The sequence below is a fragment of the Amycolatopsis sp. NPDC034160 genome (assembly GCF_055575355.1).
In genome coordinates, this window is sequence record NZ_JBVISU010000010.1 from 1 (window position 1) to 57,671 (window position 57,671).

The window sequence follows — 57,671 nt, forward strand, 5'->3', positions numbered from 1 at the left end:
ATCGTTCGACTTGCATGTGTTAAGCACGCCGCCAGCGTTCGTCCTGAGCCAGGATCAAACTCTCCAACAATGTCTTCGAATTCAATCGAGGCAAATTTTTCTTGCACTCAAAGGAACCTCCAACGAGGTTCAAATACATAAGCTCTACTGGCTTAGTTCACTAGCACACTGTTGAGTTCTCAAGCAACACGCTTTGTTTCAAAGCGATATTCACAAGCTTTTGGTCGAGCATGCCGAATCCTACGGCCTTAACTGTAGGGAGTCGGCGGCCGCTCGTGGGCCGACGCTGAACATTACCTGGTCCGGTTCGCGGTGTCAACCCGCTCGGCCCTGGCTCCTGACCTCGGGGCTTTCGGCCCCGGCGGCCCGGTGTTCCTGGCGACGAAGAGAAGATTACATGCCCCGGAACCCCCTGAAAACAGGGGGGTCACTTAACGACATCGCCGCAGGTCAGCCGGTGCGAAGCCCCCTTATCCGACGGTCTTCAGGTAGCGAGGCGGTTTGCGAGCGGGGGCGACGCGTTCGAAGTCGGCCGCGTAGGCGAGCACTCGGGCGTCGGTCCACTGCCCCGCCATGAACGAGACACCCACCGGGAGCCCGCCGACAAAACCGGCGGGCACGGTCACTGCGGGGTACCCCGAGACCGCGGCCGGAGTCGACGACGGGATCACGTCGTTGTCGCCGGTCTTGCAGTCGGTCTTCCAGGCAGGCGGGTTCGTGGGCGCGGCGATCGCGTCGAGGCGGTGCTTCGCGAGGGTCTCGTCGATCGAGCGTTTCGCCAGGTCGGTCAGCTCGCGGCGCATGGCCTGGTAGGCGGGATCGGACGGAGCGGGCGCCGCGAGTGCCTGTTCGAAGAGTTCCTGACCGGCGAAGCAGGTTTGTCCGAGCGGGTCCGCGCGGTTGTAGGCGATGAGCGCGGCGAGATCGCGCGGCCCCTCCGGACGGGTGGCCAGGTAGCGGTCGATGTCCCGGTGGAACTCGGTGAGCAGCGCCGGGAACTCCAGTTCACCGAGTCGTGCCTGATACGGCGGGGTCACTTCGACGACCTCGGCACCGGCCCTGACCAGTTCGTTTCGAGTTCGCGTCATCACGGCCTCGACGTCCGGGCCGAGTACCGGCAGGCGCCAGAGGCCGATCCGAGAGCCCTTCAGCACGCCGGGCCTCAGGTGCGCGGCGTAGTCGGTCGGCTGGTTCGGCGGGTACGCGCCAGTGGCCGGGTCGCTCGGGTCGCGGCCCTGCAATGCGGACAAGGTGAGTGCGACGTCGACGACGTGCCTGGCCATCGGCCCGGCGGTGTCCTGTTCAGCAGAGATCGGCACCACGCCGGTGCGGCTGACCAGGCCGAGGCTCGGTTTGTGCCCCACGGTCGAGGTCATCCCGGCGGGGCAGACGATCGAGCCGTCGGTCTCGCTGCCGATCGCGACCTGGGCCAGCGACGCGGCCACACCCGCGGCGGATCCGGCGGATGACCCACAAGGGTTGCGGTCGAGCACATATGGGTTGTTCGTCTGTCCACCGACGCCGGACCACCCGGAAGTGGGTTTGGCGGCGCGGAAGTTCGCCCATTCGGACAGGTTCGCCTTGCCGAGGACCACCGCGCCCGCGTAACGCAGACGACTGACCAGGGTCGCGTCTTTCGCGGGCTTGCTCCGCAGAGCGCGGGAGCCCGCGGTCGTCTGCATCGAGCGGGTGTCGACGTTGTCCTTCACCAGGACGGGGATGCCGTCCAGCGGGCCCCGGGTCTTGCCCGCGCGACGCCGGACGTCACTCTCCGCGGCTTGCGCGATCGCGGCCGGATTGACGGCGATGACCGCGTTCACCTTCTGGTCGACCTTGCGGATTCGATCGAGGTACGCGGAGGTCAGACCGACCGAGGTCAGCCGTCCGGAGGACATCCGCGCCTGGAGCGCGGGGATGTCGGCGGCGTCGAGATCGAGAGATCCGCCGGTGGCGGACGCCGCGGGCGCGGCACTCGCCACGATGGTCGCGGCGACCAATGTCGTCAGAACTCTGAACACCGGTCGCCGCACCATCAGGTCTCCTTCGTCTAGAGAACCGGAAGCAGGGTCCGCAGCTCGTACGGGGTCACCGCGCTGCGGTAGTTATCCCATTCAACACGTTTGTTACGCAGGAAGAAGTCGTAAACGTGCTCTCCGAGCGCTTCGGGCAGAAGTTCCGATTTCTCCATTTCGGCCAGCGCTTCCCCGAGGTTCTGCGGGAGCTGGGCATAGCCGGCCGCGCGGCGTTCGGCGTCGGACAGCTGCCAGATGTTGTCCTCCGCGGGAGGCGGCAGCTCGTAGCCCTTCTCGATGCCCTTCAGGCCGGCGGCCAGGATGACCGAGTAAGCCAGATAGGGGTTGCAAGCGGAGTCGAGCGTGCGGATCTCCACGCGTCGTGACGACGCCTTGCCCGGCGAGTACATCGGCACCCTGACCAGCGCGGAGCGATTGGCCCGGCCCCACGAAACGGTCGTCGGGGCTTCACTGCCGCTGATCAGCCGTTTGTAGGAGTTCACCCACTGGTTCGTGACCGCCGAGATCTCCTTGGCGTGGTGCAGCAGCCCCGCCACGAAGGCTTTACCGGTCGCGGACAACTCGTAAGGGTCTTCGGCGTCGTAGAAGGCGTTGCGATCACCCTCGAAGAGGCTCACGTGAGTGTGCATCCCCGAGCCTGGCTGGTCGGTGAACGGCTTCGGCATGAAGGTCGCCCGGACACCCTGGGTGAGCGCGACCTCCTTGACGACGTAACGGAAGGTCATCACGTTGTCGGCCATGGTCAGCGCATCGGCGTACCTGAGGTCGATTTCCTGCTGACCGGGCGCGCCCTCGTGATGGCTGAACTCGACCGAGATCCCCATCGCCTCGAGCGTCTCGATGGCGTGACGGCGGAAGTGGGTCGCGGTCGCGTGACTGGCCTGGTCGAAGTATCCGCCGTTGTCCGCGGGTTCGGGCTCGCTGCCGTCGTCCGGCAGGCTCGCGAGCAGGAAAAACTCGATCTCAGGGTGGACGTAGCAGGTGAAACCCGCTTCAGCCGCCTTCGAGAGCTGCCTGCGCAGGACATGCCGGGGGTCCGCCCAGGACGGGGAGCCGTCCGGCATCGCGATGTCGCAGAACATGCGCGCGGAGTACGGGCCGCCGTCCGGGGTCTCCCAGGGCAGCACCTGGAACGTGGCCGGGTCGGGCTTCGCGACCATGTCGGACTCATAGACGCGGGCGAATCCTTCGATGGCCGATCCATCGAAGCCGATCCCCTCACTGAACGCGCCCTCGAGCTCGGCGGGCGCTACGGCGACGGACTTGAGAAACCCCAGCACGTCGGTGAACCAGAGCCTGACGAAACGGATGTCGCGCTCTTCCAAGGTACGAAGCACGAACTCCTGCTGGCGATCCATGGCCGCACCCTAACGAGAACGTGTTAACGACATGTTTCGCGACGCGCCGTTCGACCGGAAGTGGTGGATCACGCCACGAGAACCGGCTCGGGTTTCGCGGCCTTCGTGATCGACAGCGAAGCGACCGAAGCGAGCACGGCGAGACCCGCGGCGATGTACCAAGCGAGCGCGTAGCTGCCGGAGGAGTCGCGGATCGCGCCCGCACCGAAGGCCGCGAGACCGGCGCCGAGCTGGTGGCTGGCGAAAACCCAGCCGAAGACGATCGGTCCGGCCGCACCGAATTGGCGGACGCAGAGCGCGACCGTGGGCGGGACCGTCGCCACCCAGTCGAGGCCGTAGAAGACGATGAACGCCCACATGCTCGGTTCGACCGATCCGCTCAGCAGTTGCGGAAGCAGCGCGAGCGAGACACCGCGAAGGGCGTAGTAGACGCCCAGCAGGATCCGCGGATCGACCCGGTCCGTGAGCCAGCCGGAGGCGATCGTGCCGACGACATCGAAGAGTCCGACGAGGGCGAGCAGGCCGGCGGCGGTGGTCTGCGGCATGCCGTGGTCGTGCGCCGCCGGGACGAAGTGGGTACTGACCAGACCGTTCGTCGTGGCACCGCAGATCGCGAAACCGGCCGCGAGCAACCAGAACGTCTTCGTGTGTGCGGCCGAGCCGAGGACCGAGAGGGCACGCCGGACGGAACCACCCGTCCGGACGACAGGAGCGACTTCGCCGGGTTCCGCGCCGTAAGCGGTCGTTCCGACGTCGGACGGGTGATCGCGGACCACCAGAAGGACGACGGGGACGACGGCCAGGGCGGCGATGGCGATGACGAGCGACGCCGTCCGCCAGCCTTCGTCGACGGCGAGGTTGGCCACGATCGGGAGGAAGATCAGCTGGCCCGTGGCGCCCGCCGCGGTGAGGACGCCGGTGACGACGCCGCGGCTGCGGACGAACCAGCGGGCGGCGACCGTCGCGGCGAAGCTCATCGCCATCGAGCCAGTACCGACGCCGACCAGGACACCCCAGCAGAGGATGAGCTGCCAGCTCGCGCTCATGAACACCGTGCCGCCCGCGCCGATCGCGACGACGAAGAGCGCCGTCGAGGCGACGCGTCGCATGCCGAAGCGCTCCATGAGAGCGGCCGCGAAGGGCGAGAAGAGGCCGTAGAGCACGAGATTTACCGAGACGGCTGAAGCGATCGTCGCGCGCGACCACCCGAATTCGTTGTGGAGCGGGTCGATGAGCACGCCGGGGGCGGCGCGGAAACCGGCGGCGGCGAGGAGGGCGATGAACGCGGCGGCCGCGACGAACCACGCGCGGTGGAGTCGAGTCTCAGGTTGCACGGGTACAGCGTCATCGGCGGCGGCTCCCGGCGGAAGCGGCTGGAAGGACACTGTGCGAAAGATTCGGGCCAAGGCCATAGGCTCTGGCCATGCGCTGCCGTCACCTAGTGCCGGCGCTGCTGCTCACGATCGGGCTCATCGGCGGCTGCGCGGGATCACCCCCGCTGCCTCCGGCCCCGGAATTCGTGAGTGCGGCGGCCGACTCCCTCGCCTCTTTGCGCAGCGTGCGCTTCAAACTCGGGGTGAACGGCGTCGTCGCCGGGCTGCCGGTGCGCGCGCTCGATGGCGAGATCAGCCTTGAGGGTGGCCGGGACGGAAGCGCGGTCGGTAACGCGGACCTGCAGGATGACTTCGAGCGGGTGAAAGCCGAGTACCGGCTGCACGGCTCGGAGATCACGCTCAGTGGTCCTGAGGTGGAGCGAGTGATCGCGGCTTCGGCGCCCTACACGCCGCGGGCGATGCTCGGGGCTGAAGGCGGGCTCCGGCGGCTCCTGATCGGGGCGACCGAGCTGCGGGGCGAGCGGTGGGAGCGGGTGCAGGACACCGACTCGCTCCGGATCGGCGCGAAGGTGCCGGCCGCGGTGATCGGCGGGATCATGCCGGAGATCAAGACGGACGTGTTCGTGAAGCTGTGGATTTCGAAGGACGAGCCGCGGCGGCTGGTGCGGGTTTGGGTGCAGGTGCCGCCGACTAGGCCGGAGGAGTTCGCGGTTATGCTGGAACTGGCGTTGACCAGGCATAACGCGGTGGTCGTCGGGGACGGGCGATAGCAAAGGTCCCTTGCTCTCCTGGCGGGCGAAAGGCCAGGTCAGCGGGTCGGGCGATAGCAAAGGTCCCCTGCTCCCCCGCTAGCCGCAGCGGGCGTCGGGAGCGGGAAGCTTGCCGTCGATCAGGTACGCGATGCCCGCGCCGTCGACGCACGCGTTGCCGTCGAGGAACACGGTGTGCTGCGCGCCCTCGAACGTGAGCAAAGCTCCCTTGAGGTCCCTGGCGAGGTTCACGCCGGACGCGTACGGGGTCGCCGGGTCGTCGGTGGTCGAGATGACCAACGGCCGCGGCAGGCCTTCGATGTCCGGCTTGTGGACCTCGGAAGTGGCGGGCGCCGGCCAGACGGAACAGATATCGAGTTCGCTCATGTCCGGAGTTCCGCCGTCGAGGAAGGGCGCGCCTCGGAACATCCGCTGGTGGGCGTCGTCGATGACGCGACGGTCGGTGATCCGCGTGCTGTCGACGCAGCGGACCGCGAAATAGACGTCGAGGATCCCCGTGTACCGGCCGCCCGGCTCGCGGCCGTAGTAGCTGTCAGCGAGCGCGACCAGGGTTTTGCCGCTCCCCCGCTTCAGCTCGGCGAACCCGTCGTTGAGGAACTTCCACGCGTCCTGCGAGTACAGCGCGGCGCTGGTGCCGGTGATGGCGTCCTCGAACGAAAGTCGACGATTCCCTGCCGAGACCGGTTTGGTGACCAGCGGTTTGACCAGGTCCTGAAACGCCTTCGTCATTCCGACGGCGTCACGGCCGAGCGCGCAATCCGCGCGGGCGGCGCACCACTTGCCGAACGCGGCGAATGTGTTCTGGAAGCCGGCCATCTGCGTGACCAGTGATTCGGCGGTGTCGAGTTCGGGATCGACCGCGCCGTCGAGGAGCAGCGCCCGCACCTTCTCCGGGTACGCCTCGGCATACGCGGTCCCGATCTGCGTGCCGTACGAAAAGCCCAGATAGGTGAGTTTTTCGTCGCCGAGGGCCGAGCGCAGGACGTCGAGGTCCCGGACGACGTCCCTGGTCCCGATGTTGGCGAGCATCTCTTGGCCGTACTTCGTGCGCTCAGCGCACTTCGCCGCGTACGTCCTGGCGTCGGCGAGTTGCTTCGCGATCCCGCTCGGGGTCGTGTCGCTTTCCGAATCCTCGGCACGGTCCGCGTCGCGTTCGGCGTCGGTGAGGCAGACGAGCTTCGGTTCGCTGGTCCCGACACCGCGCGGGTCGAAGCCGACGATGTCGAACCGCGTGGCCAGGGGCGCCGCGGGGCGGGACTTCGCGATGCGCGCCGCCGCTGAAACGCCCGAACCGCCGGGCCCACCGGGGTTGATCACGAGCGAGCCGATCCGCTGATCGGCCTTCTTGGTCTTGTGCCGGAGGACGCCGATCGAGATCGTCTCGCCGCCCGGCTTCAGGTAATCGAGTGGGACGGTGAGCTTCGCGCAGTCGAATGCCTTGTCCGAGAACCCCGTACACGGACCCCAGGCCAGCTTCTGCCCTGTGAACTTCTCGATCGCCTTCGGATCCGGAGTCGGCGACGCCGAAGTCGTCGAGACCGGCGGAGGTGCCGACGGCGCGGGCTGTGGCTGCTGCGTCGTGCACGACGCGACCAGCACGACGGCGAGCACGGCCGGGACGCGGCGAAGGCTCATCTCGCGATCTTCGCAGCGTCCCGGCCCCTTCACTGGATTTCGCGCCGAACTCGTTACTCGGCCGTGCAGCGCGTGCCCTCGTCCGGCACGGCACCGTCGATCAGGTACTTGATGCCGATCCGGTCGACGCACGAGACGCCCTGGAGGAACACCGTGTGCTGGTTGCCTTCAAACGTCAGCAAAGCTCCCTTGATCGCTTTCGCCAGGTTCACGCCCGCTTGGTAGGGCGTCGCCGGGTCGTTGGTCGTCGAGATGACCAACGACTTCGGCAAGCCCTCGACGTTGGGCAGGTGCGGCTCCGAGGTGTTCGGCACCGGCCAGAAGGCGCAGGCGTCACGCGCGGAACCGTCCGGCTTGCCGTCGTCGAGGAACGGCGCCGCCTGCGCGTATCGCTTCTGCGCGTCGAGAAGTTTCGCGGGATCGGTGACCCGCGGATCGTCGACGCACCGGATCGCGACGAAAGCGTCCTGCGTCGTCCCATAGCGTCCGTCGGCGCCGCGATCGTTGTAGAGGTCGGCCAGTTTTTCCAGCCCGTCGCCGCGCTGGCGCTTCAGTTCGTTGAGCGCGGTGTTCAGTGTCTCCCAGAGATCTTCCTGGTAGAGGGCCTGTATCACGCCGGTGGTCGCGTCCTCGTACGACAGTTTCCGGCCGTCGCTGACGGGAACCGGGAAGTCGATCAGCGGCCGCACCAGGTCCTGGAACGCCTTCGTGGTGCCCGCGGCGTCGCGCCCGAGCGCGCAGTCCTCCCGCGCCGCACACCAGCTGGAGAACTCTTCGAACGCCTTGCCGAAGCCCTGCCCCTGCGCGACCAGCGACTCCACCGCGTCCTGCTCGGGGTCCACGGCCCCGTCGAGCACCAGTGCGCGCACGTTCGTCGGGAAGGCCTCCGCGTAGGCGGATCCGATGCGCGTCCCGTAGGAGTAGCCGAGGTAGTTCAGTTTCGGATCGCCGAGCACCGAACGCAGGATGTCCATGTCCTTGACGACGTCGCGGGTGCCGACGTTCGCGAGCATCGCGGGGCCGTGTTCGGTCCGCTGGGCGCACCTGGCCGCGAAATCCTGGGACTCGGTTTCCTGCTTCTTCACCCCGTCGGGTGAGCCGTCGGTCTCGCTGTCGTCCGCCCGGTCCGCGTCGCGTTCGGCGTCGCTCAGGCAGCGGATCTGCGGCTGGCTCGCACCGATGCCACGCGGGTCGAAACCGACGATGTCGAAGCGTTTGCCCAGTTCGTTCGTCGCCGTCCGGGAGGCGAGACCGGCCGCGGCCGTCATGCCGGACGCGCCTGGGCCACCGGGGTTGACCACGAGCGCCCCAATCCTTTCGTCGGTTTTCAGCGCCTTCCGGCGCAGCAGACCGAGCGTGATCGAGTCGCCATCAGGCTTCGCGTAGTCGAGCGGGGCCGTCAGCCGCGCGCATTGTGCGTCCTTCACTCGAAACGCCGCTTTCGCGTCATCGGATGTCGCGTAGGGTGCACAGTCGGCCCAGGTCAGACTCTGTCGGTAGAACTTCTCGAGTCCTGCGGGCACCGGTCCGGACGGAGCGTGCGACTCGGTAGCCGGAGGTGGCGGCTGAGTTCTACCCTCTCCCGACGAGCACGCGGCGACGGTGACGGCGAGCAGGCCGGACAGCGAGATCGCGGCGAATCGGCGGGCACGGGACCTGGCGCTGACATGAGTGGACACGGTTGGATCGTGCCATCGGCCGTGGAACTCGGCCGCACCACCACTGCGTTGGTGGTACGGGTGCGGACGGCAGAAGAAACAGACGGGAGCACAGGGGTGGCAGCACTGATCAGCCGGGTGGGCAAAAAGCTGCGCCGGATCATCCAGCGGCCGGGCAGCGTCGAGCTGACCCGCTACGAAGCGCTGCTGCCGGCCATCGAGAAGCTCGAGCCCGAGTTGGAGAAGCTCTCCGACGAGGGGCTGACAGAGCGAGCCGGCAAGGTTCGGGAAGCCTCGTCCTTCGGCGACGAACAGCTGATCGAGGTGTGCGCGCTCGGCCGTGAGGCCGCGCGGCGAGCGCTCGGCGAGCGCGCGTTCGACGTGCAGCTGCTCGGCACGATGGGCTTGCTCAGCGGGCATATCGTGCAGATGGAGACCGGTGAGGGCAAGACGCTGGCAGGTGCGCTGGCCGGGGCGGGGTACGCCCTGCGCGGCAAGCACGTCCACGTCGTCACGGTGAACGACTACCTCGCCCGGCGTGACGCGGAGTGGATGGGCCCGATCTACGACCTGCTCGGTGTCTCCGTCGGGTGGATCGAACCGGCTCACTCCCGCGACGAGCGCCGCGAGGCGTACGCGAAGGAAGTCACGTACGGCGCCGTCAGCGAGATCGGCTTCGACGTGCTGCGCGATCGCCTGGTCACCCGCGAAGAGGATCTGGTCCAGCGCGAGCCCGAGGTGGCGATCGTCGACGAGGCGGACTCCGTGCTGGTCGACGAAGCCCGCGTGCCGCTGGTGATGGCGGGGTCGATCGACCACACCGACGCCGACGAAGAGGTCGCGAACATCGTCCGGCGGCTGCGGCTCGGTCTGCACTACGAGACCGACGCCGACGGCCGTAACGCTTGGCTGACCAAGGCGGGTGCGTCGGTGGTCGAGAAGGCTCTCGGCGACGACATCAACCTCTACGACGAGACCGGCTCGGACCGGCTGCCCGCGGTCAACGTGGCGCTGCACGCGCACGCGCTGCTCACCCGCGACGTGGACTACCTCGTGCGTGACGGCAAGGTGCAGCTGATCAACGCCGCGCGTGGTCGCGTCGCGGAACTGCAGCGCTGGCCGGACGGCCTCCAGGCCGCCGTCGAGGCGAAGGAACAGGTCAAGGCGACCGACCGGGGCGAGATCCTCGACTCGATCACCGTGCAGGCTCTGCTCGCGCGCTATCCCGAGGTCGCGGGCATGACCGGCACCGCGGTCGCGGTCGCCGAGCAGCTGCGCGAGTTCTACAAGCTCGAGGTCGCGGTCATCCCGCCGAACACGCCGAACATCCGCGAAGACCAGGAGGACCGGATCTTCGGATCGCCGTCGCAGAAGCTGCGCGCGATCGAAGAGGAGATCCGGCGGGTGCACGAGAGCGGGCGGCCGATCCTCGTCGGCACCCAGGACGTCGCCGAATCCGAGGAGCTGGCCGAGAAGCTGGCGAAGGCCGACCTCGAATGCGTCGTGCTCAACGCGCGCAACGACGCGGAGGAAGCCGAGATCATCGCCGACGCCGGCAAGAAGGGCTCGGTCACCGTTTCCACTCAGATGGCCGGTCGCGGTACCGACATCCGGCTCGGCGGCAAGGACGGCGAAGGCCGCGACGAAGTCGTCGAACTGGGCGGTCTGCACGTGATCGGCACCGCCCGCTACCCGTCGAGCAGGCTGGACGGCCAGCTGCGCGGCCGGTCCGGACGGCAGGGTGACCCGGGCAGCGCGGTGTTCTTCGCGAGTTTGAACGACGAACTCGTGCTGTCGAACGCGCCCGACGTTCCCGAGGGCATCACCTCGGACGTGGGCAGCGGCGAGATCACCGACCCGGCGGCGCTGCGGCAGATCAACCACGCGCAGCGCGTCGCCGAGGGTGTCGACCTGGAGATCCACCGGAACACCTGGCGCTACACGCGACTGATCGAGCGGCAGCGTGGCGAGCTGCTCGAGCATCGGGACAAGGTGCTGCGGACGGCGCACGCGGCGGAGGTGCTGGAGAAGGCGCATCCGGAGAAGTTCAAGGAGCTGTCGGAGGCCGTCGACGACGAAGCTCGCGTCGAACAGCTGTGCCGGGAGGTGCTGCTGTTCCACATCGACCAGCTGTGGTCGGACCACCTGGCGTTCCTGACCGACGTGCGGGAGAGCATCCACCTGCGGGCGCTGGCGCGGGAGACGCCGATCGACGAGTTCCACCGCGCGGCGATCCCCGAGTTCCACAAGATCATCCCGGAGGCTGCGACGCGGGCGGCGAAGACGCTCGAGGAAGCCGAGATCACCGAGGACGGGATCGACCTCGGTGACGCGGGGGTGCGGCGGGCGAACACGACGTGGACCTACCTGGTGCACGACAACCCGTTCGACTCCGACTTCGAGCAGACCATCAAGAAGGTGCGGAGCATGATCAAGCGGAAGTAGCTTCGCCCCCGGAACGGAGCGGGGGACCTTTGCTATCACTCTCTTCTGGAGAGTGATAGCAAAGGTCCCCCGCTCTCTTTTCTGGCGTATTCCCAGGTCAGCGGCCTGGCGATAGCAAAGGTCCCTTGCTCCCCTCCTGACCACGCCCGTGCGAGCCAGACCCAGGTGGGCGATTCGGCACATCCACTCGTCCCCGCGGACGCCGGTGGGTGAGAATGTCGGCATGCCGCAACTGCGCATCGCACTGGCCCAGGTCAACACCACCGTCGGAGACCTCGAAGGCAACGCCGGGCTCACTGTCGAGTGGACTCGCAAGGCCGCCGAAGCAGGCGCCCACCTCGTGGTCTTCCCGGAGATGTCCCTCACCGGGTATCCCGTCGAAGACCTCGCCCTGCGCCCGGCCTTCGCGTCCGCCTCGAAGCAGATGGTCGAAGAGCTCGCCCGCCGCCTCGACGAGGCAGGCTGCGGCGAGGTGCTCACCTACATCGGCTATCTCGATGCCGACGAGACCGGCCCGCGCGACGCGGCGGCCGCGCTGTACCGCGGCGAAGTGGTCGCCCGTCAGTTCAAGCACCACCTGCCCAACTACGGCGTCTTCGACGAACACCGCTGGTTCAAGCCGGGCCACGACCTCGAGATCGTCCGCTTCCACGGTGTCGACGTCGGCATGGTGATCTGTGAAGACGTCTGGCAGGACGGTGGCCCGATCTCCGCGCTGGGCAAGGCCGGAGTGGATCTCGTGGTCGCGCCCAACGCCTCGCCTTACGAGCGCGCGAAGGACGACATCCGCCTGCCGCTGATCGCCCGCCGCGCGGCCGAGGCCGGGGCGCCGCTGGTGTACACGAACCAGATCGGCGGCCAGGACGACCTCGTCTTCGACGGCGACTCGATCGTGGTCGGCGCGGACGGCCGGTTGCTGGCGCGCGCGCCGCAGTTCGTCGAGCACCTGCTCATCGTCGACACCGAGCTCGCCGGGGGCGGACACACCGCCGAGGGCGAGTTCGAGGGTCTGCGGGTCAAGCGGCGCGTGCTCAGCGAGGACACGGTTCCCGCCTACAGCCCGCGCACCGAGTCGGCGATCAGCGAACCGCTGTCGGACGAAGCCGAGGTGTGGCACGCGCTCGTCGTCGGCCTGCGCGACTACGTGCACAAGAACGGCTTCTCGTCGGTGACGTTCGGGTTCTCCGGCGGCATCGACTCGGCGGTGGTGGCGGCGCTGGCCGCCGACGCTCTCGGCGGCGACAACGTCTACGGCGTTTCAATGCCTTCGGAGTACTCCTCGGTGCACTCGAAGGACGACGCGGCGGATCTAGCCCGTCGCATCGGCGCGCACTACCGCGTCGAGCCGATCGCCGACATGGTCAAGGTCTACGTCGAGCAACTCCAGCTGACCGGCCTCGCCGAAGAGAACATCCAGGCCCGCGTCCGCGGCATGCTGCTCATGGCACTGTCCAATCAGGACGGTCATCTGGTGCTCGCCACGGGCAACAAGACCGAACTCGCCGTCGGCTACTCGACCATCTACGGCGACGCCGTCGGGGCCTTCGCGCCGATCAAGGACCTGTTCAAGACACACGTCTGGCATCTGGCCAAATGGCGCAACGCGGAAGCCGAAAAGAACGGCGAAACCCCGCCCATCCCCGAAAACTCGATCACCAAGCCGCCGTCGGCCGAGCTGCGGCCCGGTCAGCTGGACAGCGACTCGCTGCCCGATTACCTGATGCTCGACGACATCCTCGACGACTACATCGAGGGCGACCGCGGCTACGTCGACCTGGTCGACGCCGGGTTCGAACCGGAGACCATCGACCGGGTGGTGCGCATGGTCGACAAGGCCGAATACAAGCGCCGCCAGTACCCGCCGGGCACCAAGATCACGTTCAAGGCGTTCGGCCGGGACCGGCGGCTGCCGATGACCAACGGCTGGCGCGAAGGCCAGGTCGTGATCAAGTCAGCTCAGCGCGACCTGCTTCCCCGCTGAATTCGCCAGCACGGCCACCAGACCGGGCCGGGCGTCACGCCGGACGAGCATGTCCATCCCGAGTGCCCGCACCGCGGTTTCCACCGCGGCGGGCTCGGGGTGGACACCGGTGACCAGGAGCAAAGGGATCGACGGGAGTCCCCGCGTCGTCGGATGCGGGGTGTTCCCCCAGTCGATGAGGAAGGGTGCGAGCCCGTCGAGGCCACCGGCGCCGGTGAGGCGCCAAGTCAGCACTTCACCGTCGTCGGTGACTCGCGACATCTCGAACGCCTCACCCGGGTCGTAACCGCGCTCCCGTGCCTCGGCGATCGCGTCGTCGATACCCCGCACTCGCGCCGCCCAGGTGACCAGGGCGGGCTCGGTCAGCTCGTCGATGCCGAACGGCCGCGGCCCGATGTGCTCGGGTTGATCCGGATCGGGCCCGACCACCTCGAGGTAGGCACCGGCACCGAGATCGGCCAGATAGTTGGCCGTGCCGAGTCCGACATGCCTGCCACCGCGAACGGGCGTGACACCGGTCAGATCGGCGACGCGCGCGACGGCCACTTCGAGATTCGGCCCGGCGTAGACGAGGTGATCAAGCACGAGGTCGTTCATGCCCATACACCTACCGCAGCCGCCGCTTCAACGTCAGCGCGGCGTCTTGTTGCCGCCGAAACGCAGTAAAGCCGAAACTGTCGGACCGGTCTCGTACCCTGGGGTCATGACGGCACCGGGCTACGCCGTGTTCGGCACCGCGATCGGCGATTGCGGCATCGCGTGGAACGAACGCGGGGTCATCGCGGTCCAGCTACCCGAGGGCAGTGAAGAGAAGACAAGGGCGCGACTGACCGCGCGCCTGCCCGAAGCGGTGCGATCCGCACCACCGGCCGAGGTTCAGCGCGCCATCGACGGCGTCGTGTCGTTGATGGACGGCAAGCGCACGGACCTCACCGGCGTCGAGCTCGATTACGAAGGAGTACCGGACTTCCATCGCCGCGTCTACGAGTTCATCCGCTCGATCCCCGCGGGCAAGACGCTGACCTACGGCGACATCGCGAACATCCTCGGCCTGCCCGGTGGGGCACAGGCCGTGGGGCAGGCGATGGGGCGCAACCCGTTCCCGATCATCGTGCCGTGCCATCGTGTACTCGCTGCGGGCGGCAAGGATGGCGGGTTCTCCGCGCGCGGAGGGGTCGCCACCAAGCGCCGGATGTTGGTCATCGAAGGCGCTTTGGCGGACGAACCGACGTTGTTCTAAGCGTTTTCGGCGCTCTCGGTGGGCGACCACGGCTTGAGCCACGGCGTCTCCGGCCAGCCTTCCGCGGCGGCCATCAGCGGAATCGCGGTCGCGCCGTCGATGTGCTCGCGGATGATGTCGGCGTGCCCGGCGTGCCGCGCGGTCTCCTCGATGAGGTGAAGGAGCACCCAGCGGACCGACCAGGCGTCGATGTCCTGCGGGTACCACGGCACGCCCTTCGGCACCGGGACCGGCTGGCCCAGGTCGGCGATTCCGGCGATGACGTCCGAGGTCCGGCGAGCGACTTCGTCGTAGCGCGCAAGCAGCCCTTCGACGGTTTCGCCTTCAGCCATCACATAACCGGCTTCGTAGTCCTTCATCGCCTCGTCCATGGGCTTCGCAGGCTTCTGGAGGAGGATGTCGATCCAGCCGCTTTCCGTGGTGGCGGTGTGCTTGATCAGGCCGCCGACGCTCAGTGAGCTTCTGGTCGGGACGGCTCTGGCTTGTTCTTCGGTCAGGCCGTGCGCGGCGATGCGCAGGACGTGCCGCTGCTGCTCGAGGTAAGCGAGGAGACCTTCGCGCTCGTCGGCGACCGGGGGAACGTTTCCAGCCATGGTGACTCCTTCCGTTGGGAAGGATCTTTACATCCGAACCCGGCTCTCCGAGACGATTCGGGAGGAAGAGAGCAAGGGACCTTTGCTCTCGTCGCTTAGGCAAGCTAAGCAAGTGAGAGCAAAGGTCCCCCGCTATCCCTGCGGCCGGACGAACGGGAACAGCACGGTCTGCCGGATCGAAGCCCCGGTCAGCATCATCAGCAGCCGGTCGATGCCGATGCCGAGCCCACCGGTCGGCGGCATGCCGTGTTCGAGTGCGAGCAGGAAGTCCTCGTCCAGCTCCATCGCCTCGACGTCCCCGCTCGCCGCGCGCAGCGACTGGGCCTCCAACCGCCGCCGCTGCTCGAGCGGGTCGGTCAGTTCGGTGTAGGCCGTACCGACCTCGGAGCCGAATGCGATCAGGTCCCAGCGCTCGGCCAGCCGCGGATCCACTCGGTGCTGCCTGGTGAGCGGCGAAACATCGGTCGGGTAATCGGTGTAGAACGTCGGCAGGACGGTCGCGCCCTCGACGAGGTGCTCATGCGCCTTCAGGACGAGGTCGCCGTGCCCGGCCTCCTCGTTCACCGGCACCCCCGCGGCCCGGCACAACCGCTGCAGTTCGGCGACCGAAGTGCCCGCGTCGATCTTCTCCCCGAGCGCCGCCGAAACGGCTTCGTGGACCGGAATCACCGGCCAGTCGCCGGAGATGTCGTACTCGACGATCTTCCCGTCTTGGTCCGGACGGCGAACCACTTGCGCGCCGTACGCGACCTCCGCGGCGTGTTGGACGAGTTCCCGGGTCAACGTCCGCATCGTGTTGTAGTCCGCGTATGCCTGGTACGCCTCAAGCATGGTGAATTCGGGGTTGTGCGTCGCGTCGACGCCTTCGTTGCGAAAGTTCCGGTTCAGCTCGAAGACCCGCTCGACGCCTGCCACGCACAGCCGCTTCAGGTACAGCTCCGGCGCGATCCGCAGGTACATCCGCATGTCGTAGGCGTTGATATGGGTGATGAACGGGCGGGCGTTGGCGCCGCCGTGCACCGTCTGCAGCATCGGCGTCTCGACTTCGAGGTAGTCGCCCTGGTGCAGCCGTTCCCGCACCGCGCGCACCACGGCCGACCTCATCCGCAGCATCGCCGTCGAATCCGGGTTGACCGCGAGGTCGAGATAGCGCTGCCGCACCCGCGTCTCCGGGTCGGTGAGGCCCTTTCGCTTGTCCGGCAACGGATGCAGGCTCTTCGCCGTGACCGTCCATTCGTCGACGAGCACGGAAAGCTCACCGCGCCGCGACGTCACGACCTGCCCGCTCACGCCGACGTGGTCACCGAGGTCGACGCCCCGCCGCCAGCCGCCGACGTCGAGCACGGAGGCATCGAGCATCAACTGGATTTCGCCGCTGAAGTCCTTGACCCGCGCGAAACAGAGCCCGCCGAGGTTACGCATCGCGAGCACCCGCCCGGCGATGCGGACGCGGTGGCCGGTGTGGCTGTCCGGATCCAGGTCGCTGAACTTGGCGACCACGTCGCCGAGCAGGTCTTCCCGGGCGAAACCGACCGGATAAGGGTCGATTCCGGCTTCACGCAAGCGATCCAGCTTCGCCATCCGGACCCGGACCTGTTCGGGCCGCCGCACCTGTTTGGGCGCGGGAGTGGCCGCGTTCGCGTCGATACGGTGAACCTCGGTGACGAATTCGTCGGTGACCGTCTCCAGTTTCAATGCTCGTCCCGACCGGCCGGTCGGGACGAACCCTTCGAGCGCACCGGCGACGATACCGACCCTCGGAAGCCGCCGAGCCGAGGAATAGCACAGGAAACGCGGTTCCCAGTCGGGACCGTACTTGGCGTTCGACCGGTACAGCGATTCCAGCTGGAAGAACCGCGACGCCATGCTGAGGACACCGCGCCACATGCGCAGTACCGGGCCCGCCCCGATCCGCTCCCCTTCGGAAAAAACCGCGCGGAACATCGCGAAGTTCAGCGAAATCCGTTGCGCGCCAAGGTGTGAGCTCGCCGCGACGACCTCGGCGATCATGTACTCGTTGAGCCCGTTTTCGGCGTCGCGGTCGCGCCGCATCAGGTCCAGCGACAATCCGCGGCGGCCCCACGGGACGAATGACAGCATGCCGCGCAGTTCGCCTTGAGCGTCGTATGCCTCCACCATCACGCTGCGGCCGTCACTCGGATCACCGAGCCTGCCGAGCGCCATCGAGAACCCGCGCTCGGTCTCCGCGCCGCGCCACTGCTGCGCCTGCAGCAGCAGCTTCGCCATTTCGTCGCCCGGGATTTCGCTGTGGCGCCGGACTTTCGTGGTGTAACCGGCCCGTTCGATCCGTTTGACCGCCTGGCGGACCGATCGGCGTTCAGGCCCGGCGAGGCTGAAGTCGCGAACGTCGAGGACCGCTTCATCCCCGATCTCCAGTGCGCGCAGGCCCGCGTCGGCGTACACCTTCGCCCCGCGTTCGCTCGCTCCGAGTACGCCGGGAGTCCAGCCGTAGGTGCGGGCTTCGTTCAGCCACGCGCGGACCGCGTCCGGCCAGGCGTCGGGATCACCGATGGGGTCGGCACTCGCGACGCTGGTACCCGCGAGCACGCGGTAAGCCACGGCGGCGCGGCCGTTCGGCGAGAAGACGACACTCTTCTCGCGCCGGGTGGCGAAATAGCCCAGAGAGTCGTCTTCGCCGTGTTCGGCGAGAAGGCGGCGTACGCGTAATTCTTCTTCGTCTGTCCGCAAACGCCGGCTGCGTACACCGCGGAATAGCGTGTACAGCGCGGCTGTCGCGACGGCGGTCGCGCTGAGGTCGAGCAGGAGATCGAGCCACGCAGGCCCTTCACCGATGCCGACCCGGCGTAGCTGGATGTTCTCGCCGGTGGTGTGGTTGACGACCCAGGCGAACCGCTCCCAGGTGTCGGCGAGGCGCCCCGGGAAGGCCTCACTCAGGCCCCAGCCGACGAGGATGACCGCGGCCAGGCCGCCGAACAGCACGGTGAAGCCGTCGCGCCAGGCGCCCGGCGCGAGCCTCGCCGGGAACGCGGGGCGCAGGATCCAGAGGAACGCGATCATCCCGATCGAGATCAGGTCGGCGATGGTCAGCGCCCACACCTGGTGCGGGATGTGCCGGACCTGGCGGGGGCCCAGCTCGAGCAGTCCTGGCCACCACAGCAGCGCGGCCTGCCACGCCAGCGTGATCGCGAGGCCGCCGACCTGGAACAAGAGCAGCGTGTAGAGGGCGGCGCGTTTGCGACGGCGGAGAGCTGCGCCGAGGACGACGAGCAGCAGGACGATCACGAGGCTCGCGTTCGTCGGAATGCTCAGCGCGGAGAACGCGACGTCACCGGTCTTGAGTACCCGGCCCTTCACGCCGCCGGCGAGGAGGAGGATCACCGAGAACACGGCCGCGAGCTGCACGAGGGTGGCGACGATGCCGCCCGCCCTCGCCTTCCACGGCGAGACACGGCTCGCTGGGTTTCCCATACTGGCCTTTCGCGGTACTCACAGGTGATCGACAGCTGCTTTACTTGACGTCACACAACCCCGTGTGGTTGTCAACGAGCATCATCCTCTCGCCGTGAATCTTGTCGTCCGCAGGCGTGACGCTGCGTGGACACCGCGGTGTGAAGCTGGTCGCAGGACCTTGGGAGCCCCATTCCGGCGTGTCACGCTTTGAACTGTTCAGCTCCACGACCCGGGGACCTCTCCGAGGCCTCGAGGGAAGGACGGTCGACAAGGATGTCTGCCACCGAGAAGGATTCCGGCGAACTCGCCGCTCCCTATGGGACCGGCGCGGCGCCTCAGGCCCCGCCTGGGAAGAAAGTCCGCGTACATCACCTTCGCGATATGAAGGAGCGCGGCGAAGCCTGGCCGATGCTCACCGCCTACGACATGTACACCGCCGCGCTGTTCGACGAGGTGGGCATTCCCGTGCTGCTCGTCGGGGATTCCGCGTCGAACAACGTTTTCGGCTACGACACGTCGCTTCCGGTGACCGTGGAAGAGCTGCTGCCCCTGGTCCGGGCGGTGACCCGCTCGGTGAAGCGGGCACTGGTCGTGGCCGATCTGCCGTTCGGGTCCTATCAGCTTTCGCCGCAGCAGGCGCTGGAGACGTCGGTGCGGTTCATGAAGGAAGGCCGCGCCCACGCGGTGAAGCTCGAAGGCGGGCGGAAGTTCGCGCCCCACGTCGAGGCGCTGACGTCGGCCGGTGTCCCCGTGATGGGACATATCGGATTCACCCCGCAGAGTGAACACAATCTGGGCGGCTACCGAGTCCAGGGACGCGGCGAAGCGGCCGACGCACTGCTCGCCGACGCGCTCGCCCTGGAGGAGGCCGGCGCCTTCGCGGTCGTCATGGAGATGGTGCCCGCGGAGGCGGCGAAGCGGATTACACACGAGCTGAAGATCCCGACCGTCGGCATCGGGGCGGGGCCGGACTGCGACGCGCAGGTGCTCGTTTGGCAGGACATGGCCGGGCTTCGACGCGGCAAGACGCCTCGGTTCGTGAAGAGGTACGCCGATCTGGCGGGCGTGCTGGCCGGAGCCGCGACGGCGTTCGCGGAGGACGTCCGGCGGGGCGAGTTCCCGGCTCCGGAGCACTCGTTCCACGACTAGACCTGCTCTGACCTGTGGAAAGAGAGCAAGGGACCTTTGCTATCACTCCCGCCGGGGAGCGCGATAGCAAAGGTCCCTTGCTCTCTTTTCGGGTAGCCCACGCTCCTCGGACCCTCCTTTAGTCGTTCACATATATGAACTTCAATCATGTCCTTGACTAGCATTCGTAAAGAGGCTTAACGTCTAGCCCGTCGCCGCCACGACCGAGTTTCGATCCCTCAACGAGGAGGACCACGGATGCGTGTTCGTGAGCGGATTCTGGCCATCGCGGCCGGCGCGACCCTGCTGTCAACGCTGGCGGCGTACCCCGCACTGGCCGCGACGGTCCGCGTAGGGACTTCGGCCGAGCTGTCGGCGGCGCTCGCTTCGGTTACTCCGGGCACCGTCATCGAACTCGCGGCCGACAAGACCTTCACCGGCAACTTCAAGGCGGCGAAGAGCGGCACCGCCAGCAGCCGCATCACGCTGAAGGGCCCGCGAAGCGCGGTCATCAAAGCCTCGGCCGGGCGAACGCTCGAACTGACCGGTAGCTACTGGAACCTGACCGGCTTCACCATCACCGGTGGTCAGAAGGGCCTGATGGCGACGGGCGTCAAGAACACCGTCGTCGACGGGATCAAGGTCACCGGCGTCGGCCACGAAGGCATCCACTTCCAGTACACGAGCACCGACAACATCGTGAAGAACTCCGAGGTGACCGACACCGGACGCGAGTACGCGGGCTACGGCGAAGGCATCTACTTCGGTTCCGCGAAGAGCAACTGGCCCGGTGGCACGCCCGACCGGAGTGACCGCAACAAGGCACTCGACAACAAGATCGGCCCGAACGTGCGGGCCGAGTCGATCGACATCAAGGAAGGCACCACCGGAGGCGAGCTGCGCGGCAACGTCTTCGACGGGACCGGGCAGAGCGGCGAGCACTTCGCCGACAGCTGGGTGGACCTGAAGGGCAACAACTACGTGGTCGCGGGCAACCGGGGCACCAAGGTCTTCGTGCACGACGCGACTTACGGCGGCTTCGAAGTCCATGTCCAGCTCGACGGCTGGGGCCGCAACAACACCTTCTCCGGCAACACCGCGGACGTGCAGTCCAGCTACGCGTACGGCTTCTATCTCGTGAAGGCCGCTACGGGGAACAAGGTCTGCGCGAGCAACAAGGTGATCGGCGCCGGGAAGGGATTCGCGAACGTGGCCGCCACGGCGGGCTGCTGACGCGACCGAAGACCGGGGGCCCGCTCAGCCCGGCGGCGGGGGCGGGCCCCCACCCTTCGGATACTCGCCGATTCGTGCAGAGTGTCCGTATGGATGATCTGTACCCGCCGATCCACGTACGCGCCGAGGGCATGCTCGACGTCGGCGACGGGCACCGGATCTACTGCCAGGAGGCGGGAAACCCGGGCGGCAAACCGGTCGTCGTCCTGCACGGCGGTCCCGGTAGCGGCATTTCCCCCATGACCAGGCGGCATTTCGACCCCGAGGCCTACCGGATCATCCTGTTCGACCAGCGCGGCACCGGCCGCAGCACTCCGCATATCAGTGCCCCGGACGTCGACCTGTCGGTGAACACCCTCTGGCACCTCGTTTCGGACATGGAGAAGCTGCGCGAACGGCTGAATCTCGAACAATGGCAGCTCTTCGGCGGCTCCTGGGGCGCGACCCTCGCGCTCGCCTATGCCGAGACCCATCCGAGCCGGGTCAGCGAGATCATCCTGCGCGGCGTTTTCACCGTCCGCCGCAGTGAACTCGACTGGATCTACAACGGCGGTGCCGCCAACCTCTTCCCTCGCGAGTGGGAAGCGTTCCTCGCACCGATTCCCGAAGACCGCCGCGACGACCCGCTGACGGCGTACCGCGAACTCGTGTATCACCCCGATCAGGTGATTCGAGAGCGTGCCGCCATCGCCTGGAGCATCTGGGAAGGCGCGATCGTCTGCCTGCGCCCGGATCCGGCGTTTCACAACCAGTACGCGTCACCGGAGTTCGCGGTCACCTTCGCCCGGCTCGCGCTGCACTACTTCTGCCATGGGGCGTGGCTCGAAGAAGGGCAACTGATCCGGGACGCCGGGAAGCTGGCGGGGATTCCCGGCGTGATCGTGCAGGGGCGGTATGACGCGGTGTGTCCGCCGACGACGGCGTACGAGCTGCACCGGGCTTGGCCGGACTCGAAGCTGGAGCTGGTGGAGGCGGCCGGGCACGCGGTGACGGATCCGGGGATGCTGGCGGCGCTTCGGGAGGCGACGGACTCTTTCCGGTCGTGAGTGGTGATGACGGTTAGAACCGTCATCACCACTCACGAGGCAGGTGCCTAAAGCCGTCCGCCCGAGGCGGTGTCGCCGGAGAGCCGTTGCGCCAGGTAGACCGGCACCGTCGAGGCCAGGATCAGCACCGCCGCCACGACGTTGACGATCGGCGCCTGGTTCGGCCGGAACAGGTTGTTCAGGATCCAGATCGGCAGGGTTTCCAGCCCGGTGCCGAGGGTGAACGTCGTGACGATGATTTCGTCGAACGACAAGGCGAACGCCAGCAGGCCGCCGGCGAGCAGGGCCGACCGCAGCATCGGGAAGGTCACCAGCCGGAACGTCGTGAGCCCGTCGGCGCCGAGGTCCATCGACGCCTCTTCGAGGTTGCCGCCCATTCGCCGCAGGCGCGCGACGACGTTGTTGAACACCACCACGATGCAGAAGGTCGCGTGCGCGACGATCGCGGTGAACAGGCCGAGGTCGATGCCGAGGATCGTGCGGAAGGCGTTGTTCAGCGCGATACCGGTGACGATGCCGGGCAGCGCGATCGGCAGGATGATCAGCAGTGACACCTGGTTGCGGCCGAAGAACCGGTAGCGCTGCAAGGCGAACGCCGCCATCGTGCCGAGTACCAAGGCGATCGCGGTCGCCGCGAGTCCTGCTTGGACACTTGTCCACAGCGCGTTCAGTGCGCCCTGGTTCTCCGCCGCCCGGCCCCACCATTCGAGGGTGAAGCTCGACGGCGGCCAGCCGAAGGTGGTGTCCGCGTTGAAGGAGTTGAGCAGGACCACCAGCAGCGGGAAGTAGATCACCGCGAGCCCGAGCACGAGTGCCGACAGCAGCAGGTACTTGGTCGTCCGGGAAAGCCGCATCGCGCGCTCCTACAGGTTGTCCAGGGCGCCTGTGCGGCGCGCGGCGGCGAGGTAGGCGAGCATGATCACCACGGGTACGGTCGCGACGGTCGCCGCGAACGGCAGGTTGTTGGCCGCGCCGATGTTGTCGTAGACGACGTTGCCGAGCATCTGCGACGTACCGCCGACGATCTTCACCGCGATGTAGTCGCCCAGCGACAACGAGAACGTGAAGATCGATCCGGCGACGACGGCCGGAAAGGTCACCGGCAGCACCACCGACCGGAACGTCCTGAAGGGCCGGGCGCCGAGGTCACCGGAAGCGTCCACCAGGGAATCAGGCAGTCGTTCCAGACCCGCGTAGATCGGCAGGATCATGTACGGCAGCCACAGGTACGACAGGGTGATCACGGTCGCGAGGACGCCGTAGCCGGGAGTTTCCAGGCCGAACGGGTGCAGCAGCCAGTGCAGGACTCCGTTGCCGGACAACATGGTCCGCCACGCGTAGGCCTTCACCAGGTAGCTCGCCCACAGCGGGGTCATCACCGCGATCACCAGGAGCCGCCGCGCCCTCGGTGAGGCGAACTTGGCCATGTAGAACGCCATCGGGAAGGCGATGATCGCGGTGACCACCGTGACGAGTGCGGCGATCCCGACCGTCCGGAAGGTGATCGTGCGGTACACCGCGTCGCTGAAGAGGGTGATGAAGTTGTTCAGCGACCACTCGGTCACGACCTGGCCGGTGAAGATGTCGGTGCTCCAGAACGCGGTCACGAACAACGCGGCGAGTGCGCCGAGGTAGGCGAGGCCGAGCCACAGCATCGGCGCGGAGAGCAGCATTCCCAGTCGCAGCTTGGGTTTGCGGTACAGGAAGGCGGAGGCTTTCCGCCTCGGCGAATCGAGTGTGGTCGTCATCATCTCCACCGGGGATGGGACCGGGAGCGGCCGGCGTGGGGGTCCACCGGCCGCTCCCGGAGTTCGGGAGTCAGCCCTTGATCTCGGTCCAGGCGCGGGTCCACTCGCCGTAGTCCTTGCACTTGACGTCGGTGCGGCCGTCGAGGCACTGCGCGATCGGTGTCGTCCAGTACTGGATCTTCGAGGCGTACGCGGCGTCACCGGCGTGGAAGGTTTCGCAGTGCGCCTTGTTCTTGGTTTCGGCGCACGCCTTCGGATTCGAGGGCGACTCACCGAAGTACTCGGCCACCTGCGCGTTGGCCTTCGGGCTGACGATGTGGTTCAGCCACTTGTAGGAGCACGTCTTGTGCGGCGACTTCGCCGACACCATCCAGGTGTCCGACCAGCCGGTCGCGCCTTCGGACGGCAGCACGGATTCGACCGGCGCGCCCTCGCTCTTCGTCAGGTTCACCGTCACCTGCCAGGCGGTGCCGACGACGGCGTCGCCGCTCTTGAGCGCTTGGCTCTCCTTCAGGTAGTCCGACCAGTACTCCGCGACCATCGGGCGCTGCTGCTTGAGCAGGTCGACGGCGGCCTGGAACTGCTTGTCGTCCAAGGCGTACGGGTTCTGGATGCCGAGTTCGGGTTTGTGCGTCCGCAGGTACAGCGCGGCGTCGGCGAGGTAGATCGGCGAGTCGTAGGCGGTGATCTTGCCCTTGTACGGGCTGTTCGCGTCGAACATGACCGACCACGACGTCGGCGCCGGGGTCACCTTGTCGGTGCGCCAGGTGAGCAGGTTCGCGCCCCAGCCGTGCGGCACGCCGTAGGACACGTTGTTCACGCTGTTCCACGGACGGTTCTTGAGGAAGTCGAAGACGTCGGCGTAGTTCGGCACGAGCGCGGTGTTCACCGGTTCGACGTCTCCGGACGCGATGAGCCGCAGCGAAGCGTCACCGGAGGCGGAGATGACGTCGTACTGCCCGGTCTTCATCAAGCTCACGGCCTCGTCGGAGGTGCCGAACGCCTTGACGTTGACCTTGCAGCCGGTCTCCTTTTCGAAGCCGGTCACCCAGTCGACGGCCGGATCGTTCGAGCCGTTCTCGGCGTAACCGGGCCAGGCCAGCACGTTGACCTGCCCTTCCGGCTGACCGAGCTGCGCGAGCGCGTCGAGCTTCGGTGGGGTGAAGCCCTGCCCACCGGGCGCGGCGGTGGTCGAACTGGATCCGGAGGTGCCGCAGGCGGCCACGAGCAAGCCGGCGCCGAGCAGCCCGGCGAGCGCGAGTTTCCTGTTCTTCATTGAACAACCTTTCGGTGCTGGGGAGAACTAGCCGGCTTCGGGGACGCGGAAGCTGTGTTCGTGTCGCCAGCTCAGGCGGACGCGGCCGCCCTCGAAGTCCGCGGGCTCGGCGGTGTTCTGCCGGACCACGGAGAGCTGGCCGCCGGCGTCGAGCGTGACCTCGTAGCGCACGGTCGCGCCCGCGTAGACGGTGTTGGTGACGGTGCCGGTGGCGCTGGTCTCGCCGACCTCCGCCGATTTCGAGAGATCGGCGTCGACGCGGATCTTTTCGGGGCGGATGCTGAACACCCCGGGTTTGCCGATGATGTTCTCGGCACCACCTCCGCTGAGCAGGTTCGAGGTGCCGACGAACCCGGCGACGAACGCCGACGCGGGCCGCTCGTAGACCTCGACCGGTGAGCCGACCTGTTCGATGCGGCCGGCGTTGAAGACCGCGATGCGGTCGCTCATCGTCAGCGCCTCGTCCTGGTCGTGGGTGACGAAGATGAAGGTGATGCCGACTTCGCGCTGGATCTGCTTGAGCTCGGTCTGCATGGTGTGGCGCAGTTTCAGGTCGAGTGCGCCGAGTGGTTCGTCGAGCAGGAGCACCTTCGGCCGGTTGACCAGTGCTCTGGCGAGCGCGACCCGCTGCCGCTGCCCGCCGGAGAGCTGGTCGGGTTTGCGCTCGCCGAAGTCGCCGAGACGGACTGTCTCGAGAGCCTCCTTCGCGCGCTGACGCCGCTGCGCGCGAGGGACGCGTTTCACCCGAAGGCCGTATTCGACGTTCTGCCGCACGGTCATGTGCGGAAAGAGCGCGTAGTCCTGGAAGACCGTGTTGACGTCGCGATCGAACGGGGCGAGACGGCTGACGTCACGACCGTGCAGTTCGATCGTGCCCGACGTCGGCAGCTCGAAGCCCGCGATCATGCGGAGCACGGTCGTCTTGCCGGAGCCGGACGGCCCGAGCATCGAGAAGAACTCGCCGGGCGGGATGTCGAGATCGACGCCGTCGACCGCGTGGACCTGGCCGAACTCCTTGCGCAGCCCGCGCAGCCGGATCGCGGGAACCTTGCCTCCACCTGCGGAAGTGATAGCAAAGGTCCCTTGCTCCCCCGGGGCGGTCGTGGGCGCTTGATGAGGCATGGCGTGCCTTTCGGTGGTCGTCACAGCGCGCTCATCACGTGCTTGACGCGGGTGTAGTCCTCGAGGCCGTAGAGCGAGAGGTCCTTGCCGTAGCCGGACTTCTTGAAGCCGCCGTGCGGCATTTCGGCGACCAGCGGGATATGCGTGTTGATCCACACGCAGCCGAAGTCGAGCTTCCCGGCCAGCCGCATCGCCCGCTGGTGATCGGTGGTCCATACCGAAGACGCGAGCGCGTATTCGACACCGTTGGCTGCGGTGAGCGCTTCCGCTTCGGAGCCGAAGCGCTGCACGGTGATGACAGGGCCGAAGACCTCCGTCTGGCTGATCTCGTCGTCCTGGCGGACGCCGGAGATCACCGTCGGTTCGTAGAAGTAACCCTCGTGCCCATGTCGTTTACCTCCACAGTGGACTATCGCGTGTGCGGGGAGCCGGTCGACGAACCCGGCGACGCGGTCGAGCTGGGCGGCGTTGTTGAGCGGCCCGTAGGTGACCGACGTGTCGTCGGGCTTCCCGGTGGTGGTCGCCCGCGCCTGCCTGGTGAGCGCCGCGACGAACGCGTCGTGGACCTCGTCGGCGACCAGGACACGGGTCGCCGCGGTGCAGTCCTGACCCGCGTTGAAGTACCCCGCCGCGGCGATTCCCTCAGCGGCCGCTTCGATGTCGGCATCGGCGAAGACCAGTACGGGCGCCTTGCCGCCGAGTTCGAGGTGTACGCGCTTCACGTCCTTCGCCGCCGAAGCGGCGACTTCGATCCCGGCGCGGACGGAGCCGGTGATGGACACCATCGCGGGAATGTCGTGCTCGACGAGCGCCCGTCCGGTGTCGCGGTCGCCGCAGACGACGTTGAGTACGCCGGGCGGCAGGAATTCGGCGCAGATCTCCGCCAAAAGCAGGGTGGAGGCGGGCGTCGTGTCGGCCGGTTTGAGCACCACGGTGTTCCCCGCGGCGAGCGCGGGCGCGATCTTCCACACCGCCATGAGAAGCGGGTAGTTCCACGGCGTAACCTGCGCGCACACGCCGATCGGTTCGCGGCGCACGAAAGAGGTATGCCCTTCCATGTATTCGCCTGCGGACCGTCCTTCCAGGACACGCGCGGCTCCCGCGAAGAACCGCAACTGGTCGACGATCATCGGCAGTTCTTCGGCCGCGGTGAGCGCGATCGGCTTGCCGGTGTTCGCCGATTCGACGAGCACGAGGCCGTCGGCGCGCGCTTCGACGGCGTCGGCGATCTTCAGCAGCGCGAGCTGGCGCTGCGCCGGCGTGGTCTCGCGCCACCGTTCGAAGGCGGCGGCCGCGACCTCGAGTGCGCGGTCGACGTCTTCGGGGCCGGCGACGGCGGCGGTGCAATACGGGCGGCCGGTGACGGGATCGACGATGTCGGCGACCTCGCCCGACCCGGATCCGATGTACTCGCCGCCGATGAAGTGCTTCAACTGCTGCACAAGACCTCCAGGGGCCTGGGGGCGTGAGGCGATAGCAAAGGTCCCTTGCTCCCTTTGGGGGCGGCAAGCGAGCTAAAACATATAAGTCCATAGGTTAAATGACAAGACGATGGGGCAAGATTGGTTCCATCGGGTAGCGGTACGGGTGAAGGGCCACCATGCGTAAGGGGTTGTCGCACAGCGCGCGGTCAGCGATGTTCGCGCCGCTGGACCAGATCGGCCGGGCGGAAGCGGTCACCGCGCGGCTGGTCGACGCCATCACGCTCGGCTTGCTGGCCGACTCGGAACAGCTGCCGAGCGAAGCCGAACTCGCCGCCCAGTTCGGCGTCTCGACCGTGACCGTTCGCGAAGCGCTGGTCGCCCTACGCCAGCAGGGACTTGTCGAAACCCGTCGCGGGCGAGGCGGCGGAAGCTTCGTGAAGACGCCCGTGAACCCTTCGACCGCTTCGTGGCGAGAACGCCTTCGCACGGTTTCGCTGTCGGATCTGCGTGACGTCGGCGACCACTACCTGGCCATCGCCGGCTCGGCGGCCAAACTCGCCGCCGAGCGCAGTTCCCCCGAGGACATCGAGCGGCTCGAACTGGCGACCGAGGACATTCGCACCGCGACCGGCACGGAGGCGTCGCGCGCCGAGCGCCAGTTCCATCTCGAAGTGGCCGCGGCCGCGCAGTCACCCCGGCTGACCAGGGAGGAAGTGCAGCTACAGAGCGAGCGAGGCGGCTTGCTGTGGCTGCCGCTCGAACCGCAAGGCACCCGCGAGAACGCCTACGCCGAGCACCTCGCGATCACCGCGGCCATCGCGCAGGCCGACGGCGAACTGGCCAGGAAACTCACCGAGGAGCACATCCTCGAAGCGATAGACCGGCTGGCGGACGTGCATTTAGACCTTCTGGCCCCTTAAGCTGCGGCATCCGCGCATCCGAGGTGAACATCGTGAACGACACACCGTCCGCCGGTTCCGAGGTCGTCGAGCAGGTATCCACACTGGTCGAAGACGTCTTCGGCAGGCTGAAGCCGGTTCTGGCCGTCGCCGAGGGGCTGCTGGCCGAATCCGCCGATGCCACCGTCGGAGACCTGACCCGGCTCCGGCCGCAGGTCTTCGATGTCCTCGGTGGGCTCGTCGTCGGTGCCGGGTTCATCAGCGCGCCGAACGCGCTGGCCGATCAGGAATTCGGCTTCGAGTGGTGGACCGAAACGGGCGACGCCGAACCCGCCCAGCTGGTCATCAGCCTCGATCCGGACAGTGAGCACTTCCTCGACTACACCCGCCAGTCGTGGTTCACCGTGCCGCGTGACACCGGCCGCCGCCACATCAACGGCCCGTACGTCGACTACCTCTGCACCGACGAGTACACGCTGACGTTTACCGTCCCGGTCCAGCGAAGCGGGTCGTTCGCGGGTGTCGTCGGCGCGGACATCCACGTGCGTGAGGTCGAGCGCCTCCTGCAGCCGAGACTGCGCGCGCTCGGCGGCCGTGCGGCGCTGGTCAACGCCCAGGGCCGGGTGATCGTGTCGAACAACACACGCCAGGCGACCGGTTCGCTGGTGCGCGACGTCGACGTTCCGGCGTGGTGGTCGTCCGGCGCGGAACCGGTCACGACGGAGAACGGTACCCAACTCCGGCGCTGCGGGGACTCGCCGATCGCGTTGGTCAGGTCCGAGCGCTGACCTGCAGCGCGAGCCAGAATTCGGCGCGCACACCGGGGGAATCGAGGTCGCGGCCGGTCAGTTCGGCGACCTTGCGCACGCGGTTGCGCAGGGTGTGCCGATGCACGCCGAGCCGCGCGGACGCCAGATCCCAATGACCGTGGTGTTCGAGCCAGCAGGTCAGTGAGGCGACCAGTTCACCCCGGCCGGTCTCGTCGTGCCGTCGCAGCGGTGCCAGCAGACTGTCCGAAAACGCCTGGGCCGCTTGGGAATCGACCAGCTCCAGGAAGCCGCGCCCGGCATGGTCGGCGAACCGGACCAGCTCGGATCGCTCGGCCTTCGCCGCTTCCGCCGCCTGCTTCGCCTGACGAAGCCCGGCCGGGAAATCCACTGTGGACAGTGAATCGGCGAGCCCGGCGTGCAGGCCGCCGATCCGGGAGGCCAGCCGGGAGACCACCTCCACGTCACCGAACGCGATCACGAACGTCCCCGACTCACCGAAGAACACCCTGTCCCCGGCGACTTCGGCGTCGAGCGTGTCGGTCAGCGACCGGCGCGCGGCGGCCGGACCGGTGACGGCCAGCACCGGCCACGGCGCTTCCGGTACCCCACCCCAGAGCGTCTTCATCGTCCGGGTGGCGAGTTCGGCGTGCCCCGCGGCGAGCAGGTCGACCATGCCGGACCTCAGCCGCCGGAACGCGCCGACGTGTTCGCGATTTTGTTCCAGCGCGAGGGAAAGCAGTGAAACGGCGGTGTTGACGATGTGCTGACCCGCGGCGTCGAGCGGCTCACGTGTGCCGACTGCGAGTACGCCGCGAGCACGGGTGTCGAGTGTTTGCAGGACGACCTCGTGCTCCCCCACCGCTGTCACCAGCGTGCCCGCACGCAGCCGGACGAGATCTTCACGCATTTCGCCGGCGAAATGCCGGGCGGACACGGGTGATGCTTCGCTGGCCCGGCCCGCCGAATCGAGTAGAAGCACCCAGCCGTCGACCAGCTTCGCCAGTTTTCGGACGACCCCACCGGGACCGCCTTTGCCGACAGCGGTTCTGGTCAGTTCCTGCTGACCCTTGCCGGTGCGCACGAGCGAGGCGTACTCGTCGGCGGCGACCGCACGGGAGACCGCCCGCGTGATCGCGATGAACGGCGTCTTCTTCGGGACTTCGAGAACCGGGAGCCCGACCTCTCCGGCAGTGTCCACAAGGGACTGAGGGATGCTCTCGTGGCTGAGGCCGACCCCGAAACCGAGCCCCGCCACGTCCGCGTCGACAAGCCTACGGACGTACTCCGGCGCCGTGTTCTCATCGAGCGAAAGGCCGGTGGTCAGGAGCAGCTCGCCGCCTTCGAGGAAGGCCTGCGGATCGGTCAGTTCGGTGGGGTGGACCCAGCCGATCGGCCGGTCGAGCCCGCCTTCGGCCGCACGCACGCGCAGGCCGAGCGGTCGTTCGGCCACGAGGGCGCGCAGCGTCAGTGCCATGTTGTCCAATTTTACGCGCCGATATCGACAAGATGTCGAGCTGACGCGCCCCGGCACGGCTCCCATCCTGGAGGACGACCCCGTCCCCCGCGTCCGCAGGAGTCTGGCCGTGACCGTCACCACCGAAACCCAGCGCAGGCTGCGCACCGAGATCCCCGGCCCCGCCTCGCGCGCCCTGCAGGAGCGGCGCGCCGGCGTCGTCGCCGCGGGCGTGAGTTCAGTGCTGCCCGTCTACATCACCTCGGCCGAGGGCGGCCTGCTCACCGACGTCGACGGCAACGTCCTGATCGACTTCGGTTCCGGTATCGCCGTGACCAACGTCGGCCACGCGGCCCCCGCCGTCGTCGACCGGGTCCGCGAGCAGGTGGGCCGGTTCACGCACACGTGTTTCATGGTCACGCCGTACGAGGGCTACGTCGAGGTGTGCGAAGCACTCGACAAGCTGACGCCGGGCACCCACGAGAAGCGTTCGGTGCTGTTCAACTCCGGCGCCGAGGCCGTCGAAAACGCGGTGAAGATCGCCCGTGCCGCGACCGGCCGCCAGGCGGTCGTCGTGTTCGACCACGCCTACCACGGCCGGACCAACCTGACGATGGCGCTGACCGCGAAGTCCATTCCCTACAAGCACGGTTTCGGCCCGTTCGCGCCCGAGGTCTACCGCGTGCCCGGGTCGTACCCGTACCGCGACGGCCTGTCCGGCCCCGAGGCGGCGCGGATCGCGATCGACCGCATCGAAAAGCAGATCGGCGGCGACCAGGTCGCGGCCGTCGTCCTCGAACCGGTGCAGGGTGAGGGCGGCTTCATCGAGCCCGCCCCCGGCTTCCTGCCCGCGTTGTCGCAGTGGTGCACCGAAAATGGCGTCGTATTCGTCGCCGACGAGGTGCAGACCGGCTTCTGCCGCACCGGCGAGTGGTTCGCGTCCACCCACGAAGACGTCGTCCCCGACCTGATCGCCACCGCCAAGGGCATCGCGGGCGGGCTGCCGCTCGCCGCCGTCACCGGCCGCGCGGAACTGCTCGACGCCGTCGGGCCGGGCGGGCTCGGCGGAACCTACGGCGGTAACCCGATCGCGTGCGCCGCGGCGCTCGGCTCGATCGAGGTGATGCGGCAGGACAACCTCGCGGCGTCCGCGAAGCGCATCGAGAACGCGGTACTGCCGCGGCTGCGGACGTTGGCCGCGGAAACCGGTGTGATCGGCGATGTCCGCGGGCGTGGCGCGATGCTGGCCGCCGAGTTCGTCAAACCCGGCACCACCGAACCGGACGCCGACCTGACCAAACGGATCGCGCAGGCCTGCCACCAGGCCGGAGTCGTCGTCCTCACCTGCGGCACCTACGGGAACGTCGTCCGCCTGCTGCCGCCGCTGTCCCTGTCCACCCAACTGCTCGACGAGGGCCTGTCCGTCCTCGAGCACGCTGTCCGCACGGAGGCCGCACAGTGAACACATTCCCGTACTGGGTGGCCGGAAAGCCGGTCACCAGCGACGAGACCGTCGTCGTCCGCCACTCCTTCGACGGGAGCGAGTCCGGCTCACACCACGTTCCGTCCTCTTCGGACATCGAGACCGCCGTCCAGGCCGCGCACGACGTCCAAGACGAATTCGCGACGCTGCCCGCGCACATCCGGGCGGGCGCGTTGGACCACGTGTCCCGAGTTTTGGGTGAGCGGTCCGAAGAGCTGGCGCAGCTGATCACCGCCGAGTCGGGCAAGCCGCTGAAGTGGTCGCGCGGCGAGGTCGGACGGGCCGCCTCGACGTTCCGCTGGGCGGCAGAGGAGGCACGCCGGTTCTCCGGTGACCTCCAGCGGCTCGACACCGATCCGGGCGGCACCGGACGGCTGGCGCTGGTCCGCCGCGTGCCCAAGGGCCCGGTGCTTGGCATCACGCCGTTCAACTTCCCGCTGAACCTGGTGGCGCACAAGGTCGCGCCGGCGATCGCGGTCGGGGCGCCGATCGTGCTCAAGCCCGCCCCCGCCACGCCGCTGACCGCGCTGCTGCTCGGCGAGATCCTCGCGGAGACCGAGCTGCCCGCCGGAAGCTGGTCGATTCTTCCGGTGAGCAACGAGGAATCGGCCAAGCTGGTTTCGGATCCACGGCTGCCGGTCGTGTCGTTCACCGGCTCCGTGCCGGTGGGCTGGGGCATCCGCGACAGCGTGCCGCGCAAGCACGTCGCGCTCGAACTCGGTGGCAACGCGGCGGTCCTCGTCTGTCCTGATTGGACGGACCTGGACTTCGCGGCGCAGCGGATCGCGACGTTCGCGATGTACCAGGCCGGGCAGTCGTGCATCTCGGTGCAGCGGGTGTACGCGCACGCCGACGTTTACGACGAGCTTCGGGTGAAGGTGCTGGAGCAGGTGCGCGCGCTCGGTACGGGTAACCCGCGGGCGGACGGCGTGGACGTCGGACCGCTGATCAACACGGACGCCGCTTCCCGGGTGGAGTCGTGGATCGCCGCGGCCGTCGACGCCGGTGGCGAACTGCTGACCGGAGGGAAACGCGACGGCGCGACCGTCGAGCCGACCGTGCTCGCGAACGTGCCGGAGGACGCGGCGGTGATGGCCGACGAGGTCTTCGGGCCGGTCGTGTCGATCACGCGCGTGGAGTCGGTGGACGACGGCGTGCGGCGGATCAACGACTCGCGCTTCGGGCTGCAGGCGGGTGTGTTCACCCGCGACCTGCCGACGGCGTTCGACGTGTCCGCGAAGCTGCGCGTCGGGGGTGTGCTCGTCGGCGACGTGCCGAGCTTCCGGGCCGACCAGATGCCGTACGGCGGGGTGAAGGACTCCGGCGTCGGCCGCGAGGGCCCGGCGTCGGCGATGGCCGACTTCACCGAGGAGCGCGTCACCGTCCTGACCGGCCTGACGCTCTGACCCACCCCGCATTTCGTCCTCTGGATGCGGTGGTTCGCACGACGAACTACCGCATTGAGAGGACGAAATGCGTGAGGTGGGAGTGGGCCTCGACGAGCGAAGGGCCGTACCAGGTCAGATAGCGTCCGGAGACCAGGACGTACTTCGCGCCGGGAAACGCTTCGGGGCCGTCGTCCGCGGTGAACTCGTAGGGCTCGTCGGGCAGGACGAGCAAGTTCGCGTCTCCGTCCGCGAAGCGCCCCTGGAGTGCTTCGAGCTTCGGACGCGGGTAGCGCTCTTCGTCCTCCGCGTAGACGTTGCCGATCCCGACGCGACGCAGGACGTCGCCGCCGAAGGTGTCCCGGCCGAGCACGATCCACGGCTTCCGCCAGACCGGCACGACCGCCCGGAACCGCTCCGGCCGCGTCTCCCGCCACACCTCTTCGGCCTCGACCAGCCATTCCGGCTCGGCGAGGTCGTAGGCCTGCGTCAGGATTCGCCGGATCGAGCCCAGTGCGGCGGGCACGGTCGCCGACGCCTCCATCACCCAGACCGGGATTCCGTTGGCGCGCAGGCGTTCCACGTCTTCCGGCCGGTTCTCTTCGGAGTTGGCCAGCACGAGATCCGGGTCGAGTTCGAGCACTTTGTCCACGTTCGGATACTTCGAACCGCCCACCCGCGGGACGTCCAGCTCCACCGGATGGGTGCAGTAGTCCGTGGCACCGGCGAGCCTGCCCGGCGCGCTCACCTCGACGGCCTCGGTCAGCGACGGCACGAGTGACACCACCCGCGACGCCGGTTCGCGCAGCGGGACGACTTCGCCGAGATCGTCGATCATGCGCGCTCGAAGGACAGTTTCCGCTTGTCGACGTCCACCGCGGTGAGCCGGACGCGGATCCGCTCACCCTCGGGCAGCTTCTCCCCCGCGCACTTGCCCATCACCGGCGGGTCCTCGATCAGGATCTCCGCCTTGTTCTCGTCGGCCCGCAGGACGATCGCGCCGAACTCCTCGCCGATGTGCTCGACCATGACCCAGGCCTCGACCTGGTCGATGCAAGCCCGTTCGACCTTCGCCGCCAGCGTGTCCGACGCGGTCATCTGGTCCGGCACCTCCGAAAGTGCCGCGCGTACCCACGCGGGCACCTCGCGGCCGGCACTCACGGCCAGGCAGATCTCGGTGGTGAACCGGTCGACCAGCCGCCGGATCGGCGCGGTGACGTGGGCGTACGCGCCGCCGATCCCGGCGTGGGTGGTCAAGGCGGGCAGTTCACCGTCGAACGAGGTGTACCCGGCGCCGCGCAAAAGACGTGTGGTGTCGGCGAAAAGCGCCATCGAGGCGGGCTGGCCGGGATCCAGCGCGGCGAGGAACTCCGAGACACTCTTGCCCTCGGGCCAGTCGATGTTCAGCGCCTGCGCGGACCGGCGCAGCCAATCGATCGCTTCCGGTTCCGGCGCGGGCAGGGTGCGCAGGACGCCGATCTCAGCGTCGATCATGAGCTTCGCCGCAGCCATCCCGGTGAGCAGGGAGATCTCGGCGTTCCACGCGTCGACGTCGTTGCGCGGCCGCTGGACCAGCACCCAGCCGCCGTCGGGGTCGCCGTTGATCTCCTGTTCCGGCAACTGCAGTTCGACCGCGCCGCGCCGGACCGCGAGTTCGCGACGCAAGCGGCCCAGGTCCGGCAGCGCGGCGACCGACGGATGCGGGTCACCCGCGTCGATCGAGGCCTGGACGGTTTCGTAGTCGAACTGCTCGGTCGAGCGGACCAGCGCGCGGCGGACCTTGGTCGCCGTCGGCTCGCCGCCCGCGTCGACGTCGATGGTCCACAGCACGGCGGGCCGGGTCTCCCCCGGCAGCAGACTCGCCGCGCCTTCGGACAACACCGGCGGGTGCAACGGCACGTTTCCGTCCGGCAGGTAGAGCGTCTGCCCGCGGCGTCGCGCTTCCTTGTCGAGCGCTCCACCCGGTGGGATGAACGCGGCCAGATCGGCGATCGCGTAGTGGACCCGGAATCCGCCGCCCTCGACGCGCTCGATCAGCACCGCCTGGTCGAGATCCTTGGCACCGGGCGGATCGATGGTGACGAAGGGCAGACCGGTGGCGTCCTCGCGTTCCCCCGCCGACTCAAGCGGGTCGACGACCGCCGCCTCCGCCTCGGCGAGCACGTCGGGCCCGAATGTCTCCGGCAGCAAGAATTCGGCCCGCAGGCGACCGAAGTCCCCTCCGGCCATGTGTGTCCTGATCACGAGTGGAGGCACCACTCAACCCTATCTCGATCCGGCCCGGTTGATCGCCCGTTCGGGTGCGGGCCGGTCGGGTGTACGTTACGAGCCGAAATGAAAACCGATACCCTTTTCAAAACGACAGGAAGGGCCGTGGCGTGAAGATCGCGTTCGTCGGGAAGGGCGGCAGCGGCAAGACCACGTTGGCGTCGCTGTTCACCGCGTACCTGGCCGGCGCCGGGAAACCAGTACTGGCGATCGACGCGGACATCAACCAGCACCTCGCCGTCGCGCTCGGCGCGAGCGAGGAGGAGGCCATCGCGTGGCCGACGCTGGGCGACAACATGGGCCTGATCAAGGAGTATCTGCGCGGCGACAACCCGCGGATCGCCGACGCGGCCTCGATGATCAAGACGACTCCGCCGGGGCGCGGATCGCGGCTGGTCCGGCCATTCGAGGACAACCCGATTTTCGAGGCCTGCTTCCGCGACTTCGGCGGCGTGCGGCTCGGCGTCACCGGGCAGTTCGACGAGGACGACCTCGGCGTCGCCTGCTACCACTCGAAGGTCGGCGCGGCGGAACTGCTGCTGAACCACATGGTCGACGACGCGGGCGAATACGTGGTCATGGACATGACCGCCGGCGCCGACGCGTTCGCGTCCGGTCTCTTCACGCGATTCGACGTGACGTTCCTGGTGTGCGAGCCGACCGTGCGCAGTGTCGGCGTGTACCGGCAGTACGCCGACTACGCGCGGGACTTCGGCGTGCGACTGGTCGTCGTGGGCAACAAGGTGGCCGAGGACGAGGACATCGAGTTCCTGCGCGACGAGGTCGGCGACGCACTGCTGGGCTGGATGGAGAACTCGCGGCACGTCCGCGCCGCCGAACGCGGCCGCGCGCGCCCGATCGGCGAACTCGAAGCGCACAACCTCCGGACGCTGGGCTCGATGCTCGCGACCGTCGACGCCGAGCAGCGCGACTGGGCGCGCTACCAGCGTCAGGGCGTCGAGTTCCACCTCCGCAACGCGCGGGCGTGGGGCAGCGGGAGGGCCGGGGAAGATCTCACGGCGCAGGTGGACCCGGAGTTCACGCTGGGCCCCGCGCTGGCGCGGCAGGACGCCTGACCTGCGGATTCACGCACGAAGAGAGCAAGGGACCTTTGCTATCGCTTACTTAGGCATGCTAAGCGAGCGATAGCAAAGGTCCCTTGCTCTCTGTCCTGGTTGGGTCATGGCACCGTCGGCGCTCAGTCACCGCTCCACTTGGCGTCTTCGGCGTCCGCTTGCCGCGTGCGTTCCTTGGCGATCTCCAGCGCGCGCCGCGCCGTCGCCTCGTCGGGGTACGGGCCGAGCAGGTCGATGCTCCGCCCGCGTTCCAAGTGCTCGACCTGGTTCGTCTTGGTGTTGAAGTACCAGCCCTGATCCGGGTTCGGGTCGCTCGACATGCGTCTAGCGTGACATCACCAGGACGTCCTGTCATCACTTGCGGTAGCGATAAGGGATCTCCGTCGGATCACCGGTCGGACCGAACTCCCCACCCTCGGGCGGATCCACCTTCGAGCTTTCCTGCGCGTTACCGGCGAGTTCGTCGAACCAGCCCCGGTGCATCGGCACACCGCGCGGCGGGGTGGCGGGTTCCGGCGCGACGGGAACGCCCTGCGGCGGCGACGCGGGGGACACCGACGGCGGTTGAGGAGGAGCGGACGAGGGCGGAGCCGTGACAGGCGGCTCCGGTTCGGCTTGGGAAGGCGCGACCGACTGCGCTTCCGGCGTGGCCGGAGGCGCGGTCATCGGCGGGGGCGGCGGCTGGTTCGTCGCCGGGGGCTGCGTCCGCGTGGGCTGAGGCAGAGCCTGAGGCGCGGCGGGCGGAGGTGCCTGGGGGCCAGGAGGGGGCTGAGCCGGCGCCGGAGGCACCGCCTGTCCGCCCTGCGGCGGCGACCCCGCGGGCGGAGCGGGAGGCACAGGTCCTCCGGGTGGAGCGGCGGGCGGGGCGACCGTGCGCCACACCGGGGCGGGCCCGATGTTCATCGGCGCCGGGGCCCGCGGCGGCTGACCGGTCGGCGGCGGGGCCGCCTGCGACGGTGGCGGCGCCTGACGCTGCGCGGGCTTCGAGATCGGGTCGAGGCAGGAGACGAGCACCGTGGTGTTCGCCGGGTCCTCGATCTTCCGCCCGCTGCGCTCCCGGTAGACCATCTCGCCTTCGGTGTCCATCTCGACCAGGTAACCGGCCTCCGCCAGCTGCTCCTCATCGAGATCGACGAGCTTTTCGTAGCGCGAAGGGACGACCCGGTAGATCGGCCAGGCGAGGTGGCCGTTCTCGTGGTGGAACTGGGCCAGCAGGGCGGCCATCTGCTGCTGCCAAGGCAGCGACATCCCCTCGGCCAGCGAACGCGGCAACACGACGTAACCGGGGTCGACGCCCGGCCAGCCCTGGTTCAGCTGATCGGCCAACGGCGTGCTCGACGCCGGCCTCGCGGCATGCCGCGTGGGCTGTGGGGTACCGAAAAGATCGCGGGGATCGACCTCCGGGCCGCCTCCCGCCGCGGGCTTGCCTCGCCTTCCGAATTTCCGTGCCACGTTCTTCATCCTCTGCCAGTGCGCGGCCGCTCGCCGGTGGACAGGCCGCCACTTCGGGTGAATCCGATGGTTCCGCGGTCGCGAAACCACGCTTTCACCATGCTAAACGCCAGGACGGACCGCCTGCGCGACCACTTCGGCCTCGTCGAAGGAGAAGTCGCGGATGTGCACCGGCACCCCGGTCTGCTGAGCCTCGACGATCTTGCCCTCGCCGAGATACATCATCACGTGGTGGATGGTCGCCGGGTTCGACGGGACGGTGGCAAGGAACAGCAGGTCACCCGGCTGCGCCTGGCGCACCGGCAGCATCGCGCCTCCCTTGTACTGGTCCCGGGAAACGCGCGGAATGATGATCCCGGCGGACTCGTAGGCCCGCAGCATCAGCCCGGAACAATCGTAGGAATTCGGTCCAGTGGCGCCCCACACATACGGCTTGCCCTGCTCGGCGAGGGCGAACTTGATGGCCTGCGCGGCGGCCTGGCTCGGCGGCACCACACTGCCCACACTCGAACCGCAGCCGACGACGTCGACGATCTGGCCCTCGTTCTGCACGAGGAGCGCGGCCATCGGCTCCCAGTTGTGGTAACGGTCGGGGAAACCGGAGCGCTCCACCCGCTGCGCGGCGTCACCGGGCCGCATGTTCTCCCAATTCGGCACCGCGAGCAGCACGTCGTAGAACTTGTTGACCTGGTACGGCGGGTTGGTGACCTCCGCGACGGTGCCCCAGCCCATCGACGGCCGCATCTGGAAGATGCCGAGTGAGTCGCGGTCGCCGTAGGTCAGGTTCCGCAGCTTGGACTCGGTCATCCCGGCCTGGATCGCCACCTGCCACGCGCGGGGCGAAAGCGACCGCTGCTTGCCGATCGAGATGATCAGCGCGACGATCCCCTTCTGTTCTTCGTCGAGTTTGTTGACGTCCGAGGAACCGCGATCGACCTGACCGGGCAGGGTCGGCCCGATCGACGCGTCGCACGAGGTCTTGACGACTCCGCCCGCCTGCGCCTCCATGTGGTCGGTCACCACCTTGCTGACCGTGCTCGTGGTGACCACTGTCGCGAAGACCGCGGCGATCAGCACACCGACGATGATCCCGATCTTCATCGGGTCAGCCCACTTGGGTGAACTTGGTGACCCGCCACCCCGGATTCGTCTTGACGACGGTGACCCGGACCTTCGGGCCGTCCGTCGGTACTTCGACGTCCATGGACCCCACGAGCGAAGACGCGACGTACGGTTCCCCGGTGACCTTGGTCGCAGGGATGTTGGCGGGTTCGACCGTCGTCAGTTCCCCGGCCAGGTACTCCTCGGTCGTATACGGCTTCAACCCGCTCAGCCACTGCTCGGTCGTCGTACCTTCTGGATGGTTCGCCCATGCCGTCACCCATTCCTTGGCGACCCTGACACCGTCCTGGTCAGGCCGAGCGGAAGACGGTGGCGGCTGGGTGGTCAACCTCGGCGGCAGTGTCGACGTCACGGTCACCGGCGCCGCGACGCCCGGACGCGAGGTACTGGTCGCCGAAGAACCCGGCCTGCCGGCCGTCTGTCCCGGTTTTTCGATGGCCTTGGGCAGCATGATGCCCACCGCGGTGAGCACCACCGCGAGAATCACCAGCGTGCCGACGAGATGCCGGGGCGAGCGCAGCGGCCAGCCCCACAGTCTGCGGTAGACCGCGGTACGCCCGCGGTTGGTCCGGATCGGCATGGGTCACCGACCCATCGCGCGGTCTGTGTCGCGGACTTCCTCGCGGACCTCGAGCCCGCGCGAAGGCCGGTACAGCACGAAGACCGGCTTGCCCGCGACGACTTCGGGATCGACCCGGCGAGGACGCGGCGTCGACGGCCCGGGCTGCACCGGCACGGTGCCCGACTGATCGGGGATGGCGTAGCCGCCACCGGCGGAATTCATCCGCGACGGCACCACGACCGGCTCCGGTTCGTCACTCCAGCGCCGGTCGGCGACCGGAGAGGTGTCGACCCGGCGGCTCGGTACCTGGATCGGGCTCCGCCCGCCCGAAGTGAACATGGAGTCGCCTCGATCGCCCGCGGACGGGTTGTACTGGCCGAAGACCGGGACACCACCGCCACCGCCGGCCGGGAGCGCGGACATCCCGCCGCCACCACCGACCGCGCCCGGCCATGGCGCGCCGGACCAGGCCGCGGCGGGCCTGACCGCGCCGGAACCGTTGTCGAGCCGCTGGGAGCTGGCGAAGATGGTCGCCTCGGGCCGGAACCGGCCGCCACCGACCGTCGCGCCGACAGGACCGCGGAGATCACCGTCGACGACGTCGTCGGTGTCGCGGACGTTCTGCCAGAACGCGTCCTGCGGGGTCGGCTCGTTGTTCTTCTTGCGGAAGCGGGAGAAAAGCCCGCCACGCGGCGAAGGCACCGCGCCGCCGACCATGCCGACGGACATCTCGACCATCTGCCACAGCCGCCGCACGGGACGGCCGACCATGAACAGCAGCACGGTGATGATGGCGGCCAGCGCCATCTTCGTCAGCAGGGAAAGCGAGTTCCCCGCGGTGAAGATCGCCTCCAGCAGCAGGGTGTGCACGCCCGCCAGCACCGAAAGCACCATGAGGTTGAAGGCGACCGCGCCCACCACCTTCATGATGCGCTGCATGATCTGGGGCTGGAGCAGCGCGATCAGGCCGATCAGCGGAGCCGTCAGGACGAAGATCCTGATCAGCACCTGCGCGAGCAGGACCGTCGCCTTCGCGAGCAATTGGAACAGCGAGTAGAAGATTCCCTGGCCGAGGGACAGGAAACCGGCGCCGACGCGGCTGCCGTCCTCACCCGTGAAATAGCCCGTCGCCGGGCCGAGTTTGGTCGAGATGTCCTTGAACGCCGCCTTCTTGGAGTCCACCAACGCGGCGTCGGCGTCCCCGCCCTGCTGGATCTGGCCCCAGGTGAAGGCACGCGCGTCCAGGAGGGCCGGGCCGTACTGGATGGCCTGCGGTGAATCCGGGCTGCCGAACTCCCCGCGGAGCCAGTTGTCGTAGACGACCCGGCAATGCAGTTCAGTCGGGACCCGGTCCCAGGGCTGGCGCGCGGCCACGGCCTCCGGGGTCGCCAGGCACGGTTGTGGCGTGGGCGGAGTCGGTTGGGTCGGCGGCGGGGTCTTGGCTTCGTCGATGAAGCCCGCTTGGATGTTGGTGGTGGTCTGCACGATCGCGTTGTCGATCGGATCGAGGAAACGCAGGAGCGCCAAGGAAGACGCGGCCAGCCAGACCGCGGCCAGTCCGTACAGCGCCCGTTTGCTGACCGCCGCGAGATCGCCACGCCAGATGTTGCGGAACAACATGATCGACATGATCAGCGCGGCCAGGCCGAACAACTGGGCGTAGATGTTGTTGTAGACCTTCTCGGCCCCGGCCTTGACCGCGTTGTACAACGGGCTGAGCAGGCTGCCCTGCAACACGGTGTAGTGCAGCGAGTTGGTAGCACCGACGAGGTTCTTGCCGATGTTGAAGAGCTGGTTGCCCGCCCAGGTGTCGATCGTCGAGTTGGGCGAAGTGATGCCCGCCAACGGGCCACAGTCGGTTTCGAACGTGTCCCAGACCTGACCCGCGTAGCCGTACACGTTGTACGGGCTGCCTCCTTCACCGCGAGCCGTCGCCGGCGGGTCGAGCGCGCCGACCATGCCCGCACCGGGCCGTTCCGGGTTCGGCGCTTCACCACACGCCGCGGCCGACGCCGCCGGAGCGGTCGCCACGGCCTGCAGGCCGAGGATCAGTACGACGACGAACATCGTCGCGCGACGGCTGGGCATGCTCTTGCCCGGACGCGGCCCCTCTTTGAGGCGGCGGCGCAGCGCGTGCCAGCCGGCGGCGAACGCCAGCACGCACGCCAGCGTGATCACCGTGTTCATGCGGCATCCCTGCCGGTGCCGCCCTTGCCGGCCCGCGCGTGCTGCTCGCCCTTCTCCCCGCCCGTGATGTGTCCATTTTGGACGGCGCCTTGGACTTCACCCGTCTCGGCGGCCAGCGGATCCGGCGCGCCGAGCATCTGCTCGTCGGTGAGCCCGACCTCGAGTTCGGCCGCGAGTTCCAGATCCTCTTCCAGCTCGAAGCCGTCTTCCTCCGGCGGCGAGGCCACGAACTGCTTCTCCGCCGGGACCGCGAGTTCGTTGCCCGGCCTGGACGGCTTGGCGTCGGGTGAGCCCGGTGTGGTGTCCATGACCCGGCGCAGGTGTTCCAGGTGGGGGCCGGAGAAGTCGACGCGGATCCGCTCCACGCCACCGGCACCGTCACCGAAGATGAACTGGCGTGGCTCGACGTCGCGCTGAAGGTCGCGGGACGAGCCGGGACGACGGCCCAGCGCCGCGACGACCTGCTCGTAGCCGACACCGACCGGGACCTTCAGCAGGCGCAGCGCGTCGGCCTGGGCGTCGTCGTCGTCGAGACGGCCGACGAACACCGAGTCCAGCAGCGCCACGAAACCCTGGATCTTCAGGAAGTCCGCGGGAATCTGCGAGGACAGGAGCACCCGGACGTTCCATTTACGCGAGTCACGCGCGAAGCGGTTCATCAGCACGCGGCCGGTCGGGACCTCGGACAGGAAGAACGCCTCGTCGATCCAGACGCCCTTGCGCAGTTCCTTCGGCTTCTCGTACACCGACCGCTGCGTCAGCCAGGCGGCGAGGTTCAGCATCTCGACGCCGAGGGATTCCGCGTCCGTCCAGTACTCACGCGGGACGCCGTCCTTGGGCAGGGTCAGCCCCGCCATGGTCAGCACGGTCATCCGGTCGTCGCGGGTCTCGGCGTACGGGTCCGCGTCGGTCTCCGGGATGAGCAGCGCCATCCGCTCGCGCATTTCGTCGAGGAAGTCCGCGACGACGACGGCGTGCTCGTGGTGCTCGCTGGAGTCCCGGCGCAACGCGTCGATGACCTGGCCGGGGTCGGCTTCGAACCGGCCGCCGACCGCGCGGACGGCGCGCAGCAGCACGATCCGGGTCTGCGCCATCCGCGAGACCTCGTACGGCAGGACACCGGTGAGGACGTCGAGCACGAGACGGCGGCGGGTGGCGCCCGCGAGGGCCTTCTCCCGCCGCCAGGAGCGCTCGGGGTCGTCCTCGTCCATGAAGTGTTCGAGCTGCGGCTCGGCGACCACGCGGTACGGGTTGAGGATGCCGGGCTGCGCGTTGAGCAGGTTGATGTTCCGCGCGTACGGCCGCAGTTCGGGCAGGTCGCACAGCCGCGACAGCGGGCCGGACGGGTCGAGGATCGTCCAGTGCGCCCCCGCGCGGAGCGTCTTGTAGACGATGCCGCCGCCGAGGAACGACTTACCGCCACCGAGTCCGGCGACCATCGCGGTCAGCCCCGAACCGTCGCGGATCTCCTGCGCCATCCACGGATCCCACGCCACCGGACGCCGGGTGGCGGTGACGGTCTCGCCGAGCAGGATGCCGCGGCGGTCACCCACCTCGGCCGTCGCCGTCGGTACCGACGAAGCCGCCCACACGACCGAACCGCGGCGCATGTACGCCGCCGAGGCCAGCGGTTCGCCGGGGATGAACTCCCTGGCCAACGCGTACTGGGCCTCGGGATGTTCGACGGCGATCTTCGGCTTGTAGAGGTCGAGCAGCTGCTGGGCGAGGCGCAGCGCGTCGCGCTCGGTCGGGCCGGACACCGCCAGCCGCCACCAGGAGCGCACGCGGGTGGCCAGCGCGGTGAAGCCCGACGTCATCTCGTCGTCGATCTCCAGCACCCGGCCTGCCTGGCGCGCCAGCGACTGCGGCGGCTCCAGCTCGTGCTCGTCGGTGTAGTGCTTGACCTGCGAGCGCACCTTGTTCATCTGGCGTTGGAGCTCACCGGCGACCTCTTCGGGACGCCGGACGTAGATCCGCGCCGACACCTCGACGGCGGCGGGCAGCCGGTCGGCGTGCTGGATCCACGGGTCGTCGACCTCGGGGATCTGCAGGCCGTGCATCTGCCCGACGGTGAGGACGGCGAGATGGCGCGAGACACCGGCGTTCGAGCCGGTGCGGCCGCGCACGGTGACCGTCGGCGCGTACGGCTCGGCGTGGAAGTCCGCCGCGTCGGTGAAGCTGGCGAGGTCTTCCGGCTCCCAGGCCGCGCCGGGGACGGCGGGCATGTTGCGCGGCGCGGGCAGGCCCAGCGAGCACGAGCGGTGCATCAGCCAGGACATCTCTTCGGCGTGTACCGGGCGGCCTTCGAGACCGGCCGAGCCGATCACCTGGTCGAGGTGCTCGACCTCGGAGTCGAGCGCGGCCAGTTCGGCGTCGACGGCCTCCGGCAGGATCTTGCGCAGTACCGGGGCGGCGCTCTCGACCGCGCGGTCGATCATCCGCCGTGTCTGCACCTGGACGCCGAGATAGACCTCTTTTTCGGCCATGGAGCGGCCCATCAGCTGCTGCTGCTCGCCGATGAGATAGTCGTCGAAGGACAACGCGCCCTGAACGTCCTGGGGACGGCCGACGGCGTTGTGCACGTGGGCCTCGGCCCACATCCGGATCGGGTACGGCCGGTTGGTCACGCGCAGGTGCAGCCAGCGGCCCTGTAGTTCCGCGTACTGGCCGGCGATGGCCGCGATCAGGTCGCGGCGCTGGGAGTCCGACCGGAACGACCAGCGCTGCGGCGCGAGCCGGTACCAGGCGTAGACCTCATAACCGGTGCGTAACAGGTGCCCGTCGATGCTTCGTGCGGCGATCGACGGGGTATAGGTAGGTATCGCCGCCTCACCGGGAAGCCGCCTTCCCTTGCCGCCGGCCTTCTTGGGCTGCGCGGAGCGGACCTGCTGGGGCTGGTTCCAGGCCCCTTGCTGCAGATCACGATCACGTTTTCCTCGGCTTCCGCCGCGACCGAACAACGACTACCTCCCGGCCCGAGCCGCAGTGCGGCTCCGGCGCGCTCGTGGTGTTCCCTGAGCTCCGGCGCCGCCGCCGTAGCCGTGGTGCTGGTATTGCCGTCTCCTGCGGTGCTTCGGCAGCGGGCGGGCCGCCCGCACCCGGACCCGGGAGGCGCTGGCTGCGCCTCCGGTGCCCGTGGTCCGTTCTCTAGGTGTGTTGAGCTCTTTCGCCGCCATCGCGGCCACGGCGCCCAGCGGACGCTCGTGGCTGATCTTGGCCGTGATCAGTCTGGTGATCACAATTGTGGCGACGAAGGCCCAGGCGGTCGAGAAGAACCCGAAGCCCCAGCCCGCCCACCGTTCGACGGTGAGCACGAGCAGGAAGACCGGGATACCGACGAGCCACGCGACGTAGCGGGCTCTCCAGGGAAAAGTCGCTTTCGGCGGGCCGAGCCACACGGCGTCGACCCGGTAAACCTCGTCATCGGTCCGGATACGCAACGCGAGCCCTCAGCCTGTGAAGAGGCCGGCGATCCACTGGCCCACGTTGACTCCGGCGCCACTCACCGCGAGGCCGATGATCGCCAGCGCGATCACCACACCGGCGAGACGACGCATGACACCGGCGTTGTCCCCTTTGCCGCCGCCCAGCCACAGGAGGAGGAGCGCGACGGCCAGCAGCACCAGGGGGATGATGTTGTCGATCAGCCAGGTGCGGACGTTGCCGGTGCCGAGCTCGCCGGCGGCCAGCGTGTCGAGGGTGGTCAAGGTCATCATCGCATTACTCCCGGTGCGCGGAGAGGGGGTTCGCGCGGTTCTGGCTCGGTGGTGCTTCGAACATCATGGCGTCACGAGGCGTAGTGGTCAAAGCGCGCTCTGTGGATACCGTTTTCTTCACTAATCACAGAGCGAGGCACAGCACCATGACCATCCTCGGTCTCCATCATCGTTGCAAGGGTCGTCTGGTTTAACCCCGGCCACCCGTATTTCGCAGTGTGCTGATGGACTCACCCGGTTGCGAGGTACCTGCTCACTGTAAGTACGGGTCGACCGACGAGAATTTGGCCGCGACCAGTGTGACATGACTCGTTCGGTGGCTTCTCGCGAGTCCGCTGGGTGAGTACGCATTCGACAAAAATCATGGACGCCGATCAAGGGAAAGTCACGCTTCCGTTACCCAACGCGAAAACCGGACCCCCATTTTCACTACATAGCGTGATTATCTGCCGGTAGAGAACACATTGGCGGGAAAAGCGCCCGCCGCGACGGCCTGACGGCTCAACGGCCCGCACAGCTCGTGAAGCCGCGCGGTCTTCTCCTCGCCGAGGTGCTCCCACGGTCCGGCCGACGCCGCGTTGGTGGCGGCTTCGATCCGCTCACGGAGATCGTTCCCGGCCTCGGTCAGGCCGCCGTCGGCGTCGAGGAGGCCTTTCTCGCGGAGAACGTCGGCCGCGGCGTCCCACTGCTCGTCACTCCAACCGCGGGACGCCTTGGCCGCCTCGGGCCGGAAGCCCTTGCCGGTGGCGGTGTGCGTGACGAGGGCTTCGAGCCCGCCGAGGCCGTGGACGACGAGGGCGGCGATGTGGCCGTCGCCGCGATGCTCGCGCAACAGCGTGATGGCGTGCCAAAGGACGAGATGCGGCTCGCTCGGCCAGTCGAGGTCGGCGTGCCCGGCGTAGAGCGGGCGGCCGTCGACCTGGCAGCCCGCAGTCGCCTCACGAGCGAGTTCGGCGGCTTCCGCGACTTCTTCGGAGTCCAGGACGTCCTTGCCGAGCAACCGGGTCAGCGTCGCGTCGACGGCCTCGAACCGGGCCTCGATGATCCGGTCGGGAGTGGCCAGCATCCACGCGCGCGGGATGTGGCGGGCGACCAGTTCCGGGTTGAAGTTGTAGAAGGTGGCGGCGACGACGCCGGGACTCACGGCGCCCATCGGTGCCGCGCGGCCCGCGAAGTAGGTCATGCGCCCCGGCCGGAGGCCCGCGTCGGTGAGCGCGGCTTCCGTTTCGGGTGCGAAGTAGGTGAGGGAATGCAGTACATCGAACGTTCCGCGGAACCGTCCCGTGACCCGACTCGCTTCGCCCATGAGGGCACCCTACCGGCAAGTAGACAGGGAGCGCAGCGTCCGAAGAGGCCGAAAAGGGAGCAAGGGACCTTTGCTATCGCCGCGAGGCGAGCCGGAACCGAACCCGCTCGGCTGCGTCATACTCCAGACCGCGAATCACCACGAAGCACCGATCACCACAGCGTACGGGGAGCGACGATGTCCGCCCAGATGGAACAACTGATCGCCCAGTTCGAGAATTTCCAGGCCAAGGTGCGCCAGGCCGAGGCGCGTTTCGCCGAGGTCGGCGACATGCAGGAGCGGATCGCGCGGGTCGAGACCTCCGTGACCTCCCCGTCCGGCGAGGTCACGGTGGTCGCCGGGGCGGGCGGAACCGTCACCGATCTCCGGCTCAGCGCGGGTGCCATGCGCCTCGAAGCGGGCCACCTGTCCTCGGTGATCATGAGCACCCTGCAGAAGGCCGTCGCCGGTGCCGCCCAGCAGCAGGCCGGGATCGTGGACGACACGTTCGGTGAGGCGTTCGGCCTCAAGACGTCGGAACAGGTTCGAGAGGCACAGGCCGAGGCGTTCGGAACCGCCGAGGAAGAACCGGCGTCACAGCAGCAGCAACCGCCGCAGCCGGCCCGGCCGGCGCGCCGCCCCGCCCCGCGGGACGACGACGACTATTTCGACGACGGCTCCTTCCTCCGCCGCAGCTGACCGAACCGACCGAGGGACTCCCACGATGTCAAAGGGAATCGAGACGAACATCGCGGCGATCGCCGCCTATGCCCGGCAGCTCCCCTATTACGAGCAGGAAGCGGAGAAGTTCGGCGCCAAGATCGACGCCGCCGACGTGACCGACGAGGCGTGGGGAGTCGTCGGGATCTGGGCCAAACAGGGCTACACCGACCGCCTCGGCGAACTCCGTTCGCTGATGAACGACATGAAGGACGGCGTGGACGGGTTCATCGCCAAGCTGAACAAGGCCGCCGAGATGTACCGGGGCATCGAGGAAGCCGGAAAGGTCGAGTTCGGCAAGCACGAGGCGACCATCGACCAAACGCTCGGAAAGCAGGGGTCATGACCGAGGAGAAGTCGAGCATCGCCGACGGGCTGAACGTCCAGGCGTACGACGAGAGCATGAGCGCGAACCTCGATCGCGCGATGGGACACGTGCCCGTGGCAGGCACGATCTACAAGTCGGGCAAGTCGATCGCCGGGCACGCCCAGCAGGCGGCCCAGGCGGACGACCCGGCCGAACTGGCTTCCGCGGGTGCCGCGCTGGTCGGAGACGGGGCGGCGTTCGTCGGCGCGGCCGCCGCGGACATGGTCACCTTCGCCATGGACCCGATCGGCTGGCTGGTCAGCCACGGGCTGAACATGCTGCTCGAGCTGGTCCAGCCGTTGCAGGACGCGTTGCACCAGGTCACCGGGGACGGCCCGGCCATCGGACACGCGTCGGAGAACTTCGTGACCCTCGCGAACGGCTTCGTCGCCCTCGCCGAAGACTTCGAGAAGACGGGTGACGCGGCGCTCGCCGAGTGGGTGGACGACGCGGGCAAGGCGGCGAAGGAAGCGCTGGGCGACTTCTCCTCCGGTATCCGCGGCATCGGCTCGGCCGCCGGATCGGTGGCCGAAGTGCTGCAGATGTGGTCGATGGTCATGGTGGTCATCGAGGAGTTGATCAAGGGGATCATCACCGAGCTGATCTCCTGGCTGATCACCATCTGGCTGCCCGCGCTGGCCGCGTCGGTGATCAGCTTCGGCAGTACGGTCGCCGCCGCGATGACCGCGTCCATCGCCAAGGCCGCCAGCGTGCTGCAGAAGGTGACCAAGTATCTCGGCAAGTTCGGCAAGCTGCTCGATACCTTCATCGAGTACCTCGCGAAGTACTCGACCAAGGTCGTGGAAGCGACGAGGAAGTTCCGGATCGGGACCTTCGCCGGTGAATCGAAGTTCTCGCTGAACGTCCTGGAGAACACCGCCGGGGTCGCGCTGACCCCGGGCAACCGGGTGCTCACCACGATGTTCGGCACCTCGGTCGGTGTTCGCCCGCTGGTCTCGGGCGCGGCCGTCAAGGGCGGCATCGGAGCCGCGAAGGGCGCGTACACCGAGGGCAAGGAAGCCGTCACGCCGGAGGGGGAAAGCGAGCCATGGTTCGACAAGAGCGAGATCGGTGGGGACAGGAGCCCGGAGGAGACCCGCGGGAACCTCGACATCTGACCGAGTTCGCCGACCAGGCCCCCACCGAGGCCCGGCAGAAGGCGGCGCGAAAGATCTTCGCGCACCAAGAGCGCATGGAGGACAAGGCGGAGAAGGCCCAGGTTCGTCCCGGGTTCCGTGAACGGGTCGAGGAACTGATGGCCGGCCAGTGGCACGAGCCGATCCTCGTGCTGCGACTGGGCGACACCGATCTGGGTTTCGACGTGCCCGGCAGGCGCCTGGACGGCACGGTCAAGGGAAAGCGGCTCGTCCGGCGATTGTTCTGGAACGTGTTCCGTGGCATCGGCGGCGCGGCGGTCTACGTCTTCGCGCTGCTGAACGGTGCGGGCAGCGGCGGCGGCAAGGGGGGCCACCCGTTCCAGCGGGAGATTCGCGTGAAGGGCCCGGCGAACGCGCTGGTGCTCGGTCTGACCGACCGGCTTCGCAAGGCGAGCGGCCCCTGGCTGGCATGCTCGCCCTCCGCGATCGCGGTGGTGGACACCGGTTCGACCTACCGGGACCCGGCCGACGCGCCGCCTCCGGAGATCCTGTGGCAGGCCCGGAAACCGCAAGCGCCCGACATCGACTTCCGAAAACGGGTCATCACCTGGCCGGACGGTTCGAGTTTCGCGTTCACCCTGCACGGCCGCGCCGAGGAGCGGCATCTGCGCGATCATTCGGGGTTCCCGGACAAGTAGCTCTATTGAGGGGTAAGGCAAACGTGGCGTGTCCCTGAAGGAGGCCTTCGGGGACCTTTGGGTGGGGGGGTTTTGGGGGGGGTGGGGTTGGTTTGGTCGGGGGTGGCGGTTCGGGTGAGAACCCGAATCGCCACTCACGACCACCCGGACCGACGGTTCACCGCCGCCCTCCCGCCTAAGTACCGGGGGCCTTCACGCGCCGCCAGCTCCTGAAAGCTCCATCACGACACGTTTGCCTTACCCCTCAATAGGTGTTCCACAGAAGTAGTACGGACGAGCCGGCGTGTAAGCCGGATCCTGTCCTCGCTTCGCCTTGCGGCTCCGCGAGTGGCGGCCATCCATCTAGGCCCGCCGTCGCCGACGGGCTCGAGCGGCCTACCCGCAGGCTCGGGCGGGCAGCCCTCGATCGCCTGCGCAGGAGCCTCGCGGCTCCCTCTTGACCTTGCTCCGGGTGGGGTTTACCTAGCCGTCCTGGTCACCCAGGACGCTGGTGGTCTCTTACACCACCGTTTCACCCTTACCTCCGTCCGCGAAGCGAACGGAGGCGGTCTGTTTTCTGTGGCACTTTCCCGCGGGTCGCCCCGGGTTGCCGTTAACAACCACCCTGCCCTGTGGAGTCCGGACTTTCCTCGAACCGGTCTCCCGGCTCGCGGCCGCCCCGCCGACTCGTCCGTCGGCGAATCCTACTGCACGGGCGCGGGCAGGCAGTTCAGGTTGCGCTGCCCGTCGGGTTGGATGACGAACCAGGCGTGGTCGGTGCCCTGTCCGGTCCATTCCCCCGGTCGCGCGTTGGCGAATTTGTAGAGCGGCCAGCCTGCCAAAGTCACCTGTTTGGCGCCTTCGGGACGTGTGACGGTGCCGACGAGCGCGGGGTCGATGCCGGTCACCCTCGGCGTGCCCGCGGTCGTGATGGGGATCCAGACCGCGGCGCAGTCCCCGAGGCAGGAAGAGCGGGCCTTGCGCGGGTTGTCGTGTTCATAGCGGAAGAGGACGGCGCCGGTGTCGTCGAGGACGGCCTGCCCCATCTTCGTCATGTAGACGGCCGTGAGTTGTCTACCGGGCGGAGCGTCCGAAGTGGCCGGAGGAGTGCTAGTGCCGGTTCGCCGTGGAGTGCTGGTCTGCGGCGTACGCGGGCTGGGGAGAGCTTCGGTGACCGGAGCCCCGGCCGTCAGCGCCGCCTGGTCCCCGGAATCAGCCGCCCGCCACCACATCGCGGCGCCCACGACGAGTGCCGCGATGACGAGGAGCATGGTCAACCGCGATCGGCGCATCCGACTTCTCCGTTTCTCCTGGGTGGCTGACGGGGTTCTGTTCCGCGATCTCGTTGGTCCAGTGGAGGACGGCGGACGGGCTGTCGAGGCCGACGACGCCGACGAGCCGTCCCTTGCGCACGAAGCCGGTGACGGGTTTCTCGCCGCCGACGGGCGAGGCGAGCGCGACGGTGTCGGTGCCGAGCTTGGGGATGCCGCCCGCCTGGATCCGGACGCCGTGCTGTTCGGACCAGAACCGCGGCACGGGGGCGAACGGCTGCGCGGCCTGCGGCCCGGCGAGGAGGTTCTCCGCGGCCGCCCGGCCCATCTCGACGGCGTTGAGCCAGTGCTCGACCCGCCTCGGCGTCTCGTCGAACCGCAGGTTCGGCCACTGCGCGACATCACCCGCCGCCACGATGTTGCCCATCCCCAGTACGTGACAGGTGGGTGCGCAGACGACGCCGTCGTCGAGCGGCAGTTTGGACCCGCGCAGCCACGAGATCGACGGCACGGTCCCGACGGCCACGACGACACACGACACGTCGAGGATCCAGCCGTCGGACGAGCGCAGCCGCAGCCCGTTCGCCGTCGTCTGCCAGTTCTCGAGGGACGCGCCCAGCCGCAGCCGCACCCCCCGCCCCCGGTGCAGCGCCGAGAGTTTCTGTCCGATGTGCCTGCCGACGGCCTCGCCGAGCAGATTCGCCGACCGGCCGATGATGGTGACCTCGCGGCCCATCGCCCGCAGACTCGCCGCGACCTCGCAGCCGATGAAACCGCTGCCGAGCACCGCGACCGGCCCGTGGTCGGCGGCGAGGTTGTCGCGCAGTTCGGCGGCGTCGGCCAGGGTCCGGACGACGACCACACGCGGATGCCCGTGCGGCACCCCGGACAGCCGCCGCGGTTCGACCCCGCTGGCGATGACGAGACCGTCGTAGGGCAGTTCCTCCGCCCCAGGCAGGTGGACGACCTGGCGGCCCGGCTGCAGATGCGTGGCCTGGGTGTTGAACCGCCATTCGGCGTCGATCTCGTCGAGCCTGGCGAGCATCATCTCCGCCGGATGCGTGTCGCCGGTCAGCAGTTGCTTCGACAGTGCGGGCCGGTGGTACGGCAAGTCCGGCTCGGTGCCGACGATCACCAGTTCACCGTCGAACCGCAGTTCCCGGAGCCGTTCCGCGCACCGCAGCCCGGCCAGCCCGCCGCCGACCACGACGATCCGTTCGCTCATTGTCCCGCCCCTCGCAGTTGGATGGCCCGCATCGGACAAGCTCTGGCCGCGGCCTGGGCCAGCGGCACCTGTTTCGCGCCGGGTTTCCGGAGATAGCGCAGCTGGCCGTCTCCGGTGAGCTGGAAGACCTGCGGCGCTTCCGCCTGACAGATGGCGTAGCGGTGACATTTCTGGTCGTCGACGGAGATCCGGACCGGTTCGGCCCGGCCGGTCTCGCCGTCGAGCAGTCCGAGGCGGACCAGCGCCCGTAGTGGCAGCACCCGGAGCACGGTGAGCACGACGGCCGGGGTGAGAACGGTGATCCCGCCGAGCCAGACCGTCGCGAGGGTGCCGTTCGCGGCCGCGCCGAGCCAGGAGTGGATCGCCAGCAGGCCCACCGAGAAGTAACTGACCTGATGGAACCGCTGCCAGCTGCGGGTGACCACGCTGCGGCGCAACGCGGCGGTGACCGCGACGGCGACGAACAGTTCCAGGCCCACGACACCGGCCGCGTGCCGCGCGAACCCGCCGCCCGCGAACGGGATCAGCAGCATGAAGAAACCGAACGAATCGTCGTCGAGGAAGAGATAGGACAGGGCGTGGACCACGCCGGTGGCGAGGGTGAACGCGGCGAGCACGATATGGCCGCCGCGCAGCGCTTCGTGCCCGGTGACCCGTCGGATCCAGCCGGTGGCGCTCAGCACGCCCCAGGCCAGCGTCAGGCACATCGTCACGTAGGCGAACCTGGCCGACAGCGTGGCGATGTCCCGCACCCCGCTGTCGTGCGGCGAAGGGGCCGGGATGACGGCGAGGAGCGAGGCCGTCATGCGTGCCTGCCCGGCGAGCCGAGCAGCCGCACGAGGCCGAAGGTCGCGCCGCCGGCGATCCCCACCATGAGCACGCCGAGCACGATGTCGCCGCCGTCGAGTTCGTTGCCACCGGTGGAGACGACCATCAGCGAGGTCGTCTCGGCGATACCGGTGCTTTCGAGCAGGGTCATATGCCGCATGACGGTGTCGACGGCCGTCTGGGCGAAGGAACGCATCGCGTCGTCACGGGTGGCCGCCCGGACCTGGGAGGCGAGACCGAAGATGCTCCCGTGCGCGGCGCGGGCACGGTTGACGTAGACGCGGTCGAAGTCGGCGCCGACGGCACCGGAGATCTCCTCGGCCCAGGATCGCTGTTCCTCGGTCGGCTCGCCGGGGAGTCCGACGCGGACCTTCGTAGCGAGTTCGCGGACCTGTGCGTCGAGACGAGCGTGATCGTCCGCGAGTTTGCGGCCGACCTCGCGCACCCGCTGCCCGTTCCCGCGTTGTTCCGCCTGCCGACTGACCGGGCCTTCCCACAAACCCGCCTGCCGAACCTTGACGAGCAGTTCCCGGTCATGGGCGTCGATTTCCGCGTAGGCATGAGCCGGCCAGCCGACCCATATCGCAAGACAACCGATCACCACACCGAGCAGTCGATAGATCATTTCACCCGTCCCCATGCAGCCCATTGCCATTCAGTGCCTCACTGGAAGTACGGCGAAGCGGAGCGGCCGGTTCGATCTCCCTACACCAAGGTAGTGTGACGTGCATCACAAGACGCTTTTAGAACCGTTTATCGCCGCCATACGTACCGGGCCACTAATGGTAAATGTTCCACTACTGCACATGGCTTACAGCGATAGTCTGCGCTACGGTGTACGGACTCGTTAATCCTCCACCGCCGGGGAGGTTGAAAACCTTATGGAAGCAGTGGGCAGAGGGTGCCGGTTCGGCCGTGATCGCCAGGCGACCGACCTGTCCGACGATCCGTCTGATGAGCTGGTTTCGTTGCTGTACAAGGATTTTCGGGCGACTCTGGTCAACCAGGTCATGTCCCTGACCGGCCACGATCAGCAGTGGACCGAGGACGTGGTCCAAGAGACGTTGATTCGCGCCTGGCAACATTCGGACACACTGAACCGCGAGCCGGGAATGTTGCGCGGCTGGTTGCTCACGGTCGCGCGGCGGATCGTGATCGACGGCTGGCGAAACCGGCGGGCCCGGCCGCAGGAGGTGGAGCTGCAAAGTTCCGAAAACGCCGAAATAGCGGACCAGACGGATCAGTCACTGTCCGCACTCGTCATTTCCGAAGCGCTACGATATCTGGACCGCAAATACCAGGCGGTCATCTACGAGACATATCTGACCGGACATACGGTCCGGGAGGCGGCGGTGATATTGGGAATCCCGGAGGGAACGGTCAAATCACGGCTGTACGCGGCTATGAAGACTTTGCGACGGTCGTTAGGAGAGCTGGGTTCGCGATGAGGAAGCGAAAGGTGAAACACACCGATGTCGCGGCCTATGTGCTCGGTGTGCTCGATCAAGCCGAGGCATACGCCTTCGAAAAACACTTGAAGGCCTGTGAGCGCTGCGGTCGCCAGGTCGCGGAGTTCACGTCGGTGGAAGGCGCGCTGGCGAAGGCAGACCTGCGCTACCTGTCGCCCGGCGCCACGGCCACGCGCCGTCCCGGCGGCATCGTCGTCCGGCGCTGCGGGCGGCTGTCGGTGATCGCGGCCAACCTCGTGGTGGCGCTCCTCGCGTGCGTCGTCGCGGCCTTGATGTCGTCACACCGGTCGTCCGGCCGGTACCGGCGCGCCTCCTCGGATCCGGACATCTCGTCCCCGGCTCCCCTCGACGACGGGCCGGCCGATGACTCCGACCAGCGTTTACTCCCACTACCGCTGACGTTCCAGTAGTCTGCCGCAAGCCGACACGAAGGTCTCTACGGTGCATACCGAAGTAAATCCCGAGAGTCCCTTCGGCGGGCCTTCGGTACCGAAGCGCCGCGCCGCCGGGCTGCTGGGTCGCGACAGCGAACTCGACACGATCGCCGGGCTGTTCCAGGCCGCCGTCGGCGGGCGCGCCACCAGCGCGGTGGTGGTCGGCGAGTTCGGCATGGGCAAGTCGTCGGTGCTCGCCGCGGCGGGTGAGCTGGCGACGTCGGCCGGGTTCACCGTCGCGATCGCCGCCGCGTCCAGGCTGGAGACCCAGCTGAGCGGCGGTGTCGCCCGTCAGCTGATCGAAGGGCTCACTCACGCCCCCGCCGCCACGGGATCCCCGCGACCGCGGGCACCGCACGCGTCCGAGATCCTGCCTGACCGCCGTCCCCGGAATGAGCAGGAGCAGACGGAGGCGCTCGACGCCTTCTTCCACCTCGTCCGGCACGCCGCCGAACAGGGACCGGTCTTCCTCGGCATCGACAACATCCACCTCGCCGACCCGTGGTCGATGCGCTGCCTCGCCTACATCCGGCACCGCGTGGAGCAGCTGCCGGTGATGATCGTGCTGACCTCGCTGATCGGACATCTGCAGACCGGCGAGGTCGCCCTGCTGGAGATGTCCGGGTGCACTCCGGCGGTGATCAGGCTGCGCGGGCTCGGCACGGGGCACGTCGCCGAATTCCTCCGCGTCTCCCCCGGCCGGTTCGCCGAGGACTGCCGAGAGGTGACCGGCGGCAACCCGTACCTGCTCGCCGCGTTGCGTCGCCGCCTGGTCCCCGGAATGGATCTGGCCACCGCGGGGTCGGCGACGATCGGCGAGGTCCTCCGGGTCCGCATGCACGAGTACACCGCCGCGCCGAAAATGCTCGAAGCCGTCGCGATCCTCGGCGAGGACGCGAGTTTCGACCTGCTGGCGCAGCTCGCCGGCGTCGACGAGATCACCGCGCTGGAGGCCATCGACACGATGGTGCGCGTGCACCTGCTGACCGACAGCCATCAGCCGGCGCTGACCTACCGCTTCGTCCGCAACTCGGTGCTCGCCGACATGCCGCTCGCCACGAGGGCGGTCAGTCACTCCCGGGCGGCGCGGCTCCTGCACGACGCGGGCGCGCGGCCGGAACGGATCGGCGCCCATCTGCTGGAAGCGACCGCGATCCGGATCCCCTGGGCGGTCGACATCCTGCGGATGGCGGCCCGGCACTCCGTCGTCAACGGCGACCCGGAGCTTTCGGTCCGGTTCCTGCTGCGGGCACTGGAGGAACGGCTCAGTGAACGCAAGCGGATGGCGATCCTGCTCCAGCTCGCGCACGCGGAGTTCCACTGCGACCCGGATCTGGCGCCGACCAGGGTGCGCGAAGCCGTCGACCACATCGACGACCGCGAAACCGCGGCCTTCGTCGCGACTGCCATGATCCTTTCGCTGTGCTGCGGCCCCGACGCGCGGCTGGCGATCAACTCCGCCGGCCAGTTCGCCGCGCGGCTCGACGCGGGCGGGCCCGACGCCGTCTGGCCGCTGCTGTGCATGACCTACCTCGCCGAGGCGGGCAGCAGACTGGGGCCTCCGCCGGACTTCCGCGACTTCGAACAGCAGTGGGCGCCGCTGAACGACCCCGCCGCGCGGCAGAGCCGCTCGGGTCTGCTCGCGCTCGACACGGTCCGGAGCGGGAGCTCCTCGGCGAACGCCGTCCGCCATTTCGGGGAGGCGTTGTCCGGCGATCAACCCGAACTGTTCGAGCAGCCCTATTTCTTCACGCTCGCGACGGCCGTGCTCGCCGACGAGGCAGCCCTCACCGACAGGCTCTGCCAGGTGCTCGACACCAAACGCCTGCCGTGGGACTTCCACCTGCCGAAGGGCTCCCTCGCCACCCTCGCCCGCGGAATCGCCCTGCAGGCGGGCGGCGACCTGGTGCGGGCGAGTGTCCATTACGAATCCCTCGTGCGGCAGTTCGACGAGCGCGGCGCCACCAGCGAATGCCCGGTGGCCGTGCTGTGCGCGGCCAGGCTGATCGAGACCTCGGTCGACCTCGGCCGGTTCGACGTCGCGAACGCCCTGCTCGAAAGGATCGATTTCGGGGCCACTCAGCCACTTTTCACGCACAACTACCTGCTCTACGCCCGCGGCAGACTCCGGGCGGCCACGGGTGAACCCGAACTCGGCTACGAAGACCTGCGCGGCTGCGGGCGCCGTCTCGCACACCACGGCATGCGCTTCCCCGGTTTCGCACCCTGGCGGGCGCACGCCGTCCGCGCCGCGCTGGCGCTCGGACGGACCGACGCGGCGGCCCGGCTCGCCGAAGAGGATCTCGAAGCCGCGGAACGCTGGGGAGCGCCGCGCGTCCTCGGCGGCGCGCTGACCACGGCGGGTCTAGTCCGCGACGACGAGGAGGCCGAACGCCTGCTCACCAGGGCCGTCGATGTTCTCGGCGGGTCGACCGCGAAACTGGCGCTGGCCGAGGCGTTGACCGAACT

The 57,671-nt window shown here is 68.3% G+C and carries 48 protein-coding genes, 1 rRNA gene and 1 other RNA gene (1 of these 50 running past the window's edge); 19 read left to right on the forward strand and 31 right to left on the reverse strand.

Features of this window, described 5'->3' with window-relative positions; translation table 11 throughout:
• The 4 genes from ACZ54P_RS20520 to ACZ54P_RS20535 all read right to left on the reverse strand — a co-directional run.
• Positions 1-70 (reverse strand): 16S ribosomal RNA (locus tag ACZ54P_RS20520); the annotation flags it as partial.
• 400 nt (positions 71-470) lie between these two features.
• A complete protein-coding gene (locus ACZ54P_RS20525) occupies positions 471-2,033 on the reverse strand; it encodes an amidase (protein ID WP_465463149.1) in 1,563 nt (520 codons plus the stop codon).
• A 14-nt stretch (positions 2,034-2,047) separates the two neighbouring features.
• Positions 2,048-3,391 carry a type I glutamate--ammonia ligase gene (gene glnA, locus ACZ54P_RS20530; protein ID WP_465463150.1) on the reverse strand — a complete coding sequence of 448 codons (1,344 nt, stop codon included), beginning with the start codon at positions 3,389-3,391 and terminating at the stop codon, positions 2,048-2,050.
• A gap of 68 nt (positions 3,392-3,459) precedes the next feature.
• Positions 3,460-4,725, reverse strand: coding sequence for an MFS transporter (locus ACZ54P_RS20535; protein WP_465463151.1), 1,266 nt, complete (start codon positions 4,723-4,725; stop codon positions 3,460-3,462).
• An 89-nt stretch (positions 4,726-4,814) separates the two neighbouring features.
• Between ACZ54P_RS20535 and ACZ54P_RS20540 the strand changes: the two genes are divergently transcribed.
• A complete protein-coding gene (locus ACZ54P_RS20540; RefSeq protein ID WP_465463152.1) occupies positions 4,815-5,495 on the forward strand; it encodes an LppX_LprAFG lipoprotein in 681 nt (226 codons plus the stop codon).
• Positions 5,496-5,573: 78 nt separating this feature from the next.
• Here the strand turns inward: ACZ54P_RS20540 and ACZ54P_RS20545 are convergent, their stop codons facing one another.
• Positions 5,574-7,130, reverse strand: coding sequence for an alpha/beta hydrolase (locus tag ACZ54P_RS20545; RefSeq protein ID WP_465463153.1), 1,557 nt, complete (start codon positions 7,128-7,130; stop codon positions 5,574-5,576).
• 53 nt (positions 7,131-7,183) lie between these two features.
• Entirely contained in the window at positions 7,184-8,755 is a 1,572-nt protein-coding gene (locus ACZ54P_RS20550) for an alpha/beta hydrolase (protein ID WP_465463391.1), read from the reverse strand.
• 150 nt (positions 8,756-8,905) lie between these two features.
• Here ACZ54P_RS20550 and secA2 point away from each other — a divergent pair, with 150 nt between their 5' ends.
• Complete coding sequence (gene secA2 / locus ACZ54P_RS20555) at positions 8,906-11,233, forward strand: accessory Sec system translocase SecA2 (RefSeq protein WP_465463154.1); 2,328 nt, start codon at positions 8,906-8,908, stop codon at positions 11,231-11,233.
• Between the two features lie 223 nt (positions 11,234-11,456).
• Positions 11,457-13,214 carry an NAD+ synthase gene (locus ACZ54P_RS20560; RefSeq protein WP_465463155.1) on the forward strand — a complete coding sequence of 586 codons (1,758 nt, stop codon included), beginning with the start codon at positions 11,457-11,459 and terminating at the stop codon, positions 13,212-13,214.
• On the opposite strand, the gene ACZ54P_RS20565 is transcribed toward ACZ54P_RS20560, so the two are convergent.
• Entirely contained in the window at positions 13,185-13,811 is a 627-nt protein-coding gene (locus ACZ54P_RS20565; RefSeq protein ID WP_465463156.1) for a VOC family protein, read from the reverse strand. The genes ACZ54P_RS20560 and ACZ54P_RS20565 overlap by 30 nt on opposite strands.
• Before the next feature lie 106 nt (positions 13,812-13,917).
• Here ACZ54P_RS20565 and ACZ54P_RS20570 point away from each other — a divergent pair, with 106 nt between their 5' ends.
• Positions 13,918-14,454, forward strand: coding sequence for a methylated-DNA--[protein]-cysteine S-methyltransferase (locus tag ACZ54P_RS20570; protein ID WP_465463157.1), 537 nt, complete (start codon positions 13,918-13,920; stop codon positions 14,452-14,454).
• Here ACZ54P_RS20570 and ACZ54P_RS20575 read toward each other — a convergent pair.
• Together ACZ54P_RS20575 and lysX are read right to left on the reverse strand one after the other, a co-directional pair.
• A complete protein-coding gene (locus ACZ54P_RS20575) occupies positions 14,451-15,047 on the reverse strand; it encodes a DinB family protein (protein ID WP_465463158.1) in 597 nt (198 codons plus the stop codon). The two genes, ACZ54P_RS20570 and ACZ54P_RS20575, sit on opposite strands and share 4 nt — an antisense overlap.
• Positions 15,048-15,179: 132 nt before the next feature.
• On the reverse strand, positions 15,180-18,497 hold the full coding sequence (lysX, locus tag ACZ54P_RS20580) for a bifunctional lysylphosphatidylglycerol synthetase/lysine--tRNA ligase LysX (RefSeq protein WP_465463159.1): 3,318 nt from the start codon (positions 18,495-18,497) through the stop codon (positions 15,180-15,182).
• A gap of 255 nt (positions 18,498-18,752) precedes the next feature.
• Here lysX and panB point away from each other — a divergent pair, with 255 nt between their 5' ends.
• The 3 genes from panB (at position 18,753) to pip (ending at position 21,886) form a co-directional block, all read left to right on the forward strand.
• Positions 18,753-19,628: a 3-methyl-2-oxobutanoate hydroxymethyltransferase gene (panB, locus tag ACZ54P_RS20585; protein ID WP_465463160.1), complete on the forward strand. Its 876-nt coding sequence runs from the start codon at positions 18,753-18,755 to the stop codon at positions 19,626-19,628.
• Between the two features lie 237 nt (positions 19,629-19,865).
• Positions 19,866-20,840, forward strand: a complete 975-nt coding sequence (locus ACZ54P_RS20590) for a right-handed parallel beta-helix repeat-containing protein (protein WP_465463161.1) — start codon at positions 19,866-19,868, stop codon at positions 20,838-20,840.
• A gap of 89 nt (positions 20,841-20,929) precedes the next feature.
• A complete protein-coding gene (gene pip, locus ACZ54P_RS20595) occupies positions 20,930-21,886 on the forward strand; it encodes a prolyl aminopeptidase (protein ID WP_465463162.1) in 957 nt (318 codons plus the stop codon).
• Between the two features lie 47 nt (positions 21,887-21,933).
• Here pip and ACZ54P_RS20600 read toward each other — a convergent pair whose 3' ends face one another.
• The 5 genes from ACZ54P_RS20600 to ACZ54P_RS20620 all read right to left on the reverse strand — a co-directional run bounded on the left by ACZ54P_RS20600 (position 21,934) and on the right by ACZ54P_RS20620 (position 27,474).
• Positions 21,934-22,740: an ABC transporter permease gene (locus ACZ54P_RS20600; RefSeq protein WP_465463163.1), complete on the reverse strand. Its 807-nt coding sequence runs from the start codon at positions 22,738-22,740 to the stop codon at positions 21,934-21,936.
• 9 nt (positions 22,741-22,749) lie between these two features.
• Positions 22,750-23,634, reverse strand: coding sequence for an ABC transporter permease (locus tag ACZ54P_RS20605; protein WP_465463164.1), 885 nt, complete (start codon positions 23,632-23,634; stop codon positions 22,750-22,752).
• 70 nt (positions 23,635-23,704) lie between these two features.
• Complete coding sequence (locus tag ACZ54P_RS20610; RefSeq protein WP_465463165.1) at positions 23,705-24,910, reverse strand: ABC transporter substrate-binding protein; 1,206 nt, start codon at positions 24,908-24,910, stop codon at positions 23,705-23,707.
• Between the two features lie 27 nt (positions 24,911-24,937).
• Complete coding sequence (locus ACZ54P_RS20615) at positions 24,938-26,056, reverse strand: ABC transporter ATP-binding protein (protein WP_465463166.1); 1,119 nt, start codon at positions 26,054-26,056, stop codon at positions 24,938-24,940.
• The gene (locus ACZ54P_RS20620; RefSeq protein ID WP_465463167.1) at positions 26,053-27,474 is read right to left on the reverse strand and encodes a gamma-aminobutyraldehyde dehydrogenase; all 1,422 of its coding nucleotides are present in this window, start codon (positions 27,472-27,474) and stop codon (positions 26,053-26,055) included. Before ACZ54P_RS20620 ends, ACZ54P_RS20615 begins: the two co-directional genes overlap by 4 nt.
• A gap of 158 nt (positions 27,475-27,632) precedes the next feature.
• Between ACZ54P_RS20620 and ACZ54P_RS20625 the strand changes: the two genes are divergently transcribed.
• Positions 27,633-28,376 (forward strand): FadR/GntR family transcriptional regulator, encoded by a 744-nt coding sequence (locus ACZ54P_RS20625; protein ID WP_465463168.1) that lies wholly within the window; start codon positions 27,633-27,635, stop codon positions 28,374-28,376.
• 32 nt (positions 28,377-28,408) lie between these two features.
• On the forward strand, positions 28,409-29,143 hold the full coding sequence (locus ACZ54P_RS20630; RefSeq protein ID WP_465463169.1) for a cache domain-containing protein: 735 nt from the start codon (positions 28,409-28,411) through the stop codon (positions 29,141-29,143).
• On the opposite strand, the gene ACZ54P_RS20635 is transcribed toward ACZ54P_RS20630, so the two are convergent.
• Positions 29,127-30,599: a PucR family transcriptional regulator gene (locus ACZ54P_RS20635; protein WP_465463170.1), complete on the reverse strand. Its 1,473-nt coding sequence runs from the start codon at positions 30,597-30,599 to the stop codon at positions 29,127-29,129. The two genes, ACZ54P_RS20630 and ACZ54P_RS20635, sit on opposite strands and share 17 nt — an antisense overlap.
• 109 nt (positions 30,600-30,708) lie before the next feature.
• Here ACZ54P_RS20635 and gabT point away from each other — a divergent pair, with 109 nt between their 5' ends.
• Together gabT and ACZ54P_RS20645 are read left to right on the forward strand one after the other, a co-directional pair.
• The gene (gene gabT / locus ACZ54P_RS20640; RefSeq protein ID WP_465463171.1) at positions 30,709-32,040 is read left to right on the forward strand and encodes a 4-aminobutyrate--2-oxoglutarate transaminase; all 1,332 of its coding nucleotides are present in this window, start codon (positions 30,709-30,711) and stop codon (positions 32,038-32,040) included.
• Positions 32,037-33,467 (forward strand): aldehyde dehydrogenase family protein, encoded by a 1,431-nt coding sequence (locus ACZ54P_RS20645; protein ID WP_465463172.1) that lies wholly within the window; start codon positions 32,037-32,039, stop codon positions 33,465-33,467. Before gabT ends, ACZ54P_RS20645 begins: the two co-directional genes overlap by 4 nt.
• A 46-nt stretch (positions 33,468-33,513) precedes the next feature.
• Here ACZ54P_RS20645 and ACZ54P_RS20650 read toward each other — a convergent pair whose 3' ends face one another.
• Together ACZ54P_RS20650 and ACZ54P_RS20655 are read right to left on the reverse strand one after the other, a co-directional pair.
• Positions 33,514-34,284, reverse strand: coding sequence for a helical backbone metal receptor (locus ACZ54P_RS20650; RefSeq protein WP_465463173.1), 771 nt, complete (start codon positions 34,282-34,284; stop codon positions 33,514-33,516).
• Positions 34,281-35,690, reverse strand: a complete 1,410-nt coding sequence (locus ACZ54P_RS20655; RefSeq protein WP_465463392.1) for an RNB domain-containing ribonuclease — start codon at positions 35,688-35,690, stop codon at positions 34,281-34,283. The genes ACZ54P_RS20650 and ACZ54P_RS20655 overlap by 4 nt, the downstream gene beginning before the upstream one ends.
• 134 nt (positions 35,691-35,824) lie before the next feature.
• On the opposite strand from ACZ54P_RS20655, the gene ACZ54P_RS20660 reads away from it, so the two are divergent.
• Positions 35,825-36,790: an ATP-binding protein gene (locus tag ACZ54P_RS20660; RefSeq protein ID WP_465463174.1), complete on the forward strand. Its 966-nt coding sequence runs from the start codon at positions 35,825-35,827 to the stop codon at positions 36,788-36,790.
• A 122-nt stretch (positions 36,791-36,912) separates the two neighbouring features.
• Here ACZ54P_RS20660 and ACZ54P_RS20665 read toward each other — a convergent pair whose 3' ends face one another.
• The 9 genes from ACZ54P_RS20665 to ACZ54P_RS20705 all read right to left on the reverse strand — a co-directional run bounded on the left by ACZ54P_RS20665 (position 36,913) and on the right by ACZ54P_RS20705 (position 47,135).
• Entirely contained in the window at positions 36,913-37,110 is a 198-nt protein-coding gene (locus tag ACZ54P_RS20665) for a hypothetical protein (protein ID WP_061989146.1), read from the reverse strand.
• 34 nt (positions 37,111-37,144) lie between these two features.
• A complete protein-coding gene (locus ACZ54P_RS20670; RefSeq protein ID WP_465463175.1) occupies positions 37,145-38,242 on the reverse strand; it encodes a hypothetical protein in 1,098 nt (365 codons plus the stop codon).
• Positions 38,243-38,344: 102 nt separating this feature from the next.
• Positions 38,345-39,343, reverse strand: a complete 999-nt coding sequence (locus tag ACZ54P_RS20675; RefSeq protein WP_465463176.1) for a C40 family peptidase — start codon at positions 39,341-39,343, stop codon at positions 38,345-38,347.
• Positions 39,344-39,347: 4 nt separating this feature from the next.
• On the reverse strand, positions 39,348-39,944 hold the full coding sequence (locus ACZ54P_RS20680) for a hypothetical protein (RefSeq protein ID WP_465463177.1): 597 nt from the start codon (positions 39,942-39,944) through the stop codon (positions 39,348-39,350).
• A gap of 3 nt (positions 39,945-39,947) precedes the next feature.
• Positions 39,948-42,113: a magnesium transporter gene (locus ACZ54P_RS20685; RefSeq protein ID WP_465463178.1), complete on the reverse strand. Its 2,166-nt coding sequence runs from the start codon at positions 42,111-42,113 to the stop codon at positions 39,948-39,950.
• Positions 42,110-45,073, reverse strand: coding sequence for an ATP-binding protein (locus ACZ54P_RS20690; protein WP_465463179.1), 2,964 nt, complete (start codon positions 45,071-45,073; stop codon positions 42,110-42,112). The genes ACZ54P_RS20685 and ACZ54P_RS20690 overlap by 4 nt, the downstream gene beginning before the upstream one ends.
• A gap of 3 nt (positions 45,074-45,076) precedes the next feature.
• A complete protein-coding gene (locus ACZ54P_RS20695) occupies positions 45,077-45,553 on the reverse strand; it encodes a hypothetical protein (protein WP_465463180.1) in 477 nt (158 codons plus the stop codon).
• Positions 45,554-45,562: 9 nt separating this feature from the next.
• Positions 45,563-45,829: a hypothetical protein gene (locus ACZ54P_RS20700; protein WP_005166545.1), complete on the reverse strand. Its 267-nt coding sequence runs from the start codon at positions 45,827-45,829 to the stop codon at positions 45,563-45,565.
• Between the two features lie 442 nt (positions 45,830-46,271).
• Complete coding sequence (locus ACZ54P_RS20705) at positions 46,272-47,135, reverse strand: SCO6745 family protein (RefSeq protein ID WP_465463181.1); 864 nt, start codon at positions 47,133-47,135, stop codon at positions 46,272-46,274.
• A gap of 177 nt (positions 47,136-47,312) precedes the next feature.
• On the opposite strand from ACZ54P_RS20705, the gene ACZ54P_RS20710 reads away from it, so the two are divergent.
• From ACZ54P_RS20710 to ACZ54P_RS20725, 4 genes are all read left to right on the forward strand, one after another.
• Positions 47,313-47,813, forward strand: a complete 501-nt coding sequence (locus tag ACZ54P_RS20710; protein WP_465463182.1) for a YbaB/EbfC family nucleoid-associated protein — start codon at positions 47,313-47,315, stop codon at positions 47,811-47,813.
• 25 nt (positions 47,814-47,838) lie between these two features.
• Positions 47,839-48,180, forward strand: a complete 342-nt coding sequence (locus ACZ54P_RS20715; protein ID WP_465463183.1) for a hypothetical protein — start codon at positions 47,839-47,841, stop codon at positions 48,178-48,180.
• Complete coding sequence (locus ACZ54P_RS20720; RefSeq protein ID WP_465463184.1) at positions 48,177-49,319, forward strand: hypothetical protein; 1,143 nt, start codon at positions 48,177-48,179, stop codon at positions 49,317-49,319. The genes ACZ54P_RS20715 and ACZ54P_RS20720 overlap by 4 nt, the downstream gene beginning before the upstream one ends.
• Positions 49,320-49,393: 74 nt before the next feature.
• A complete protein-coding gene (locus ACZ54P_RS20725) occupies positions 49,394-49,996 on the forward strand; it encodes a hypothetical protein (protein WP_465463185.1) in 603 nt (200 codons plus the stop codon).
• A 270-nt stretch (positions 49,997-50,266) separates the two neighbouring features.
• Here ACZ54P_RS20725 and rnpB read toward each other — a convergent pair.
• The 5 genes from rnpB to ACZ54P_RS20750 all read right to left on the reverse strand — a co-directional run bounded on the left by rnpB (position 50,267) and on the right by ACZ54P_RS20750 (position 53,924).
• Positions 50,267-50,665: RNase P RNA component class A (gene rnpB / locus ACZ54P_RS20730), an RNA gene on the reverse strand.
• 14 nt (positions 50,666-50,679) lie between these two features.
• Positions 50,680-51,267 (reverse strand): COG4315 family predicted lipoprotein, encoded by a 588-nt coding sequence (locus ACZ54P_RS20735; protein WP_465463186.1) that lies wholly within the window; start codon positions 51,265-51,267, stop codon positions 50,680-50,682.
• Positions 51,188-52,471 carry an NAD(P)/FAD-dependent oxidoreductase gene (locus tag ACZ54P_RS20740; RefSeq protein ID WP_465463187.1) on the reverse strand — a complete coding sequence of 428 codons (1,284 nt, stop codon included), beginning with the start codon at positions 52,469-52,471 and terminating at the stop codon, positions 51,188-51,190. The genes ACZ54P_RS20735 and ACZ54P_RS20740 overlap by 80 nt, the downstream gene beginning before the upstream one ends.
• On the reverse strand, positions 52,468-53,277 hold the full coding sequence (locus ACZ54P_RS20745) for a 4Fe-4S domain-containing protein (protein ID WP_465463188.1): 810 nt from the start codon (positions 53,275-53,277) through the stop codon (positions 52,468-52,470). The genes ACZ54P_RS20740 and ACZ54P_RS20745 overlap by 4 nt, the downstream gene beginning before the upstream one ends.
• Positions 53,274-53,924, reverse strand: coding sequence for a DUF4142 domain-containing protein (locus ACZ54P_RS20750; RefSeq protein WP_465463189.1), 651 nt, complete (start codon positions 53,922-53,924; stop codon positions 53,274-53,276). Before ACZ54P_RS20750 ends, ACZ54P_RS20745 begins: the two co-directional genes overlap by 4 nt.
• 256 nt (positions 53,925-54,180) lie before the next feature.
• Here ACZ54P_RS20750 and ACZ54P_RS20755 point away from each other — a divergent pair, with 256 nt between their 5' ends.
• The 3 genes in view from ACZ54P_RS20755 to ACZ54P_RS20765 are tightly spaced (at most 31 nt apart) and all read left to right on the forward strand, a layout consistent with a single transcriptional unit that may run on beyond the window.
• Complete coding sequence (locus ACZ54P_RS20755; protein ID WP_465463190.1) at positions 54,181-54,747, forward strand: sigma-70 family RNA polymerase sigma factor; 567 nt, start codon at positions 54,181-54,183, stop codon at positions 54,745-54,747.
• 11 nt (positions 54,748-54,758) lie between these two features.
• Positions 54,759-55,178: a zf-HC2 domain-containing protein gene (locus tag ACZ54P_RS20760; RefSeq protein ID WP_465463191.1), complete on the forward strand. Its 420-nt coding sequence runs from the start codon at positions 54,759-54,761 to the stop codon at positions 55,176-55,178.
• A 31-nt stretch (positions 55,179-55,209) separates the two neighbouring features.
• Positions 55,210-57,671, forward strand: partial view of an AAA family ATPase gene (locus ACZ54P_RS20765; protein ID WP_465463192.1) — the 5' portion only. 364 nt of this gene lie beyond the right edge of the window; 2,462 of the gene's 2,826 nt are visible here — the first part of the coding sequence; it begins with the start codon at positions 55,210-55,212; its stop codon lies off the right edge, out of view.

Coding starts and splice junctions, on each gene's coding strand:
- panB (WP_465463160.1), top strand. CDS start 18,753: ATGTCTGCCACCGAGAAGGATTCCGGCGAACTCGCCGCTCCCTATGGG.
- ACZ54P_RS20575 (WP_465463158.1), bottom strand. CDS start 15,047: ATGGCTGGAAACGTTCCCCCGGTCGCCGACGAGCGCGAAGGTCTCCTC.
- ACZ54P_RS20570 (WP_465463157.1), top strand. CDS start 13,918: ATGACGGCACCGGGCTACGCCGTGTTCGGCACCGCGATCGGCGATTGC.
- ACZ54P_RS20665 (WP_061989146.1), bottom strand. CDS start 37,110: ATGTCGAGCGACCCGAACCCGGATCAGGGCTGGTACTTCAACACCAAG.
- ACZ54P_RS20650 (WP_465463173.1), bottom strand. CDS start 34,284: ATGATCGACGATCTCGGCGAAGTCGTCCCGCTGCGCGAACCGGCGTCG.
- ACZ54P_RS20755 (WP_465463190.1), top strand. CDS start 54,181: ATGGAAGCAGTGGGCAGAGGGTGCCGGTTCGGCCGTGATCGCCAGGCG.
- ACZ54P_RS20625 (WP_465463168.1), top strand. CDS start 27,633: ATGCGTAAGGGGTTGTCGCACAGCGCGCGGTCAGCGATGTTCGCGCCG.
- ACZ54P_RS20540 (WP_465463152.1), top strand. CDS start 4,815: ATGCGCTGCCGTCACCTAGTGCCGGCGCTGCTGCTCACGATCGGGCTC.
- pip (WP_465463162.1), top strand. CDS start 20,930: ATGGATGATCTGTACCCGCCGATCCACGTACGCGCCGAGGGCATGCTC.
- ACZ54P_RS20740 (WP_465463187.1), bottom strand. CDS start 52,471: ATGAGCGAACGGATCGTCGTGGTCGGCGGCGGGCTGGCCGGGCTGCGG.
- ACZ54P_RS20735 (WP_465463186.1), bottom strand. CDS start 51,267: ATGCGCCGATCGCGGTTGACCATGCTCCTCGTCATCGCGGCACTCGTC.
- lysX (WP_465463159.1), bottom strand. CDS start 18,497: ATGGGAAACCCAGCGAGCCGTGTCTCGCCGTGGAAGGCGAGGGCGGGC.
- glnA (WP_465463150.1), bottom strand. CDS start 3,391: ATGGATCGCCAGCAGGAGTTCGTGCTTCGTACCTTGGAAGAGCGCGAC.
- ACZ54P_RS20600 (WP_465463163.1), bottom strand. CDS start 22,740: ATGCGGCTTTCCCGGACGACCAAGTACCTGCTGCTGTCGGCACTCGTG.
- ACZ54P_RS20745 (WP_465463188.1), bottom strand. CDS start 53,277: ATGACGGCCTCGCTCCTCGCCGTCATCCCGGCCCCTTCGCCGCACGAC.
- ACZ54P_RS20605 (WP_465463164.1), bottom strand. CDS start 23,634: ATGACGACCACACTCGATTCGCCGAGGCGGAAAGCCTCCGCCTTCCTG.
- ACZ54P_RS20700 (WP_005166545.1), bottom strand. CDS start 45,829: ATGATGACCTTGACCACCCTCGACACGCTGGCCGCCGGCGAGCTCGGC.
- ACZ54P_RS20705 (WP_465463181.1), bottom strand. CDS start 47,135: ATGGGCGAAGCGAGTCGGGTCACGGGACGGTTCCGCGGAACGTTCGAT.
- ACZ54P_RS20590 (WP_465463161.1), top strand. CDS start 19,866: ATGCGTGTTCGTGAGCGGATTCTGGCCATCGCGGCCGGCGCGACCCTG.
- ACZ54P_RS20720 (WP_465463184.1), top strand. CDS start 48,177: ATGACCGAGGAGAAGTCGAGCATCGCCGACGGGCTGAACGTCCAGGCG.
- ACZ54P_RS20715 (WP_465463183.1), top strand. CDS start 47,839: ATGTCAAAGGGAATCGAGACGAACATCGCGGCGATCGCCGCCTATGCC.
- ACZ54P_RS20610 (WP_465463165.1), bottom strand. CDS start 24,910: ATGAAGAACAGGAAACTCGCGCTCGCCGGGCTGCTCGGCGCCGGCTTG.
- ACZ54P_RS20680 (WP_465463177.1), bottom strand. CDS start 39,944: ATGCCGATCCGGACCAACCGCGGGCGTACCGCGGTCTACCGCAGACTG.
- ACZ54P_RS20560 (WP_465463155.1), top strand. CDS start 11,457: ATGCCGCAACTGCGCATCGCACTGGCCCAGGTCAACACCACCGTCGGA.
- ACZ54P_RS20635 (WP_465463170.1), bottom strand. CDS start 30,599: ATGGCACTGACGCTGCGCGCCCTCGTGGCCGAACGACCGCTCGGCCTG.
- ACZ54P_RS20710 (WP_465463182.1), top strand. CDS start 47,313: ATGTCCGCCCAGATGGAACAACTGATCGCCCAGTTCGAGAATTTCCAG.
- ACZ54P_RS20750 (WP_465463189.1), bottom strand. CDS start 53,924: ATGATCTATCGACTGCTCGGTGTGGTGATCGGTTGTCTTGCGATATGG.
- ACZ54P_RS20685 (WP_465463178.1), bottom strand. CDS start 42,113: ATGAACACGGTGATCACGCTGGCGTGCGTGCTGGCGTTCGCCGCCGGC.
- ACZ54P_RS20725 (WP_465463185.1), top strand. CDS start 49,394: ATGGAGGACAAGGCGGAGAAGGCCCAGGTTCGTCCCGGGTTCCGTGAA.
- ACZ54P_RS20565 (WP_465463156.1), bottom strand. CDS start 13,811: ATGAACGACCTCGTGCTTGATCACCTCGTCTACGCCGGGCCGAATCTC.
- ACZ54P_RS20545 (WP_465463153.1), bottom strand. CDS start 7,130: ATGAGCCTTCGCCGCGTCCCGGCCGTGCTCGCCGTCGTGCTGGTCGCG.
- ACZ54P_RS20525 (WP_465463149.1), bottom strand. CDS start 2,033: ATGGTGCGGCGACCGGTGTTCAGAGTTCTGACGACATTGGTCGCCGCG.
- ACZ54P_RS20675 (WP_465463176.1), bottom strand. CDS start 39,343: ATGAAGATCGGGATCATCGTCGGTGTGCTGATCGCCGCGGTCTTCGCG.